The following is a 57,671-nucleotide window of genomic DNA, read 5'->3' on the forward strand; positions in this document are numbered from 1 at the left end:
CATCGTCAGCCTCTCCGGCCACGACATCGTCATCAGCCGCGGCGGGCGCAAGCGTACCTGGGTCTCGACCGATGGCGAACTGACCCGCGAACGCCTGCCGCTCCACTACCGTGTGGTGCCGCAGGCGCTGGAACTGCTGGTGCCGGACGCCGCGCCTCAGCGCGGCTCGATCTCGTAGGTCACGGAGACACTGGCCTGGATCTCGGCCTCCCCGGCCTCGACGGACACCGAATCGGCCTTCATCAGCATCGGCGCCGCCATGGCCCGCCCCATCGGACGCACGCCGCCATTGCCGGTAACGGTGACGATGCGCACCAGCCGTACGCCGCTTGCCAGGGCGATCAGTTCGGCCTGGTGACGGGCATCCTCCACCGCAGCGACCCGCGCCTTGTCTTCCAGCTTGGCGGGTTCGGCGATGTCGAAGGCAATGCCGCCGATCTGGTTGGCGCCGGAGGTCACCATCTTGTCGAGCAGGTCGCCGAGACGCGCAAGGTCACGCAGTCGCACCGACACGGTGTTCTGCACCTGGTAGCCGGTGACACGCGGCGGCTCGGTGGAATCCTTCTTCGGCGGCGCATATTGCGGCTGTACCGAGAAGCCGGAGGTAGCGATGTCGCGCGCCTCGATTCCGGCCCCCTTGAGCGCAGCGATCATCTCGGCCACCGCCATGCTGTTGGCGTCGAGCGCCTCGCGCGCCGTCTTGCCATCGCTGACCACGCCGGTGGAAAAGCGCGCCATGTCGGGGATGGCGGTGGCGCGGCCCTCGCCGGTGACGGTGAGCGTCGGCCGCCGGGGGGCGCTGGAGGCCTCCTGTGCCGCGAGGGACGACAGGCCACCGATCAGGCTGGCGGAGACGAGGGTGGCGGCAAGAGCGGCCTTGGCGAGTTTCATAGTGCGCATTCCCTGAAACAGGATGGTGTCGCGCCGACGCAGCGGCAGCCGATGCAAACCACCTTCCAATGGCGGCGGCAATACGGCGGTGGACGATGCCGGCGGGGTGACGTGCCAAGTGTTGGCGAGACGGCGGGTATTTGCTAGCGTTCGGCCACTTCCGCCGGAGCGGCCCTGCTCTCCGCGGCGGGCCTGTAGCTCAATGGTTAGAGCCGGCCGCTCATAACGGTCTGGTTGCAGGTTCAAGTCCTGCCGGGCCCACCAACACCTTGATTTCGTTCGATTTGGCGCCGACTGTACCAACAGCGATACCGTAGAAATTCGTTTTAAATCAAACTCGTAGCTCGACAGAACACTTTGTGCGCCCCCATGCATCCCAGTGCATCCCCGCCTTGTGTTGGTACGGAACGTTGGTACGGTTCCGGCCATACCAACACTCGGGGTACCAACGAAATGGCACTGACAGACGTAAAGTGCAGGGGAACTAAGCCAACCGAGAAGACTCAGAAGCTGTCGGACGGCGGCGGGCTTTTCCTTCAGGTGAACCCCAACGGCAGCAAACTATGGCGGTGCGCTTATCGTTGGGACGGAAAACAGCGACTCGCGGCCTTCGGGCGATACCCTGAGGCATCGCTAGCGGATGCACGACAGAAGCGAGCCGACCTCAAAGCCTTGTTGGCATCCGGCATCGACCCGTCAAAGGCAACCACCCCTCTGCCCGTTGAGCACCCCTTCAAGCAGGTGACCGAGCTTTGGTTCAAAGCGAACGAAGCAAGGTGGGAACCGTCCTACAGCACTCGCCTTTGGGCTCGCCTGCGGGATGACGCGATTCCCGATCTTGGCGAGAAGGATGTGAAGGCGATCACGCCACAGGAGGTGCTCGCCACCCTCCGCAAGATCGAGGAACGCAACGCGATCGAAATGGCAAAGCGAGTCCGCTTCGCAATCAGTTCGGTTTTCAAATATGCGATCGCGGAGGGCTGGTGCAGCCTCGATCCGACCACCAGCTTGGCGTCGGCTTTGAAGGCTGCGCCGGAGCCCAAGCGACGCGCGGCGCTGAACGCGAAGGAACTGCCAACCTTCCTCGCCCGCCTATCGCACTATCCGGGCAGGCAAACGGCACTGGCATTGAAGCTGGTGGCACACACCTTTGTGCGTTCAGCCGAGATCCGGTTTGCGACATGGGACGAGTTCGACGGCGAAACCTGGAACATTCCCGGCTCGCGCATGAAGATGGGTCTCGACCATCTGGTGCCGCTCACCACACAGGCGAAGGGCATTCTTGCTGAACTCAAAGAGATTGCTGCCGGCTCGAAATGGGTCCTGCCCGGCGAGCGTGGATACAAGCCAATCTCCGAAAATACTTTAATATATAGCCTATACCGTATGGGCCATCACAGCCGCGCGACCATTCACGGATTCCGCGCGACCGCCTCCACTATTCTCAACGAATCCGGTTTGTTCCGCCCCGACGTTATTGAGCGTCAACTTGCCCATGTACCTCAGAACGAGGTTCGCGCCGCCTATAATCGCGCCCTATACATCAAGGAGCGGCGGGAAATGATGGCGTGGTACAGTGATTATATCGACGCCGCGGAGCGCGAGGGGATGAAGCACGACCTAACCGAGCTGCTTGAGTGACGCGCCACACCAAGTGAAAATGGAGACGCATGGGGACGTACGCAAATAGTCACAGGATGACTAGAATGCATTTTCAAAAATTATGTGAAATTACAGACGCTTGTCGCAAGCGCATCTGCAAGGTATATTACTTGCGGTGCCCCTAAAACGAGATGAGGGCACTCCGGGTGGCTCCGGAATGCCCTCTGATCCTTGAAAGGATGCTCGCTTGCCCAGTCAATATACTTCAGCAGCCCATGCGCTGCAAGCGTCAGATTATGATCTCACTGACCTGCTGGCGCCAGAGACGGGCAGCATTGTCTCACTCGACAATAGATCGCTCGCGCTGCGTCTCGCGGCCGGAGGGAAGCCAGTCTTTCCTTGCGGGCCTGACAAGCGCCCCCTCACCCCTCGCAGTTTTCACGATGCCTCGACCGATGTCAGTCGCATTGGGCATTGGTGGCGCGATCATCCGCAAGCCTTGGTTGGGTTGCCGACTGGTGAGCCGAGCGGCCTCGCCGTGCTCGACCTTGACCGCCATCGGGCAGAGCAGGACGGCATAGCCGCCATTCGCGCGCTTGGTTTCGTTCCGACCGATCTATCGCCCGTGTCAGTCACGACACCATCGGGCGGGCTTCACCTCTATTTTCAGCACCGCAACGGGCTGACATGCAGTGCCCGTCACCTACCCGATGGTGTCGATATTCGAGCGGAAGGCGGCTATGTCATCGCCCCCGGCACGCTGCTGCCCGATGGGTGTCGCTATGGCACAGCGAACACCTTGGACAAACTACCACCCTTCCCTCCCGCTTTAGCGCCTCCCGTTCGCGCCAAATCCGATCCTCACGACCTTTCGGACTTGCTTGCCCCATCTCCGGATTGGGACACGGTGCGCGGTGCCCTCTCAGCCATCCCGCCCGATGTCGATTATTGCGACTGGTTCAACATCGGGATGGCACTCCATAGCGCTTGCGGCGGCCTCCCTGAGGGGCTCGACGTTTGGGATGCCTGGTCCAAGGGCGGCACCAAATACAAGGGCCCCCGTGAGCTGGCCTCCAAATGGAGAAGCTTCACTGCCTGGGGCGGCATCGGCCTTGGTACGCTCTTTCACCTCGCCAGCGCTTACGGCTGGAGCGATCGGCCGGAATGGGGAGCCGATGATTTCGAGGACCTGCAGCCCCTCGCCTCTCGGCTGAAGCTTCTCACGCCTGCCGACTGCAAGTCCGCTCCCTCGCGAGGCTACATCATCAAGGGCATGCTCGCCCCGCGCGATGTCGGATGCATCTTCGGTCAACCGGGCGCCGGGAAGTCGCTGCTCGCCCCTCACCTCGCCTACGCCGTCGCACAGGGGCGCGAGGCTTTCGGCCTGCGCACCCGACAGGGCGGCGCCTTCTACGTCGCTGCGGAGGACGCGCACGGCATGCTGGGCAGGGTAAGAGCCCTGGAGATGGCACATAACGACGCGCCGCAATTCAAAGTGGTTGACGGGGTTTGCGACTTGCTCGCGGACGGCTCGCCCGATCTGGCGGATTTGGTGAACCTGGTGCGGGAGCATCGTCCCGCCTTAATCGTCATCGACACGCTTGCCATGGCGTTCCCCGGCCTTGAAGAAAACGACGCCAAGGGCATGGGGCGCGTCGTCGCCGTTGCACGCAAGCTGACTCAGTGGGGCGCCGCCGTGCTGCTGATCCATCACGACACCAAGGCCGAAGGTGCCACGCCGCGAGGCCATAGCCTGCTGAATGGTGCTCTCGACATGGCGTTGTGGGTGAAGCGCGACGAAGAGGGTATCATCCGGGGGCGCCTCACCAAGAATCGCAACGGCACCTGTGATCGTGACATAGCCTTCCGCATTGAGACGGAAGACGGCGGGCAGGATGACGATGGGGACGCTGTGACATGGCCACGCTGCGGCGAGCTTGTCGGCCCCCCCGCACGAAAGGAAAAAGCTCTGCCGCGGGGAGCGCAAGCCGCGCTCCATATCCTGCGGGATATGGAGCAGCCTGTGACCGAGGCGACGTGGAGACAGGCATGCATCGACGGTCGCAGAATGTCGCCGTCCGAGGATAGGAAGTCTCGCATCACAGCATTTCGCCGCGCCGTGGGTGAGCTGATCCAACGTGGTTCAATCCGCTTCGAGAACGGCTTCTATTGGGAAGATGATGGATTTGATCCTATCGCAGCTCGGCAGGGCGACAGACAGCGACAAAGCGGCGACATGTCGCCAAATGTCGCTACGGGCACAGGCGAGACCGGCGACAGACAGCGACACACCCCTTAAGGGGTGTCGCCATGTCGCCGTCGCTGCCATCCATGGATTAGATTTAAATCCAATTGGAGTTGCGTCGGGTGAGTTGGGACGTATCGCAATTCGTAACGAGAGACGTTCCTCGCCCTCATAGCTGGGGTGCCGCACCTCACCAGCACTAGCTTGCTTCATCCCATCCGTTGCTTCGATCCTATCGCAGTTCGCCGTCACAAGCGGCGGGAGCGCCGTTACGCCCTGTCCCTGCACGGGTCCCTCCCTACCCCGACCCATCGCGGGGACGCTGACCCCCGAAAGAACGCGCTTGACAATATTTTTGAAATATGAATTGCCATGTGATAAGTTGTCGACATGGATGAATTCGATCTAAGTGACATCCTGGCCGATGATAGGCCTCCAGCCATTCCCGCTATTCTCGATACGTCGAGCATGGCGCGCCTCCTAGACATAACCGCAGAGCGTGTTCGGATGCTTGCGAAAGACGGTGTGCTCATCAAAACTGATCGCGGCCGTTTCGACACGCAGGCTTCACTTCAGAACTACATTCGGAGGTTGCGCGAGTCCGCCGCTCGTGCGGGCCGCCCATCACAGGGCGGCGACGCTCTGAAGGCTGAGCGGCTTCGCCTCACCAGTGCGCAGGCGGAGGCGCAGGAAGCCAAGAATGCCGTCTTGCTGGGCGAGCTGGTGCCCGCCGCCGACGTGGAAGCCAAATGGGCAGAAATCCTGACCGACGTGCGGGCGGCGATACTGGCCGTTCCCGGCCGGATTGCAGGACGGATGAACCTCTCGGCGACCGATATCACCGCGATAGACGCCGAGATTCGGCTCGCTTTGACAGAGGCGGGCAATGCCGACCCTGCTTGATATCGAGCGCGCCGCACGCCGCGCCTTGATCCCTCCGCCAAAGCTCGATTTGCCGACGTGGATCGAAGCGAACGTGCGCCTCCCCTCCTCAGTCTCGGCGGTACCTGGCGCACTGCGCCTCAGCCCTGTACAGTGGGGAATAGCGGAAGCCATCGGCGATCCGTCTATCGAACGCGTGACGTTGGTGAAGCCTGTCCGCCTTGGGCTTACGACCCTGATCACGTCGACCGTCGCCAGCTACATCGCAAACGAGCCCTCGCCCATCCTCGCGCTGCTGCCGACCGAGTCCGACTGTCGCGACTATGTTGTAAGCGATATCGAGCCCATCTTCGATGCCTCACCGGAACTGCGCGGGCTCCTCAGTGGCGATGTTGATGAGACCGGTCGCTCAACCCTTCTGTCCCGCAAGTTTCCGGGTGGATCGCTCAAGATCGTTGCAGCTAAGTCGCCCCGCAATCTGCGGCGTCACAATGTGCGGATTCTGCTGATCGACGAAGCCGACGCGATGGAGTCCGGTCCCGAGGGCTCGCCCATCACGCTCGCCGAGCGGCGCACGCTGTCGTTTCCCAATCGCAAGATCATCATGGGCTCGACGCCCATCTATGAGGAAGCGAGCCACGTTCTGCGCGCCTATCGGGAGTCGGATCAGCGCATTTTCGAGGTGTGCTGCCCGTCGTGCGGCGCGTTTCAGCAAATCCTATGGCGGCATATCCAGTGGCCGGAAGGCGAACCCGAGCGCGCGTATTTCATCTGCGAGGCGCATGGGTGCATCGTCGAAGAGCGTCAGAAAGGCGAGATGGTTGCCAAGGGCCGTTGGCGCGCCATGCGTCCCGAGTTGAAGGGACATGCCGGCTTTCGCTGCAACGTACTTGTCAGCACCCTTGCCAACGCCAGTTGGGGCAAGATCGCGCGGGAATTCCTCACCGCGAAGCGCAACGTCGACCAGCTTCAGACCTGGACGAACACACTCCTAGCCGAGGGTTGGCGCGAAGCCGCCGAGGAAGTCGACGAGTCTGCACTCGCCTCGCGCGTCGAGCCGTTCGGCCTGGCGGCGATGCCGGCCGATGTGCTGATCGTGACGGCGGGTGTCGACGTGCAGCGCGACCGGCTGGAAATCGTCTTCATCGGGCACGGGCGGGACGAGCTTTTCATTCTCGGCAATGCCGTCATCTGGGGCTTGCCGGAAGACGACCCCACCTGGGCCGAACTCGATGAACTGTTGAAATCAACATGGCAGCACCCGAACGGCGGCACGCTGCGAGTTGACGCGGCGGCTGTTGATGCCGGTGACGGCGCGACCATGGATCGGGTGCTTTCGTTTTGTCAGCCGCGCTTCGGCCGGCGCGTGGTCGCCATCAAGGGCGCGAGCGGGAACCGGCCGGCAATCGCGGCGAGCGCGACGAAAGGCTCCCGGCTTTTCATCGTCGGCGTGGACGGTGAAAAATCGCGGCTGTTGGCACGCCTCAGCCGCGCACAGGGCATCCGATTCAGCCGCGACCTTGAGCCACGCTATTTCGAGGAAATAGCTTCCGAGCGCGTTGTGGTGCGCTATACGCGTGGCGTTCCGAACCGCCTGTGGGAGCGCAAGCCCGGTCTGCGCGCGGAATGTCTCGACGCGACCGTGTACGCCATTGCGGTGCGCGGGTTGCTTCACATGAACCTAGAGCGGCGCACCGAGGAATTGGCGAGCGCGGCAGCACCCGCACCGCGTTTACCAAACGTGATTAAGTCAGCATGGTTGAATCGGTGAGTGAACGCAATCAACCTCGGGCACATGAGATTCTGAGCTAATGATTCGTCGCAGGAGGATGGCGTGCCGTTGGATCCGATCCTAGTTAACCGCTTCAATGAATTGAAAAAAGAGGCGGATAATATTGAGGCCTCGAAGATAGTAGACCAAAGCGAATACATACCAAAATATGCCATCAACGGAAATAGACTGTTGACTTGGAGAGTAAAGGTTAGAAATTTGATTTCAATTGCTTGCGGTCAAAAATCAGAACATTATATTCAATTTCTTGAAGAAGAAAAACCAGATTCGTTTAGTAATTATCATGATATATTCCTCAGATTAAGGGCTGTATTTTCGGCTGCGAAGGAAGATTTTGAAGGAGGTTACTTAATTACCTTGAAAAATCTAATTCAAGCAGAGGTTTTTAGTACAGAGTTAGATCAAGCTCGCGAGCTTTTGGAAAGCGGGTATCTCACTCCGGCGGCTGTAGTCGCGGGTGTCGTTCTTGAAACAAAACTTCGACAGCTATGCTCCAGTAGAGGTATACCTGAAGGAAAACTTGACAGAATGAATGCCGATCTAGCTAAATCTGGCCTGTATACGCTACTGGTTCAAAAACGAATTACAGCCTTGGCCGACATTCGTAACAATGCGGCACACGGTCAACCAGACAAATTTAATGAATCCGACGTTCAAGATTTTATATCTTACGTAGAGAGATTTTCAGCCGATTATACTTAAGCTCTGCAACGATTATGCGGCGAGTTGGCGTGAGGGAGATGGAGCCAATCAGAACCGCTCCCCACGTTCGGCGCCGGGGCGACTTCCATCCCCGGTGCGTACGGGCTGATTACGCACCCACAGCGCAATCTGACACAAGACGCTCGGCAGCAGCCTGGATAAAACCGATTTCAATGCCGGTTATTTGCGAATCCGCGACCATTCTCTTGATAGCGTTGAGAAACAGGATGGGATTCTGCTCCGCCTGCATTTCCTGCAAGAGAGCGGCGAAAGCCTTCCGACCAACCTCACATTGTTCTGAATAATTCATCGCATCGTCTCCATATCTGGCGATGCGCATATGCAACCAATATTCGAGTATTTCGTCAAATCACAAAAATTGCAATTTAAATGTGACATTCAATTTAAATTGTGACATTCAGTCGATAAAATGCGCAAACGAAGCCTCTAAATTGGAAGTCGTTATTTTTATTCTGTTCGCTTTCATCCAGTACGCAAGCAATATTGCCGCCTGAGTGAAGTCATACCCGGCACGATGGAACGCATCGACCGCCTCGCGAGCTTTCCGAACTTGGTTCGGCGTCATCCCTCTGACCCTAAAGAGACGGGCGGCGCCAGAGGCAACCGCCCGTAAGTTTCAAGGAGTTGAACCAACATCGCGATCACTCGATGCCAGCATCACCCTTGTATCAGATTGGAATTGATAATTCTAATGGAATTGATAATTCCAATCTGATATCATCCGATCCATAATGGAGGCTCGGATTGATGGCCAGCTTTACCCTGCGCGAATTCAGTGACGTCATTAGCCGCGCCGAGGCGCGTCGGAACCTGAAGAAGCTGGATAACCAGTTCAAGGGCCTCGCCGCTCGTGGCCTTCTGACTCAGGCCAGCGCGTATTTTGGTCCGCGGGGAGCCCTGCTCTTTCCCGAAATTGAGTGCTATCGCGCGCGACTGCTAATTGCCCTTATCGAGGCCGGTGGCATCGCCTCGGATGACCTCGCCCAGTTCAACGTCGCGGTGGGCAGGTCGCTGCCGATGGTGGTCGCCTCGCTTGGCGAGGCAAGCCCGCCGTTTTGGCTCATGGCGGTGGACCGGATCCGCGATCCTGAGACCGATGAGGTACGCGCCAGCTATCCACACTGGATTCGCGACGACAGGCCGCTCGGCAGCCTTCACACAGACCTGCTGCAGCCCGATCCCGAGGGCTTCACGCTCGACACAATTGGCCCCATCGAGATGGTGCAGACTGTGCCGGTGACGCGCTTGCTGCTCCCCCTCTGGCGGCAGTTTCGTAAGCATGAGACCGCTCATGCTTGAACGTGCTCGCGCCAAACTGGCGCAGTGGATTGCTCCTGAGCACACCCGGAAGTTCGACGGAGCGTCGCAGGGACGCCGAACGTTCGGCGCCGGCACATTCGGTCGGGTGAACAGCGAAGTCGGCGCAGCGGGACAGGCCCTTGCGGCACGTTCCGCTTACCTCGCGGCGAACAATCCTCTGATCGCCAACGCGGTCGGGAACATCGTCGGCGAAGCAGTCGGCAGCGGCATCCGCCCTTCATCGGACCTGGTGGCAGAATTCGACGCCTGGTCCGATCATGCCGATGCGGACGGCCGAACCGACTTCTACGGGCTGCAGACGATCATCTGCACCGATGTCGTGGTGCGCGGCGAGTCCTTCGTTCTCTTGAGCAACGACGAGTCCGGTCTCACGCTTCGCGTGCTCGACGTCGAGCAAGTCGACCGTAGCTTGACGCGCGACCTTGGCAACGGTGCCCAGATTGTGCAGGGCATCGAATTCGACACCAGCGGCAACCGTGTCGCCTATCACATCTCGCCTGCCCGGCTCACCGATACGTTCGCTTCCTGGGCACCGCCCGTTCGCGTCGACGCTGCCGACGTGCAGCATATCTTCCGGCCATTGTTTCCCGGACAGGTGCGTGGGGTGCCGTGGACCGCTCCCATCATTCTGTCGGCTGGCGAACTCGACAAGCTCAGCGACGCGCTGCTCATGGGCGCCAGTGTCGCGGCGATGTTCTGTGGTGTCGTCACCGACCAGAACGACTTGTCTAGCGGCGAAGACCCGTTCGGCGGTGAAGCCCAGCCCTCGCTGGAACCTGGCACCCTGATCCGCCTGAAAGGTGGCCAGTCCGTCACCTTCGCCACGCCGCAGCAATCCCAAGCCGTCGCCGAACTGCTGAAGGTGCAGATACGCCAACTCGCCGCAGGGATGGGCTTGCCCGCCTTCATGGTCGACGGCGATCTGACTGGCGCCAACTATTCCAGCCTGCGCGCCGGCCTTCTGCCGTTCCGCCGCCGGATCGAAGCTTTCCAGTATCACTGCTTGGTGCCGCAGCTTCTCGCGCCCGTGTGGCGCCGCTGGCTGGCGACCGAAGGTGACGCCGACGCATCGGCGCGCGTCGAATGGATCATGCCCAAGCCGTTGCAGGTTGATCCTCAGAAAGACGTTGAAGCCGATTTGGCCGAACTGAATGCCGGCCTTGCCAGCCGTCGCCAGAAGGTCGCGGCGCGTGGCTGGAACGCCGAACAGCTTGACGCCGAGATTGCCGCCGACCGTGCGCGGGAAAAGCGCCTTGGGCTGACCTTCGGCGCCTCCCCGCCATCGCAGAAGCCCGAAACTCCCACTCGAAGCGGAGTCGACGAATGAGAGCCGAACCGAATGCGCGCGGACGATCCCTGAAGCCGGCTGTGCGTCGCCAGCGGGATGACGTCAGCATTGAACCCGGCGCCATAGTTGATCGCCCGTTGGAGGCTCGCACGGAACGATACCGTGCAGCGTCCGCCCGCCCGTCGAGCTGGTCCGACGAGACCATGACTTTCGAGGCTGTTGCCGCCACCAGCACCGCCGGGGTTCGCCGTCGTGATGGGCGCAGCACCTATGTCGAAGTGCTTGACGTCGCGAGCGTGGATACCGCCGCCTTGGTCGATCTGCCCGTGCTCGACAATCACCGCCGCGCCTCCGGTCGCGATGTTGTCGGCATCGTGCAGCGCGCCCGCATCGAAGGCGACTCGCTGATCGTCACGGTGCGCATGAGCCAAGCCGATGATGCCCGCCCGCTGGTGCAGCGCGCCAAGGATGGGCTGTTGAGCCTGTCCATTGGTTACACCGAAGCCGGCCGCACCGAGTCCGTCGTGAACGGTGAGCGCGTGCGCACCGTAACCCCTGCAATCTTTGAAGTTTCCCTAGTCGCAGTCCCGGCTGATCGGGCTGCCCGAGTCAGGAGTGGCGCTATGCCCGATATCGAAGAAATTGAAGACCGGGCGCCGCTGGTGCCCGAAATGCCGGAAGCCGATCAGGCACGCATCCGCAGCATCGGCGAGCTTGCGGACCTGCCGCCGTCGTTTGCCGAAGGGCAGATTTCGACCGGCGCGACGATCGAGGGAGCCCGCGCCGCCGCGCGTGCCGAGATGATCCGCCGTTCCGAAGGCACTCGCACCATCCGCGCGACCGTCTCGCAGCCCGATCCGGGCGTGCAGCTCCGCGCCATGGGCGATGCTCTCGACGCGCGCGTGAACGGCACCGCTCCCAGCGAAGCCGGCCGCCCGTTCATCGGCGCCAGCCTGCGCGACCTGGCAACGGAATGCCTTCACGCTCGCGGCGTCTCGACGCGCGGCATGAACCCGGATGCGCTGTTCCGTGCGGCGCACACCACGTCGGACTTCCCGCACCTCCTGCAGGGAGTCGGCGCCCGCACGCTGCTGGCGTCCTACACCGCCGCCGCGTCCCCGCTGAGGCAGGTTGCGCGGCAGGGCTCGCGGGCGGACTTCCGTCCCGGCTCGACGCTGAAGCTCGGCGAGCTGTCCGCCCTGTCCAAGGTGACGGAGTCGGGCGAGGTGAAAGCCGTCTCCCGTTCGGAAGCGGCCGAGTCCTATGTGCTCGACACCTATGCGGGCATGTTCTCGATCACCCGCAAGGCGCTGATCAACGACGATTTGAACGCCTTCGCAGATTGGTCCCGTGCGGCCGGGCAGGCTGCTGCTGCGACTGAGGCGGGTGTGCTCTGGTCCCTGCTGTCGCAGGCGAGCGGCGCCGGTCCCGTCATGAACGAAGACTCCAAGCGCCTCTTCCATGCTGATCACGGCAACCTGCTCACGGGTGCCGCGCTCGACGTGGACTCGCTCAGCGGGGCGCGGCTCGCGCTGCGCACCATGAAGGGGCTCGACGGAAAGACGGTGATCACCGTGACGCCGCGCTATCTCGTGGTCGGTCCCGAACTGGAGACCGTCGCCGAACAGGTGCTCGCCGCGATCACCGCCACCACGGTTGCCGACGTGAATCCCTTCGCCGGCAAGCTGACGCTGCTGGTGGAGCCGCGCATCACCGATGATGCCTGGTACATCTTCGGCGATCCGGCGACGGCCCCCGTGCTGGAATACTCCTACCTGTCGAGCGCGCCGGGTCCGCAGATGGCGAGCCGCGAGGGTTGGGACGTTCTCTCGACCGAATATCGCGTGGTGCTCGACTTCGGCGCCGGTGCCGTCGACTGGCGCGGTGCTGTTCGGAATCCGGGTGAGTGATGCAGACCACTGATGAACTTCTTGCAGAAGCCCGGACTGCCTATCACCGACTTCAGATCGGTGAGAGTGCCGTCGAGGTTCGCGACAGCGACGGTTCGAGCATCCGTTACACAGCGGCGAACGCAAACATGCTTGTCCGCTACATCAAGTCGCTCGAAGCTGCTCTAGAGCATCGCATCGGCGGCCCCTCCTCAATCATCCGATTCCAAACGTCGAAAGGACTCGACCGATGAAGAACTATGTCCAGAGGGGCGAAACCCTCACCTTCCCTGCCCCTGCCGCCGTCGTTTCCGGTGAGATCGTGATTGCCGGCTCGATCATCGGCGTTGCCGCCGGTGGCGCTGCCAGCGGCGCAGATGTCGACGTCGACGTGACGGGCGTATTCACCCTACCCAAGGTCGCGGCGCTCGCTGTCACGCTCGGCGCTACTGTCTATTGGGACGCGGCGAACAAACTCGTCACCACCACCGCCAGCGGCAACACCAAGCTGGGCTATGCCGTCGCCGCAGTCGGCAATCCGAGCGCCACCGTCAACGTGCGGCTGGTGCCTGTCGTCTAACGACTGCGCTTCGAGCGCAATCAAGCAACTTCAGAGGCCCCGGATAGGCGTGGAACATCTCCGGAGCCTCAATCTCACCCGTTAACCTTCCGCTTCTGCAGAACTCTCTTGCTGTCGAACAAAAGGATCCTTTCGGCTGTGAAACGGTGGGTTCAGCATCTCATCGCGGTGAATCGAGAATCCACTGACCTTGTACATCACTCGACGCTCGTTGATTTGCTTAAATACATCATCAAGCGTCACAGCGCCGTGGAACACATATGTATCAGTGCTTCCGTCGTTGGTGACGACTGCGACGAAGCGGGATTCTTGGCTCATAAGCTGACCTCCAAGTGAGTGGGCAGCATACCCGACTCGGGGATGGCCTAGGGGCAGGCTCGGCGTCTGTCCCCATTTTTAACGAAATCTGTGGAAGGTCTCCTACCGCACCAAAGGTGTTGGTATCGATGTTGGTACCAACTCCAAATTCCATAGATATTTCAAAAACTTTCGAGTCCTGCCGGGCCCACCATTTTACCGTCCCCTGAAGTCTGCAGAGATGCACTGAAGGACGGCCCCCCCTGAAAAGTCACAGGTCAGTATCGCGCTGACGTCTATTGCCGTCCGCAGGAGTGTGTCGGCATCCAAAAATCTGTTGGCACATATGAGGGCATGAAATCCAACGGTCCCGCAGATACCAACAACATGCCGCCGACTGATACCGCCGTGCGGAATGCCAAAGGCAAAGAGCAGCCCTACAAGCTGTCCGATGGCGGTGGGCTTTACGTCCCCGTCAATCAGAACGGCTCCCGCTATGAGCGCCTCGCCTACCGCTTTTCCAGGAAGCAGAAGACATCGGCACTCGGAACCTATCCCTCGGTCACTCTCGCTGATGCAAGAACCCGGCGAGATGAAGCGAAGCGTGTCCTGGCACCGGGAACCGACCCCAGCGAGAAGCGACGCGCCGACAAGCAGGCAGTAGCTGCGCGGTACCGGCATCGACATGCGTTCGGTCTATGCCCATGCCGGCATTCTCCCCGTGACGAGATGCGCGTTCCTGCCCAATCGCCGGTTCGACTGGGCCAACCGAAAATGGCGAACCCGCCGTTCGCGACCCCGTCGCCTGGTTGATCGCCGAGCCGTCGCGCTTCGACACAGCCATAGGCACGGCGGCGCTGCTCGGCGCTGACCAGATCGCCAACCCGGCCTCATATTTTGCCGGCCAGCGGCTGCTCATCCACCGGGCGCTTCTCGATTGGGTTCGTGCCCCGACGCTGGCGAGTTCGGCCGACAGATCGGCCAGGCGATGTTCGAAGCTCCCCACTCGAGGATGCTTCTCAGAACCTCACCGAGAGCGTGGCGTTGAAGCCGTTCTGGGTGACGCCGTCACCGAACTGGCCCTGATAGGCCAGCCCGAGCGTCGCCGCCTCGGACAGGTTCACATCGAGCCCCGCCTCGACCACCGCCGCATCCTCGGCGATCGGCACTCCGGCCACCGTGAAGTTGTCCGAGCCGGCAAAGGCCAGCGTCGAAGCCGGCACCACATCGCCAAACGCATGCCGCCAGCCCAGCGCTCCGCTCAGCACCACCTCCCCGGTTCCAAAAGCCATTGTGGTCGAGGCCCGCAGCCCCAGCGTCGTGAACGTCGTCTCCATGTCCTGGCCCGCCGCGCTGAGAGCCGCCGCCCCGCCCTGCTCCGTGAAGCCATCCGTGTCGATGCTGACATAGGCCAGCCCCGCGAAGGGCTCGAAGGATGCCGTGCCGACATCGAGGCGATAACCGACATCGCCGAAGGCCTGGAACGCGCCGGCGTCATAATCGCCGTTCAGCTGGTCCGAGAAGCCGGGGATCGCCACCGCGCGCGCCGTCTCGATCTCGCTCCACGTATAGGCAAGGCCGAGCCGCACCCCCACGGGCCCCTGCTGCGTACCGCCATAGAGGCCGACATGCCAATCGGCGCCGTCGCCGGAAGAAGAACGGTCGTCAATGTCGAAGGAAGCGGAGGAGTAGCCCGCCATCACGCCGAGCCGCCAGCTCTCCAGCACCTGCGCATCGGCACCCATGAAGACGCCGCCAACGTCGTTGTTCACCGAGGCGGCGTTGTCCGTGCCCGCAAAGCTGCCCCAGGAGCCGAAGCCATAGGCCCAGAACGCGCCGCGTTCGGTATCGGCGGGAAGGGCCTTCACCGCCCCGCCATCATAGGCCATCACCGGGCTTGTCGGCGCCGCCACCCCGCCGAACGCCGCTCGCAGCCGCCCGGCCACCGCGTCGCGCAGGAAGTGGCTGTTCTGCATCAGCACCGACTGCGCCGAGGCATGGATCTCGCCCGAGAGCTGGTCGAAACCGGAACGGATCGCCGACAGATCGTTCGGCAACAGCGCCACGGCGTCATAGAGCGGGTTCTCCGCCGCGAGGCCGAGGCTCTCCACCGCCTCGGCCGTCGCCGCCTGCGTCGGCGTTGCCGCCGTCGACGCGAAGTCGATGTCGTTGCGCGCAACCTCCAGCGCCACCGTGCCGGCGGCATAATCATAGGCGACCTCGGTGTCGAGGAAGGCGAAATCGGCCTGCACCTCATCGAAGCGGCCTGTCAGACCGCCCTCGGCCGCAAGCAGCGTGTAGCTGCCGCGCGGCGATACGTCGGAGGCTTCGACCGCCAGCCGAGCGCCGCTCTCAAGCGTTGCGCTGCCGGCCACCTTCAGCGCCCTGTCTTCGCCCGGCTGTACCATCGCGAGCGTGGCGCCATCTTGTAGGATCACGTCGGCATCCACCGTCAGATCGGTGCCGAGCGTCGCGCCGTCGCGGACGGTCACCGTGCTGTTCCCGCCAGACCCGACCGTGCCGTAACCCGTCAGCGTCGCTCCCGCCCAGATATCGAACGACCCGCCAAGAACCACATCGCGCCATGACCGGCTCTGACCAACCGACAGCATGCCGGCCTCGATACGGGTGAGCCCCGAGAAGTCCGCGCCGTCACCATTGTAAGTCAGCGTGTAGCCGCCGCGCTTGTTCAGCACACCGCTGCCGGATATGCGGCCAGCATAGGTGGCGTCGCGCTCGTCCTCGGAAAAGTTCAGCGTGGCGGTCGGGCCGATAGCGACCCCGCCGGTGAACCGGCTGGCCGAGGTGCTCAGTGCGCCGTTCTCCAGCGACCAGTCCAGATAGGAGGATCCCGTCAGCGTGAGTGCTCCAGGGCGACGCTTAACCATCTCGCCCCGTACACCTTCGTAACCCTCGATATCGCCCGCAAAGGCCGCATTGGCCCCTTGGTTGAACACCACTGTTCCAGCATTCCGGATATCGCCACGGATCGTGGTGGCGTCGCCGATCAGCGTGCCCTCTTCAACGATCACGCCGGTGTATCTATGTCGGGAACCGGTGAGCGACAGCGTGCCGCCCCCCGTCTTACGCAGATCTTTGCCCAGGACCTCGCCGCCAAGGGTCAGGGTTGTCGCGGACAGCACGTCGATCGCGCTGAGCGGACCGACCGCTATCTCGCGGTTCGACGACATGTCGGCGGTGGTGGCCAGCACACCCTGCCGAAGGAGGACGATGGCCGAGGGCGCGCCCAGATTGGCATCCGACGACACCGACACCGTTCCTCCCTCGACGAAGGTGCCAGCGGTATAGGTGTTCATGCCGGACAGGACGAGCGTGCCGAGATCAGTCTTCACGAGGTTCACATCGCCAGTCAGGTTGGAGGCGATGATCGCGGTCATCGCGCGCCCGGCCTCGGTACCGTCGCCGACCCTTATGATCGGCTCATAGCCGGGAGCGGCCAGAGCGATAGGATCGCCTTCGATCCGGTAGCCGTCGCTGGCGAACTGCATGCCGGTGACGCCGATGGCACCCTGTGCATTGTCCACGGTGACCGTACCCGGCGCGCCCTGAAACACCGCGAAGCTTGGATTTGGATAGGGACCGGTTGTCGTGCCTTCCGCGTTCGTCCAATTCGGACGATTGGCGCTCCAGATCCCGGCCCCGCCATTGACCATGCCGTTGCCATGTTGCGCCGCTACGCCGCCGTCCCAGAAGGCCATTGGATAGTCGCCGCTGGCCACGAGATTGACCTGATGCGCGACCGAGGTCTGGATCGACACCTGATTCAGACCGACCTCCAGCGGAACCCGGCCGAATTCGAGCAGGTTGTCCGTTAACGTCCCACCATAGTCGAACAACCGGTAGACACCGGCGCCGAACCCGCCGAGATCGTAGATGTCCAGATAGCCATCGAGGGTCACATCGCCGCCGACGTCGAACAATGGCGTACCCGACGGGCCGCCGAGCGAAACATCGATGTAGGAGTATTGCTGCAGAACGGCATCGCCGGTGATCGCCAGCGTCTGGCCTTGCCGTCCCGACAGCACATTGCCCTCGCCAAACACAACATCGCCCGCGACCGTGCCCCGCCCCGCCAGGCCACCGCCATCAGAGATCCAGGATCCCATCGAGACATCGCCGTTCAAGTTGCCGTCAACGACCAGGCGGCCGTTGGTCAGCAGCGCCCCTCCGCTCAGCGCGCCCTCGACGACCAGCGTGCCGCCGGACACAACCGTGGTGCCAGCAAATTGCGAGCCGTCTCCGGTCAGTCGCGTCACGCCGGCCCGCTGCTCGATCCGGTGGGAGCCGGCGCCCACGCTGTTCAAGGCTGGCGCGAACGCATAGTCGTAGCTCGTATGGTTGAAGACGAGCGTGCCGGCGCCACGGCCGAAATCCAGGCTGCTCGCTTCCACCTCGCCTGGAGCGACGGCTGCGGCGTTCGCTGCTGCGCCGATGTTCAGCGTACCCGACGAGCCGGCTGCCCGCCCGAGTCTGATTATGCCGGGCGTCGTTTCGGGGTCCCATTCCGGCATCACCCGCAGCGCACCGCTATCCGATACCGTCAGCGTACCGCTGCCGGTGTCGCCGATGCTCAACCGCTCGCCCGCCCACCAAGTCGATGCGTTGCCTCCGCTACCGTCGGTGCCGGCGATCACCACCGTCGCCGGACCGGCGTTCGTGGGATCGTTCACCGGAACATCGGGATCAGTGGATTCGACGATTGCGTCGTTCGACAGGACGCCGAGCGTGCTTGATACCTTACCGCCTTTCTCGATCAGCAGGCTGCCCGCTCCATGCCCGCTGACATAAAGGTCCTGAACGTCCCAAGCGGAACGTGTACCATCCGCATGGACACCCGACACCGTGACCGCTCCAGCAGCATAACCGCCGATGATGGCAAGGTCTTCTGTACCCCAAGCATAACCGCCATCCTCAATCCTAAGTTCGCCCGGACGAGTAGATCCGACCCAGAACTCTGACCCGGCATTGAGCATTGACGACTTGTTTTCACTTCGGCCGGACACGATGACATTTGCAGTACCGCTCGATCCGCCCTGACCGATCTCAACGGAATGGCTAATATATACGCCACCGCCATCCGTTACCGTTACTTGGCCTTTGGCGCCGACTCCAAGCCTATCGGCACTTACCGTGCCGTCCTTGCCGGTTACGTACACCGTTCCGTTATTTGGAGAGACGGAATTATGTTGCGAGACGAACAAATCACCCGAGATGCCCACCAGTCCGTCATCGACGATGAGCGCACCTGCCCCCGCACCGCCTACCATGACACGACCGAACGCGAGCCACTCGGCCCCTTCGTCGAAGCGGACCGTCGCCTCGACGCCCTCGATGCCCTCAATCGAGGTGCTACCTTGTGTTTCAAGGACGCCGCCATCCTCAATGACGAGTTTCCCCGCGACGCGCAATTCATCGGTTATCCATCGCGAGGGCGTGCCATCATCGCTTCGCCCAGTAACGGTTACCGAACTCCCGTCCACCCCGCCAATGTCGGAGCGCGCGGTGTACACAATAGCGCCTTCCTCAATGACCAGTTCGCCACGTCCATCCCGGCCCACATTGATCGGAAACCCTCCATAGGTTGCTGACAAGGACGATGGGTTGCCAGCGCTGTCAGTTCCCGACACGACGACATAACCAGAACTCCCCGGCTGCGCTCCGATGACCATGGGAGACTCAAAATCCAAAAGAACCGCGCCACCATCTTCAATAAGAAGCGCCCCCCGGCCTGCGTCTCCCACCACTAAATTCCGTGCGGCGTGCAACGTGGACGCACGGCCGTTTTGAGCCGTGCCGGACACCTTGACCTGACCGTTACCGCCCGCCTCAACGCCGATGCTGGCCGCGTGCGCCTCGAGCCTGCCTCCCGCCTGGATATCGACTGTTCCGTCCCCATAGTTTCCGACGGCCACATAATTGGTTCGCCAGCGCGATGCCATGCCCTGCGAGTTTGCTCCCGAGATGATCACCTGACCCGTGCTGTCGGCGCCATTGCGTGCATCATGATAGCCGCCGATAAAGCCGTTGCTGCTGACGACCTCTCCGCCGTCCTCGATGGTCAGCGCCCCCTGCCGCTGATAGCCAACAACGAGGCGATCGGAATTGAACCAGGTCGAAGGCGTGCCGGCGGCGCTTGTGCCGGTCACCGTGACCTCGCCGGCGCCATACCCCCCGATAATGCCGTAAATGTCCTCAACCCGGCCGCCCGCCTCGATGCGCAGGGATCCGAAACCATACGTGTTGCTGCCCAGCATGAGGTCGCCGCCATACGGACCAGGGTAGTCCGTCTCCTCCGTGATGCTCCAGATCGAGGGATTGCCGGCGGCGTCGGTCCCCGAAACAACCACGGAGCCGGTCGAATGATTTCCCTGGCCGATGCGTGCACGATGGGACGCGATGCGCCCACCGCCGGTAATAGTCATCCCGGCATCGCCTTTTCCGCCAACGTAGATGTTATCGCTCTCCCACAGCGAAGCCCGGCCACGGGCATCGGTCCCCGAAACGGCGACGGTGCCCGTACCTTGCAAACCGAGTTGCGCCATGTAACCGTTGATGACTTGGCCGCCATTCTCGATGATAAGCGTACCCGTACCCTGGTTGCCAATACTCGTCCAAGAACCCAATCCATCATCCGGCGCGGCGCGACCGTCTATCGTCGAAGGCGTGCCGAAAGCGTCCGTGCCCGACACGATCACCGTGCCGGTCGATTGGCGTCTAAATCCGGCGGTAATTCCACCTTCCACCCGCCCGCCGTCGCGAACCGTCAGGGAGCCATCTCCAGCCTCGCCCACTAGAATTTCGGCGGTATACACGTTCAGGCCGATCGTCTGGGTTGACCTCAAAAGTGAGGGATCCCCATCGGGCCCGGTTCCCGCCACTGTGACCGCGCCGGTAGCGCCGGCGCTACGACCAATGGTCATGGGTATTTGGGTGCTGCTCGGCGTGACCTCCATTCGGCCGCCATGCTCGATGGTCAGCGACCCGATACCTCGGTCGCCGACAACGACCGGGCCGCTCTCCCAAAGCGAGGCCGTCCCATCCACACCCACGTCCGAGACGGTCACCGAGCCGACGCCGCCGGCCGTGGTGCCGATGCGCGCCCAGGCGCTCGTGACCCGGCCGCCATCGGTCACCGCCAGCGTGCCTGTCCCAAGGTGCCCGACCGACAGGAAGCCGCTGTTCTCCCAGCTTGAAACCTGTCCGGCCGCGTCGGCGCCGCTGACCGTCACGCTGCCGACGCCATCCGCGTGCTCGCCGATATAGGTCCCGACGAAATCGAGCGGAGCGAAGGAGCTCGTCAGCCGGCCTCCGTTCTCGATGGTCAGCGAGCCGGTGGCCGCGGCGCCGACCGAGAGGAAGCCGGCATTGGTCCATTCCGATGGAGCCCCGCTGGGATCTCCGCCGCTGATCGTCACCGCACCGACACCGCTGGCGCCCTCGCCGATGTAGCCCTCGGCACTGGTCACCTGCCCACCATCCGAAATGGTCAGTGTGCCGATGCCTTGCGAGCCGACCACCAGCGCCTGCGCATTCTCCCAGCGCGAGGCGCTCCCGAGTGGATCGGTACCCGACACCACCGCCGAACCCGTCGAGCCGGCCCGGAAGCCGATCTTGGTCTCGCCGGTTTCCATCAGCCCGCCATCGGTGATCTCCAAGGCGCCCGTGCCCTGATAACCGACCCGGAACGTCTCGGTCCCGGTGAAGCTTGAGCCTGCCCCCGACACGCTCATCGTGCCCGATGCGCCGGGCAGCCAGCCAAGCAACGACCACGAACCGTCGACCGCCACCTGCCCGCCCCCTTCAATGGCAAGCACACCCGCGCCCGCGCGGCCCACCATGATGGGGCCTGTCTCCCACCGCGAAGCATTGCCGGCGGCGTCCGTCCCCGACACCGTGACCGAACCCGTGCTGCCCACATTGGTGCCTAGCCGCGCCCACAGGCTGGTGATCCGTCCCCCCTCCTCGACGCGCACCGACCCGTCACCCGAATAGCCCGCCGACAGAAAGCCGGCATTCTCCCAGGTCGAGGCCGTGCCGCCCGCATCGGCGCCCGACACCACCACCGTGCCCATACCGTCGACATTCCGGCCGATATAGGTGCCGACAAAACCGGGCGCGCCGACGGAGCTGACAAGCTGCCCACCATCCTCGACCGCGATCGATCCCACGTCGTCGATGCCCACCGACAGCACCGGGCCGGCATCCCATGCCGGCAGCGGCGGCGACGGCACGGTCGGCGACACGTCGCCGCTCCCGCTCACCGATTGCGCCAGCGCGATTGGCACGCTGAGGCCAATCAGCGCCACCGAGGTCAGCGCTGTGGACGTCAGCAGCCGGAAGTAGCGAGATGCGACCTGCCGGCGTAGCGCCGTTGATCCATGGCCGTTGCCGCATCCATCGACAGGGACTCGGCCCACGCTCGCCCACATACCGCCGCCCCCCACATGCCAAAGTAAGTCAACCTTACTTCAAGTCAGGTCGCGATCAATGCGATAGGACCGACCATCGCTCCACTAGTGATACAGAGGGCCGGATCCAGCAGCCTGCAGACATTTTTCGAGTGGGCCGGCCGATCGCCTTTGTATGCGAGGCATCAACCTCGCGACCGCAATCCGCCAGGATCGACAAGGAGTCCGCGGTTCGCATTGCCTTCACAGTCAACTACGTCGAGGGCGCCCGGCAGGACCGTGATCGTCGCGGACCACAGCGATCTGATCAAGCTGGTGGCGGCGTTACGGGCCTAGCCGAGGCGCAGCCCCTGCGATGGCGGATCGGCCATCACGTCCGCCTCCTCGGCAGCCGCGATGAACGCGGTGCGGAATGCGGCGACCGGAATGTGCCTATCGAGAGCTTCGAGGGCACGCTGACGAGCCAATCGATGCAACGTCGTGTTGGTATATTGCTCCGGCCAACATTCCAGCAAGAAACGTGCGGCGCCCTCTACATCGGTCAATATCCGCTTGGTCGAGGTTGCTTCCCAGACGGTCACCGGCTGCATCAACGTGTACATGCGGGAGCCCGACAAAGACGCCCGCCCGGTGCCGTTACCCCGGACGGGCGGCAGTTATGACGACGCCGAGTTTCCTCGGCGCCATCAGAACGTCGAATGGCGTGGCCGGGTTCCCGCGTGATCTCACACAGGCGACGATCTCGCGTGGTGCAACTGGGCTCAGCAAGGTCTACACGTCCGTCAGGGCGTGCTCAGTTGCCGAGGTGCGGAACCTTGAGATCAACGCACGCCGGCTCTGCGCCATCGACCTAGCCGATATGGGCTATTCGAGGGACGAAGCGGCGGCGCCCGTCGACCGTTTCTGGCCAGTGATAGCCTACGAAATCCGGGGCGGCGGCGTGTTTCGGGGCGAATAGCCGTTCACCGCGGAAGAGATCGCCAGACTCGAAGCCGACTACCGCGCTCTCCACAAAGGCTAGGCCAGAATGCCCGCCTCCTCGGCCGCCGCCACCAGCTTGGCCCGGAGTCTCGGCCGAAACCTTGGCCTCCAGCGCGTCGAGCGCCGCCTGATGCGCAGCCCGGTGCAAGGTCGTGTCCGCTCCATCCGGCCATCTCGTCAGCAGAAACCGAGCCGCACCCTCGATGTCGGTGAGGGTGAGCATCCTCGAATCGGCCTCCCAGCGGCTGACAGACTGCATGGGCTTGTACATCGCGGGTTCAACGGCAAGCCGATCGGAAGGATACCCAACTAGACCAAAACAGCACCTGGCTTCATTCTCTGCGCGGGCATGACGACGCAGGGAACGCTGATATGGCCACAAAAACCTTTGCCTACCTCTATGCTACCGACAGTTCCGGGATGATCCTCGACTCGACGGTACTCGACGAGGCCACGGTGACGGCGGCGGACGAGACATTGACGCTGGATGAAAATGCCACAATTACCGTGCCGTCTATCGGCATCGATGAGTCGCTTCCCTATGCCGGCCGCTTCGGCAACGATGTCTTTTTCGATGCTGGCGGCGCTGAGCTTTGGCTGTTGAGCGATAACAACTATCTTCCCGGCGAAACTATACCCCTCAACCCGGCTCCATATGTCCTCTGCTTTCTCGAGGGCACGATGATCGCCACTCCGGTCGGCGAGGTCGCCATCGAGACGCTCAAGCCCGGCGATCTGGTGTTCACAGCAGATGGCGCCTCGAAACCGGTCCACTGGCTCGCCCGTCAGACCGTCTCCACAATCTTTGCCGATCCGCTCGGGGTGATGCCGGTCCGTATCGCAGCCGGAGCCCTCGGCGAGGGCCTGCCGACGCGCGACCTCTATGTCTCGCCCGACCATGCGCTGGAGATCGACGGCGTTCTTGTTCACGCCGGGGCGCTGGTGAACGGCACAACCATCACCCGCCACACCGACATGCCGACCAGCTTCGTCTACTACCATGTCGAACTTGAAGACCACTCCCTCATCCGCGCGGAGGGGGTAGCGGCGGAAACCTTCGTGGACAACGTGACCCGCCGCCGCTTCGACAATTGGCAGGAGGCTCCCGAGGCACCGATTGCCGAAATGGATCGCCCGCGTATCAAATCCGCGCGCCAGTTGCCGGCCAGCATTCGCGGTCGGATCGCCGCCCAGGTGTCGGCGGTCGAAACAGCGGCCTAAACGCACTTCACCTCTCGCCTCTCGAAGACATCGGCCGCTGCAAGTCAGACTCTGCGCCTCGGCTCGCAAGATCGCACGCTGCCAGGATCGCACGGGCAAACCCGGCGCAGTTCGGCCGGCCTGCCATGAGCGGTATTTGGGCGGTGTTGTCGCCACGCGACGATGGCAATGCCGGTCGGAACGTCGAGCACGACATGATCGGCGCCGGGGGACGCGCAGGACGCGCGCCAACCGTCGCTCACGGCTTGAGGACATGTGCCCGGATCCCTGCCCAGGTGACGATGAGCACCCCGCCGGTGCAGCGCCGCAAGCACGAGACGGAAGGGGAAAGTATCCCCGATCCTCGAACCGCCGCTTGTCTCGCGGCCGTCCACCTTGCTCCTCGGTTAGGTGATCAGGAAGTTGCTGGTGGTCAGGTCGGCGAGCTTGGCGTTCTGCAGCACGATGCCGTCGCCGCCGTCCCAGATCACCACATCCGTGCCGTTCTGGAACGCCGCGCTCATCGCTGCACCGATCGAGGAAAAGATCGCGCTGTCGAACACTACCCGATCCTGCGCCACGTTCCAGTCGACGAAATAGTCGACGCCGCCGCCCTCCTCGATGATCGCGTAATCGTAGCCGCCGCCGCTATAATATGCGTCGGTTCCCTTGCCGCCGGTCATATAATCGTTGCCATCCTCGCCGAACAGCCGGTCGCTGCCGTCGTGCCCGTAAAGGCTGTCCGAACCGCCGCCGCCATAAAGGTTGTTGTTCAGTTCGTTGCCGGTGACGATGTTGTCCTGGCCGTTGCCGCCGGCATCGGTCGCCAACCCGAACAGCACGATGTTCTCGAAGTCGTTGTCGAGCCCGCGATTGACCGAGGTCCACAGCGTGTCGGTGCCCTCATTTGGCGCCTCATAGACCACGTCGGAGAGACTGTCGACGATGTAGGTGTCGTCGCCCCGACCACCGCTCATCTGGTCGAAACCGGTGCCGCCGTCGAGATGATCATGGCCGGCAAAGCCGTAGAGTTGGTCATTGCCGGCGCCGCCATAGAGCTTGTTGCTCGAGCCGTTGCCGCTCAGCACATTCGCCTCGGCGTTCCCCCCGATATCGATGGCGCCGAAGCCGTTCTCGGCCTTGGCGTTCTCGAGATTGGCCGGCAGCACGTAGTCGGCGATCCGCACATAGACGAGATCGGTCCCCTCCCCCGCCGCCTCGGTAACCACATCGCCGGCATTGTCCACCACATAGCTGTCGTCGCCCGTCAGGCCCGCCATGGTGTCGGCGCCGGCGCCGCCGTTCAGCACGTTGTTGGCGATGTTGCCGCGCAGGGTGTCGTCGCCCTGACCGGTGATGGCATTCTCGATCAGTGAGGCCGGATTATCGTTGTAGAGAAGCGCATTATAGACATTTCCGTGCACATAACGGAGTTCGCCCGCCAAAGGCCGGCTTTCGCTGATGAGCCCGCGCTGGGCCTGGGAGAACAGGCTCCACGCACCCGGCGAGAGATCGATAGACATTGCGCCGGAATAGTTCGACAGGTCGTAAGTATCGGTGCCGCCGCCGTCCCACACGGTCATGAAGATCTTGTTGGTCTGCGGAGCAGTGAACGAATTGTCACCGTTGACGATGATCTGTCCGGTTAACGGGCTCCACTGATAGACGGTGTCGCCAGCATTGGTGGAATAGTCGGCACCGTACAGCCGTTGCAGCGCCTGGATGTCGAGCGGCATGAAAGTCTGCGGCAGCCCCAATGAACTTATCGCGTAATAAGAGCTTCTTCCTGTAAAGATCGGACCGCCGACATAGGGGCGCTGACTCATTACCGAAAATTCGAACGAATCGTGGGTTGCCGGCACTGCGACGTCGGCCACCCCGCCCGTTTCGGAGGCCGACTTCAACCCCAGGGCCGCGCCGATGGCCTTCATATAGATAAAATTGTTGAATTCGGTCCCGGAAAAGAATTGAGGCCGCCCGGAAACACCAGTGGTGCGGATGCCGACGAAGGTCGCCTCGCCGGACTCGCCAGGTGCGTTGGTGTTGTAGAGATCAGTGGTGTTCACATCCCTGAATTTGAGAACGCCCGGCGGGTAGTGCCGCATACCCAGCCCGTCGAGCGTCGGCTCCTTGTAGGAAATCTTGGCATTCACCAGCGAATCGACGCTGCCATAAGTGGTCATGGTCACCGGCGGACCATCGACGGGCGTTTCGCTGTACTCTCCAGCCAGCAGCCCCCCCAGCACAAAACGATCCGCTTGCTCGAAGCGATTGACGCCGTCGAGAAAGCTGAAGGTGATCTGTCCGGTCCAGCGCGTTCCCGCAATGAGGCCGTCAATGTCATCATTTCCAGTTGGATCGACTGTCACTGCGCCGGCCATTTCGAGCCTCGTGGTCTATGGAGCGGCATGATTCGCCAGTCCGCAGGTTGTTGTCGAGAAGTATAGGGCCGTCCGGATCGCGAGCCCATCACAAAGCCTGTCGCAAACGCGTCATCGTGCCGACGCCGTAATGCCGGGACAATGAGTGGGTTCATTCCTACGTTTTCCGAATATCGAAACGACGCATTACTTTAGGACGTGCACCTTTATTCCCGTCCAAATCACCACGAGCACTCCACCCGTCAGCATCGCGAGGACCGTGTAGTCGATCTTGCCGGTAGCGCCGTCTACGGCATCACGGATTGACCGCGCGATCGACGACAGCACCGCTGGTGCCAGCGCGAAGCTGTAGTTGTGACGGCCACCGCAATCGCCGCGGTTCCAGCGACGTATGGCCTCGATCGTCGCCTAGGTCGGCACATCGTCAAGGGCATCGAGATACTGGTCGCCCTTGGTCTCGATCTGCCTGCCGGTGATCCCGCCCGGCGCTTAGGCCAGCAGAAGCTTGCTCACCACCAGCGTCGCCTTGGTTTCGTCTTCACTGGTTGCAGGCGTATGCCGCAGCGCCCGACGCAGTTCCAGGCGCCGGCGATCGACCATGGCGCGCTCATCCGTCGTGAAGGAAAGGCTCTCCGGGATCGTTGGCGCCCACCGGTTGCCATCGCCCAAGCCATCGCTTGGCCACCATAGCCATGCCGGAGATCACCGCGTCGCCACCGCGGGGTTCCCGGCGAGAGGCCGGCTGATAGAAGCGCGAGCCCGGATGCTGTGCCAGATCGCCAGCGACCGCCTCGGCGAAAGCATCGTGTGGCAAGCGGCGATGCCGGGGCTCGGAGGTCCGGTGTGGTGTCCCGGCGGGACATTCCAGTGCTCAATCTCAGCCGTCTACGGATATCCAGGCACGGCATTTCCATCTGAGGCGGCCGGATCCGAGACACGTGTAACGGCGACAGGCCGATCGCCCCGAGCGGAAGCCGCCAGGCCACCATTGATATGCTGCCAAGCCAAGCACCGGGCGGGGAACTGTCCCCGCCCGGTGTGGGTCACGGCAGCTGCCGCACCGCGCCCTTGGCGGCGCTGGTGGCGAGCGCGGCATAGGCCTTGAGCGCCGTCGTCACGTTACGCTTGCGCGGTTCGACCGGCTTCCAGCCCTTCGCCTCCTGCTCCTCGCGGCGGGCGGCGAGCTCGGCGTCGTCGACCGCCAGATGGATGCGACGGTTGGGGATGTCGATCTCGATGGTGTCGCCCTCGCGCACCAGACCGATGGTGCCGCCCTCAGCCGCTTCCGGCGAGACATGGCCGATGGACAGACCCGAGGAGCCACCGGAAAAACGCCCATCGGTGACGAGCGCGCAGAGCTTCCCGAGCCCCTTCGATTTCAGGTAGCTGGTCGGGTAGAGCATCTCCTGCATGCCCGGCCCACCGCGTGGCCCTTCATAGCGGATGAGCACGATCTGCCCCGGCTTGACCCGGTTGCCGAGAATGGCGGAGACCGCGTCGTCCTGGCTCTCGAACACCCTGGCGGTGCCGGTGAACTTCAGGATCGACTCGTCGACGCCCGCCGTCTTCACGATGCAGCCGTCTTCGGCGAGGTTGCCGTAGAGCACGGCCAGGCCGCCATCCTTGGAGAAGGCGTGCTCGGCATTGCGGATCACGCCGGTGTCGCGGTCGGTGTCGACGTCGTCGTAGCGGGCGGACTGGCTGAAGGCGACTTGCGTCGGGATGCCGCCCGGTCCGGCGCGATAGAACTCGTGCACCGCCCCGCTGGACGTCCGCTTGACGTCCCAACGGTCGAGCGCAGCCTTGAGGCTCGGTGCGTGGACCGAGCCGACCGAGGTATCGAGCAGCCCCGCGCGGTCGAGCTCGCCGAGAATGCCCATGATGCCGCCGGCATGGTGCACGTCTTCCATGTGCACGTCGCCGACAGCCGGCGCGACCTTGCAAAGCACCGGCACGCGGCGCGACAGCCGGTCGATGTCGGCCATGGTGAAGGGCACCTCGCCCTCATGGGCGGCGGCGAGCAGATGCAGCACCGTGTTGGTGGAGCCGCCCATGGCGATGTCGAGCGTCATGGCGTTTTCGAAGGCGGCGAAGGTCGCGACGGCGCGCGGAAGCACGCCGGCATCCTCGTCCTCGTAATAGCGGCGGGCAAGATCGACGATGAGATGGCCGGCCTCGACAAAGAGCCGCTTGCGGTCGGCATGGGTCGCCAGCGTCGAGCCGTTACCGGGCAGGGAAAGGCCGAGCGCCTCGGTGAGGCAGTTCATCGAATTGGCGGTGAACATGCCCGAACAGGAGCCGCAGGTCGGACAGGCGGATCGCTCGATCGCCTTCACGTCTTCTTCCGAGATGCGATCGTCGGCGGCGGCAACCATCGCGTCGACAAGATCGAGCGCCTTGGTCTTGCCGCCCAGCACCACCTTGCCAGCCTCCATCGGGCCGCCGGAGACGAAGACCGTCGGGATGTTGAGGCGCAGCGAGGCCATCAGCATGCCGGGAGTGATCTTGTCGCAATTGGAGATGCAGACCATGGCATCGGCGCAATGCGCGTTGACCATATACTCCACGCTGTCGGCAATGAGCTCGCGCGACGGCAGCGAATAGAGCATGCCGTCATGGCCCATGGCGATGCCGTCATCGACCGCGATGGTATTGAATTCCTTGGCGACGCCACCGGCCGCCTCGATCTCGCGCGCCACGAGCTGGCCGAGATCCTTCAGATGGACATGGCCCGGCACGAACTGGGTAAACGAATTGACCACCGCGATGATCGGCTTACCGAAATCATCGTCCTTCATGCCGGTGGCGCGCCAGAGGCCGCGCGCACCGGCCATGTTGCGGCCATGGGTGGTGGTGCGAGAGCGATAGGCCGGCATGGAACTCCTCCAGACTGTTTGCCGCGCTTATGCGCTTTAGCCGGATATGGCGCAACTTGGCAAACAGGTCAGGCGATCGACCGATAACATCCCCGAGACAACGTCAATGCCTCAGAGAGCTACCGCCATGCGCAGGCCGACCACGGTGGCGTTCTCGATGGGGCCGGTCGGGGTCGGGCAGAAGGCCGGTGTAGGTCAGGACCAGATCGACATATCAGTTGATCTCGTTGCGGTCCGCCTGCGGCAGGATGATCTGAGCGCCCGACACGGCGTTAGGGTGGGCAAGACCGCCATTTGGCAGATCGGCGGCGAAGCTGCCGGGGAAGCCGAACGTCGAGTTCACGAACAGCGCCGCCGTGTTGCGGATCACGAATTTCTGGTCGGCCAGGATCCGCCCCACCTTCACGGCCAACATGTCGTCGAACAGACTCTGCTGAAACCAGAACTCGCCAAGCTTGCCTCGCGATGGAGATGGAGCTGACGGTGAGTAGGTTGGACACTCCCATTCGATCTCGACCCATCGGGCGACATCCCGTTGCCGTTCGCGATCCATGCGCTGCTATCGGGTGGAGATCCGCCGACGCATCACTCCACCGCGGCTTGAAAGACGCCGGGACGGAGCCTCGTCCCCGGGCCCGGCCTCGTGGTGGCCGGAGCGACGCTTGCCGTGCTGTCGGTCGAGCGCATGGCCAAGGGCGACCCGGAACGTCGATAATGCCGGGCAAGATCAGGCGCCGACCCCATCGATACGGCAACTTTGCTTGAGCGTGACCGCCAGGCGAAGAAGCACGCCCTGATAAGCTCCGGGCGATGCTGTTGACGGCGACGCCGGAGCCGTCCGGCCGCATCTGGCCGTTGCCAGCACGTGCCTCGGCATCCTCCGCGAGCGGGTATTATTACTTTTATGTGACAGTTACAGTCGCTATCGATGCCTTTTACGCCTGCTGGGAGCCGGTCTCTTCGCGGCACGGATACCGGCCAGAAGCCGGGAACGAAGAGGAACGCCGAATGCCGGAAGGCAGCGCCACCACGCAGCAAAGCGTGACCGCCAGCGCGCAAGCGCCGGATGATCGCGAGATCGAACTGAAGCTGCTGACAGATTCAAGCACGCTTGCCCGGCTCGTCGACGCCCCCGTCATTTCGCGGAGCACCACCTCCAAGGGCGTGGTAAGACGGTTGGAGGCGACCTATTACGACACGTCCGCTGCCGAGATCGCCGGCCTGGGAGCTTCGCTTCGCGTCCGGCGGAGCGGCAAGCAACACATCCAGACATTGAAGCTGGCGACGCCGGCGAACCCGCTGCAGCGGCAGGAGCTGGAAGCGCCAGTGCCGGACATGGCGCCTCAGATCGACGTTCTGCCGACGGCCGATCTCGGGCCACCGTTCGAGACGCTGCAGAGTGCCGATCTCATCGCGATATTCACCACCAAGATCCGCCGCCACACGCGGACGGTGACATTTGGCGGCGCCGTGATCGAGGTCGCCTTCGATGAAGGCATGCTCATCGCCGGAGAGCGGACCGACGCGGTCTGCGAAATCGAACTGGAACTGAAATCCGGCGAGGTCGGCGCCCTCTATGACCTCGCCTTGTCGCTGCTGGAGCAAGGCCCCCTCCGCATCGGCACCCAGAGCAAGGGGGAGCGCGGGTATGCGCTGGCCTTCGGCACGCCGCCCGCAGCCCAGAAGGGCTTCTCTTCCGGCATCGAGCCGACCGATACCACCGACGAGGTCATCGCCAAGACATTGATGGCCTGCCAGCGGCACGTGATGGCCAATCTCATGGCCGCGCAGCACGGACAGGATCCGGAAGGCGTTCATCAATTGCGGGTCGCCCTGCGGCGGCTGCGGACGGCGATCTCGCTCTTTGGACGGGAAATCCCGGCCTCCTCGCTGCAGGCGCTGGTTTTCGATGCCAGAAGACTGGCGAGCGGGCTGGGACCCGCCCGCAACTGGGACGTCTTCCTGACCACGACCGTCGCCGAAATCGAGAGCAGGCAGCTCCCGGGAATCGATTTCACCGACATAAAATCCGCGAGCGGGCCGTTCCGTGAGCGCGGCTACGAGGCCGCGCGCGCCGATCTCATCGATCTCGAATGCACCCGCTTCCTTTTGTCCCTCGGCCGGGTGATCGAGCGCCGGAGCTGGCGCAACGATATCGGCATCGAGGCTCTGGCGGTGCTGACCCAGCCCGCGCGGGAGTTTGCCGACCGCGCGCTGACGCGGCTCAACCGCAAGGCGCTGAAACAGGGCCATCACTTCCGCCGGCTCGAGGCAGTCGCCCGCCACGAGTTGCGCCTGACATTGAAGAAGCTCCGCTATGCTGCGGAGTTCTTCCTGCCGCTCTACCAAGATGACGACGCCGTACGAAAATACCTGAAGAAGCTATCCAGACTGCAAAACATTCTCGGGGCCGATAACGATGCCACGACGACGCAATCGCTGCTGCGCGAGGTCGAGGCAAGCACGTCGAGCCCTCAGGTGCACAGAGCCATCGGGGCGATCACCGGATGGCAGGGACGCGACAACATCGAGACAGCCAGGGCACTCAGGCAAACCTGGCAGCAATTCGTCGACGCCGAGCCGTTCTGGCACTGACCGCGTACGGTACGACCGGCGCGGGCCCCGGTGATTGTTGACGGGTGACGGGTGACGAGACGATAGCCCTCGGCCCTGCTTCTGAGCGATGCTGGGCCTCGCTCTGGCCACCGGCCGTCCCTCCCTCGGATGCGATGAAGCGGCGCCAGCAATTCGTCACGATCTTGTCATGGGGTGAGTGGACACCTCGGGACGACGTGGACCAAGTGCGGGTGCCCGAATGGATTATTTCAAGCGTTTCAACTTCCTGTTCGCAACGCCCGCCTTTGACCCGGAGGATCTGGAGGGCGCCCGCTACCACCAGATCGTCGCGGAGATCGAGCGCTCCGGCTTCGAGGTGGTGCGCGCGCGCAATCTGGAAGACGCCGAGATCGCCGTGCAGACCGATGCCGCCATCGGCTGCATGATGGTGGACTGGGGCAAGAAAGGCCTGGAGGGCAAGACCGCCTCCCTCATCAACCTGATGCGCCGGCGGGGGCTGGACTTTCCCATCATCCTGCTCATCCGCCGCAAGCGCTTCGAAGATGTGCCGGTCGAGGTGCTGGATTTCATCGACGGCTACGTCTTCCTCTCCGAGGAAACGCCTGCCTTCATCGCCAAGAACCTCATCAGCCGGCTGAAGCAATATGCCGAGACGCTGAAGACGCCGTTTTTCGGTGCGCTGGTCGATTATGCCGAGGAGGGCAACCAGCTCTGGACCTGCCCCGGGCACAATGGCGGCGTGTTCTATTCCCGCAGCCCCATCGGCCGGGTGTTCATGGAGCATCTGGGCGAGGCGGTTTTCCGCGACGACCTCGACAATTCGGTGCTGGATCTGGGCGACCTGCTGACCCATGAGGGTCCGGCACTGGCGGCGCAGAAGGAGGCGGCGAAGATCTTCGGCGCCGAGAAGACCTATTTCGTCCTCAACGGTACCTCCACCTCCAACAAGGTGGCCCTCGCCGCCCTCGTCACCGATGGCGACCTGGTGCTGTTCGACCGCAACAATCACAAGGCCGCCCATCACGGCGCGCTGATGATCTCCGGCGGCATCCCGGTCTATGTCCCGACCGTCCGCAACGCCTGGGGATTGATCGGCCCGATGGCGTTCGAGGCGCTGGACGAAGCGCATCTGCGCGAGCAGATCCGCACCCATCCGCTGGTGAAGGACCCCGAGCTGTGGCAGAAGCCGCGCCCGTTCCGCGTCGCGGTGGTGGAACAGTGCACCTATGACGGCACGATCCACAGTGCCGAGATGATCCTCAAGCGGATCGGCCATTTGTGCGACTACATCCTGTTCGACGAAGCCTGGGCCGGCTTCATGAAGTTTCACCCGCTCTATGCCGGGCGCTTCGCCATGGGGCTCGCCGAGCTCGGCCCCGAGGCGCCGGGCATCATCGCCACCCAGTCCACCCACAAGCAGCTCGCGAGTTTTTCTCAGGCCTCGCAGATCCACATGAAGGACCGCCACATCAGCGGCCAGAAGCGGCGGGTGGAGCACCGGCGCTTCAATGAGAGCTTCATGCAGCACGCCTCCACCTCGCCCTTCTATCCCCTGTTCGCCTCGCTCGACGTCGGCGCGCAGATGATGAAAGGCCGCTCGGGCGTGGTGCTGTGGGACGACACGATCCGCCTCGGCATCGAGCTGCGGAAGAAGATCCGCGCCGTGCGCCGGGAATTCGAGGAGAAGGAGCAGCGCGCCGAGCGGCGCTGGTTCTTCGAGCCGTTCGTGCCCGACCGGGTGGCGATCCCCGACGTGTCGCGCCCGGATGCCGTGCATGACGTGGCGTGGGAGAGCATCTCCACCGACCAACTCGCCACCAACCCGGCCTTCTGGCATCTCTCCCCCGGCGCGGCATGGCATGGCTTTGCCGGCATGGAGCCGGGCTTCGCCATGACCGACCCCAACAAGCTCACCTTGCTGACTCCCGGCTTCGACCCCGTCACCGGCGCCTATGCCGAGCACGGCATCCCGGCGCCGGTGGTTGCGCAATATCTGCGCGAGAACCGCATCGTCGCCGAGAAGAACGACCTCAACTCCCTGCTGTTCCTGCTCACCCCCGGGGTCGAGGCCAGCAAGGCCGGCACGCTGATCTCCGGATTGGTCGCCTTCAAGAAGCTGCACGACGACAATGCGCTGCTCGAGGAGGCGATCCCGGAATTCTTCCGTCGCCGGCCGGTGCGCTATGCCGGTGTGCGGCTGCGCGACCTGTGCGGAGAGATGCACCGCTTCTTCCGCGCCGCCAATGTCAGCGCGCTCCAGGCGATGCAGTTCTCGGCCGCGCACCTGCCGCAGATCGCCCTGTCGCCGCACGAGGCGGCGCGGCGGCTGGTTCGCAACGATGTGGATTACCTGCCCATCGATGCCATCGCCGGCCGCATTGCGACCACACCGTTCGTGGTTTATCCGCCGGGCATCGCCACCATCGTGCCGGGCGAGCGATTGACCGAGCGCGCGCAGCCGATGATCGACTACCTCAAGATGTTCGAGGCCTGCTTCAATACGTTTCCCGGCTTCGACGTCGAGATCCAGGGCGTCTACCGCGAGACCGACGCCGCCGGACGTGTCCGGCTGCACACCTATGTGGTCGCCGAATAGGCCGGGGAGTATCAGTTCGCCGATGAAGCAGGAGCAAGTGGTTCTAATCCGCCCGACCCGGGATGCGGATGTCGATGCCATGCTGGCGATTTATCGCCGCCACATCCATCGCGGTGTGGAGGACGGCGTGGACGACAGCGACACGCCGCAGCCGGACGACCTGCGCGAGCGGCGCAAGAATCTGAAAAGCCGCCGCTTTCCCCATATCGTCGCGACGCGGGAGGGCGAGGTGGTGGGCTATGCCTATGTGGTGCTGTTCCGCAAGCGCCCGGCCTATCGCTACACCGTGAAGCACTCGATCTATGTCCATCACCAGCATATCGGCCAGGGCATTGGCAGCCTGCTCATGCGTGGGCTGATCGACGCCTGCGCGGCCGCCGGTTTCCGGCAGATGATCGGCTATATCGACGCGGACAACACCGCGTCGCTGAACTTGCACGCGCGGTTCGACTTCGTCCGGGTCGGGCTGCTGCCGGGCGTCGCCTATCGCTATGGCCGCTGGGCGGACAGCGTGATGGTGCAGCGCTCGCTCGGCCCCGGCTCCACCGCCTCACCGCCACCACCGCCGCTCTCCACCCGCTGAAAAGGGTTGGCACGCCAGCTGGAAGGCGGCGAACCGGGTGGGGTAGTGTGTGGCAACACCGGATTCGCGGCGTCGAGCAGGGGGCAAGGCATCTCAGCGCAACGGCGAGCCTGCCGATGACGCTCATTATCTTCCAGAGGGAGAATGGCTCTTGTTTCCCGATGCCGGCACCCGCCTGCAGGCGATCATCTTCGATTTCGACGGCGTCATCCTCGATTCCGCTGGCTTGAAGACGCAAGCCTTCGCTGACTGTTACGCGGGAGAGCACGCGGAGAAGATCGCCGAGGTCGTGGCCTATCAGGAGCGGCATGGCGGGATCGGCCGCCGCGAGAAGTTCGCCTATTTCGAGCGCGCCATCTTCGACCGGCCGGGCGATCCGGACTCACTCGATGCGCTGTGCCGACGTTTTGCCCAGCTCGCCGACACCGCCCTCCTCGATGCACCGTTCATTCCCGGCGCGGAGCAGGCGCTCGCGACATTGCACGGACGTCTGCCGCTGCATCTGGTGTCCGGCATGCCGGAGGTCGAACTGAAGGCGGTTCTGGCGCGCCGGCAACTTTGCGGGCTGTTCGCTTCGGTCGCCGGCTCGCCCAAGCCCAAACTGGCGGAGTTCCGCCGTATCCTGAGCGAGGGCGGCTATCCACAGGACGCGGTGCTGGCGGTGGGCGATTCCCGCACGGAGTTCGATGCCGCGCTCGAACTCGGCATTCCCTTCCTCGCCATCGTCGCGGAGGGCGCGCCGGATTTCTTTCCGGCCGACCTGCCGCGCCGCCCCGACCTGTCCGGCTTTCTCGATCTCGTCGCGGAGTAGCCGCGACAGCAAGGGATGACGCCTCAGTTCATCCACAATCCGCCGGTGACGTTGATCGCCTGCCCGGTCATGTAGGCGGATTCGTCGGAGGCGAGGAAGGCGACCACGCGGGCGATGTCGTCGGGCACGCCGACGCGGCCGATGGGGATCATGTGCTCGCGTTCCTTGGCCGTGGGCAGGCCCTGTTCGCGCGACATGCGGTCGGCGTCGTCGCGCATCCGCGTGCCGACGATGGAGCCGGGACACACGGCATTGACGTTGACGCCGAGCGGCGCCACCTCCGCCGCCAGCGACTGGGTGAACGCGATCACCGCCGCCTTGGACGCGGAATAGGCGGCATAGTTCGGCTTGCCGATCTTGCCGAACCAGGAGGCGATGTTGACGATGCGCCCGGCGCGCCGCGCGATCATGTCCGGCAGCACGGCCTTCGCCACATGGAACACGCTATCGGTATTGATGCTGAACACCTGCCTCCAGGCGGCGGCATCGATGTCGACCACCTTGCCGACGGCGGTGATCGCGGCGTTGTTCACCGCGATGTCGATCGGCCCGAACTCGGCCCGGATCCGCGCGGCCGCCGCCTCCACCGCCTCATGGCTGGCGACGTCGACGGCGAGCGCCAGCGTCCGACGCCCGAGCGCGCGGACGGCCTCGGCGGTCTCCTCGGCGCCGGCGGCGTCGAGGTCGAGAATGGCGACGTCGCAACCTTCCTCGGCGAGGCGCGTGGCGACGCGGCGGCCGATGCCGACCGCGCCGCCGGTGACAAGGGCGACGCGTCCATCGAGATGGTACATGGCTTTCTCCGGCTCAGTGCGTGCGGCCCGGCGGGCGCGACCTAGTGTGAGTCCTGGCCGTCGAGGCCGGGCAGGTAGATGTCCTTGATGCGCGGATCGGCCGCCATCTTCGCGGCGGGGCCCGAGCATTGCAGCGAGCCGTGTTCCAGTGCGTAGACGAAGTCGGCGACTTCGAAGGACAGGTCGATGTTCTGTTCGACGAGGATGATCGACACCCCGCTCTCGGCGAGCTTCAGCACGATCTCGAAGATCTGGTGGATGATGATCGGCGCCAGCCCCAGCGAAGGCTCGTCGAGCAGCAGCAGTTCGGGGCTGCCCATCAGCGCCCGGCCGATCGCCACCATCTGCTGCTGGCCGCCCGAGAGCCGGCCGGCGGACTGGTGGCGCCGCTCACCGAGGATGGGGAACAGCGCGTAGACCTGATCCCGCAGCTCGGCGAAGCTCTTGCCACGTCCGGGAACATAGCCGGTGATCAGGTTCTCCTCGATGGAGAGCTGGAACACCCGCCGGCCTTCCGGGCAGTGGCCGAGGCCGCGTCGCACCATCTGGTACGGCTTGAGGCCGGCGACCTCCTCGCCCTTGAAACGGATCGAGCCCCGCGTCGCCCGGTTCAGCCCGCTGATGGTGCGCAGCAGCGTGGTCTTGCCGGCGCCGTTGGGACCGATGATGCAGACGACTTCGCCGGGCAGCACCTCAAGGCTGATGCCATGTAAGACCTTCACCCTCCCGTATCCGGACTCGATTGCGTCGACCGCGAGCAGCGGCTTCGATATCCTTGATGGCTCCTGGCTGGCCAAGATACGCCTCCTGCACTTCGGTGTTGGTCCGGATCTCGCTGGCGGTGCCCTGCGCCAGCACCCGGCCGCGATTCATCACCACGATGGTGTCGGAGATCGACATGATGAGCTTCATGTCGTGCTCGATCAGCACCATGGCGAGGTCGGGCGCGCGCAGCGCCAGTATGTGCTGCTTGAGCTGTTCGGTTTCGCCATGGTTGAGCCCGGCGGCCGGCTCGTCGAGCAGCAGCACGCGCGGTTCGGCGACGATGGCACGGGCGAGCTCGACCAGTTTCTGCTGGCCATAGGCGAGGCTGCCGGCCTGCCGCTCGGCATAGGCGGCAAGTCCCAGCCGCTCCAGCACCGCGTGGCACCGCGCGCGGCGCTCTTCGGCCGCTGCACGGCCGCTCAACCCGAAAGTGTTGGCGATCAGGCTGCCGACCCGCGGCGGCACCAGCGCCACTTCGAGGTTTTTCACCACGCTCATGCCGTCGAACAGGCGGATGTTCTGGTAGGTGCGCGAGAGGCCGGCATGGGCGATGCGGTATTTCGGCAGCTTCTGCAGCTCGGTGTCGCCGACTAGGATGCGCCCCGACGTGACGCCGTAGGAGCCGGCCGCCATGTTGACCAGGGTCGACTTGCCGGCGCCGTTCGGCCCGATCACCGCGGTGATGATGCCCGGCTTCACCTCGAAGGTGACGTCGTCGATCGCCGCCAGCTCGCCGAACTGCTTGGTGACATGGTCGAATTTCAGCATTTGCCGCCTCCCAGCCGGCGCATCAGCCAGCTTGGGCCGAACTGCCGGGCGATGAGGCCGCGCGGGCGGGCGAGGATGATGATCACCAGCGCCATCCCGTAGAACAGCAGCCGGTAGTCGGCATAGGCGCGCAGCAGTTCCGGCAGCAGGATCAGCAGGGTGGCGCCAAGCAGGGCCCCGAACGGATTGCCGAGGCCGCCGACCACGATCACCAGCACGATGACCAGCGACTCCCAGAAGGTGAAGCTCTCCGGCGAGACGAAGCGCTGCATGGCGGCGAACACCACGCCGCAGGCGCCGCCGATGAAGGCGCTGAAGGCGAAGGCGACCAGCTTCACGCGGGTGGTGTTGATGCCGCAGCCGCGCGCCGCGTCCTGGTCCTCGCGCACGGCGGACAGCGCGGTGCCAAGGGCGCTCGCCTGGATGCGCCAGACGAACAGGAACACCACCACCAGCATGCCGACCAGAAGATAGAGGAAGTCGTCCGGCGTGCTCAGCGTCCAGCCGAACAGATGCGCCTCGTCGATGCGCGCAATGCCCTGCGGGCCATTGGTGACGCCGTCGAGATTGTTCATCAATACCCGGATGATCTCACCAAAGCCCAGCGTGACGATGGCGAGATAGTCGCCGCGCAGCCGCAGCACCGGAATGCCGAGCAGGATGCCGGCGAACCCGGCGAGGCTCGCCCCGGTCAGCAGCACCAGCGCGAAGGGCAGATGGATGTCGAACTGGCCGGAGGCCAGCAGCGCCCAGGAATAGGCGCCGATGGCGTAGAAGGCGACGTAGCCGAGATCGAGCAGGCCGGCATAGCCGACGATGATGTTCAGCCCCAGGCCGAGAATGGCGTAGAGCAGGATCATGTCGAGGATGCGCAGCGGATAGGCCGGCAGATGCGGCCCGACGATGAGGAGGAGGACGGGCACGGCCAGCATCGCCAGCGCGCCCGGCCAGAGCTTGCGTGTCGCGGCGACCGGAGGCGTCGATGCGCGGCGGGCGGGGTTTTCCATCGGCGGTGCTTCAGAAGTCACTCTTGTACACTATGGTTTCTTCGCTGACGTGCTCACCGAGCAAGCCGGCAGGGCGGAACAGCAGGATCAGGACGAGGACGGAGAAGGCAAAGATGTCGCGATATTCCGTACCGATGAGGCCGCCGGTCAGCACCGGCATCCATGCGGTGGCGAAGGTCTCGATGAAGCCGAGCAGGAAGCCGCCGAGCACCGCGCCGGGGATCGAGCCGATACCGCCGAGAATGGCGGCGGTGAACGCCTTCATGCCGATGACGAAGCCCATGGTGAAGGTGGCGACGCCGTAGAACGAGGAATAGAGGATGCCGGCGACGGCGCCGAGGCCGGGCCCGATAAAGAAGATCAGCGAAATCGCCATGTTCGGGTTGATGCCGACCAGCGAGGCGGTCTCGGCATTTTCCGCCACGGCGCGAATACGCACGCCGAGATTGGTGCGATTGACGAACAGCTCCAGCGCGACCATCAGGATCACGGCGACGAGGAAGATGGTGATCTGCTTGTAGGTGATGATGGCGCCGAACACGTCGATGACGCCGCTGGGCAGGAAGGACGGGTAGATCAGCGGCCGGCGGCCACCGATCAGCATCACCGCGTTCTGGATCACCACCGCCATGCCGAGCGCCGACAGCATCGGCGCCAGGCGCGAGGTACCGCGCAGCGGCCGGTAGGCGACGATCTCGACGCTGACGCCGGCGAGCCCGATGATCACGAAGGTGATGAAGCCGACGAGCAGTCCGCCGGTCGGATGGCCGGCAACGCCGAGCGCGCCGGCAAGCGCGAGGCCGATGAAGGCGCCCGCGGTGAACAGCTCGCTATGGGCGAAGTTGATCAGGCGCAGCACCCCGTAGACCATGGTGTAGCCGAGCGCGATGAGCGCATAGATCGACCCGACGGTCAGGGCGTTGATCGTCTGCTGGAGAATGAGGGCGCCCATGGCAGCCTTTCGGTCCGTTGCATTCGGTGACGGGCGGAAAGAAGTCCGGCGCGGGCTTGCAGTGCATGCACCGCGCCGGACCAAGGGGCTTCACGACGGAGGGGGCCGTCGGTGAAGCAATCACTGGGAAGCGGAAGGCTCCGCCTTACTTGACGAGGTCGAACTTGCCGTCCTTGACGCCGTAGAGGAACAGGAACGGCTTCTGAAGCTCGCCTTCCGGGGTGAAGGAGACGTGGCCGACGATGCCGTCGAAGTCGCTCTTGGCGATCTCGGAGACGATGCCGGCGCGGGTCAGCGGCGCGGGAGCCTTCTTCATCGCCTCGATGATGATGCTCGCCTCGACAAAGCCATAGGCCGAATAGGGACCGGGCTCTTCACCGAAAGCCGCCTTGTAGTCGGCCGCGAACTTCTTCAGCGCCGGCGAGGAATCATAGGGAGGCGCCTGGAAGGACACCACCGCGCCCTCCGAGGCCGGGCCGGCGCCGGCGATGAAGTCCGGGGAGAAGGCACTGTCGGCGGCGAAGAAGGTCGCCTTGATGCCGAGCTCGCGCGCCTGCTTCACGAACAGGCCAACCGCCGGCATGACGCCGCCGAAATAGACCACGTCCGGCTGCTCGGCGCGGATGGTGGAGAGCAGCGCCGAGAAATCGACGTCGGTCTGGGCGATGCCGGAGAAGGAGGTGACGGTACCGCCGCCCTTGGTGAAGTTGGTGCGGAACACCTCGGCGACGCCCTGGCCGAAGGCCTGCTTGTCGTGGACGATGGCGGCCTTCTTGGCGCCAAGCTTGGTCAGCGCGTATTCGGCCGGCGCCGCGCCCTGCGACAGGTCGTTGGCGATCGGACGGAACAGGTTCTTGTAGCCGGCCTTGGTGACCTTCGGGTTGGAGGCGTTGGTCACCTGCGGCATGCCGCAGCGATTGTAGATGTCGGACGAGGGGATGGTCACGCCGCTGTTGAAGTTGGCGACGACGGCCAGCATGCCGGCATTGTCGCAGTGCTTCTGGGCGATCAGCGTGCCCTGCTTGGGATCGCCGCCGTCATCGTCGCGAACGAGGACGAGCTTTTGCCCCTGGACGCCGCCGGCCGCGTTGGCCTGGCGCACGGCCAGCTCCATGCCGTTCTGCCAGGTGGTGCCGAACAGCGCCTCGGCATTGGTGGTCGGCCCCGCCGTGCCGATCAGGATGTCGGCCCGGGCCGCCCCGGTCAGCGCGGCCATGGCAACGGCAGCGCAGAGTATGCTCTTCAAACGCATGTCAGTTCCCTTCTCTCTGGGCCCGTTTTCGGACCGTTTCTGCGCAGGGTGCCAACACGCGCCGGCAACCTGCTCTTCAAGCGATGTTGCGCGCCTTGCCCATCCGCCCTTCGGCCAGCGACGCGATGAGGTTGCGCGAGACGCGCTGTATGTGCGCCCGCAGCGTGTCGCCCCCTCGCCGGATGTCGCCGAGCCGGGCGAAGGCGATGAGCGCGCGATGGTCGGCGAGCTCGCGCTCCACATCCTCCGCCACCGCGATCTGCAGGTTCACGTAGCGGTTGGCGTTGTCGTGCACGGTCCGCAGCAGCTTGAGCGCGATCAGATAACCGCTCGGGCGATAGAGCGCTTCATGGAAGCGCCAGTTGAGCTCGCCCCAGTTCTCCACGCTGCCGCTCGCCATGGCTTCGTCGGTGACGGTTTCGGCCAGGACGAAATCTTCCTCCGTCATGCACGGAATGGCGGCTTCGAACAGCCAGGTCTCCATGCGCAGGCGGATCTCGAACAGCTCCTCGATCTCCTCCAGCGACAAGGAGGACACCACCGTCCCCTTGTGCAGTTCCGACACGACGAGGCCCTCGGCCTCCAGCTGGCGGATCGCCTCGCGCAGCGGGACGCGGGAAACCCCCAGCTCGGCGGCCAGCTTTTCCTGGCGCAACGGGGCGCCCTCAGCCAGCAGACCGGTGATGATCTGATGCCGCAGCTCGGTGACGATCTGATCCGTCAACGACTGGCGGCCGACTTTCGCGATCATTCCATTCGCTCCATATTGAATACGATATTCAATTGTCATAGATCAACAAGCACGTTTATCAGGCATAAATGTTCCATAAATGCCTATTTTTTAGACTTTCATTCCGATTTTTCGAGCCTATCCTGAATATTGTATTCAATCCTCTCTGCTGAGAGAGTGGAGCAGACACATGTCGGAACAAGCGGGCGGAACCTCCCAGACCGGAACCACCACCTATGCCGGCCACGTGCTGGCGAAGCAGCCGGGCGAGGCGATCAGCTATTGGCAGCCGGTGCCGGCCAATGGCCATATCGATGTGATCTTCGCCCCGGAAGTGGTGCCCATGGAGTTTCCCATCGGCTTCGGGACACAGACCGTGCCGCCGGGCGGTTATGTACGCGAGCATGCCCATGACCGGAACGAGGAAGTCATCTTCGTCGTCAGTGGCAAGGGCCGTGCCGTGATCGATGGCGTCGACCATCCGATGCAGCCGGGCTCGGCCTTCTTCATCGGCCGCAACCGCCGGCACATGTTCATCAACGAGGGCACCGGCGACATCATCTGGACCTGGCTCATCGTACCGAACGGGCTGGAGGACTTCTTCCGCCTCATCGGCCGCCCTCGCCAGGACGGCGAACCCGCCCCCGCGCCGTTCCCGCGCCCGGAAAACGTTCTGCAGATCGAGCGTGACACCGTCTTCGCCGCCCAGCCGACCGACCAGCGCCGGCCCTGAGCCGGCCCAACCGTTCGGCACTGCGGCCGACCCATTCCTGACTGTCGAGGATTCCATGCGTCTCAAAGACAAAGTCGCCATCATCACCGGCTCCGCCGCCGGGATCGGTGAGGCGGCGGCCGAGCTATTCGTGCGGGAAGGTGCCCGTGTCCTGCTGGCGGACCGCAACGGCGAAGGCGCCGCGCAGGTCGCCGAACGTCTGGGCCCCAACGCCGTCGCCATGGCGGTGGATGTCAGCCGCAGCGACGAGGTCAAGCGGATGGTCGATACCGCCGTGGAGCGCTTCGGCCGGCTCGACATCCTCGCCAACAATGCCGGCTACGGCATTCCGGGCACGGTTGTAAATACCGAGGAAGCCGACTGGGATGCGTTGATGGCGGTCAATCTCAAGGGTGTCTTCCTGTGCTGCAAGCACGCCATTCCGGTGATGGCGGCGCAGGGCGGCGGCACCATCGTCAACACCGCCTCCAACGTCGCCACCGTCGGCATCTTCGACCGCGCCGCCTATGTCGCCTCCAAGGGTGGCGTCGCCGCGCTGACCAAGGCGATGGCGCTCGATCATGCCGAGCAGAAGATCCGGGTGAACTGCGTCGCGCCGGGCGTCACCTGGTCGAGCTATTTCGAAAAGATGGTCGCCAACCATCCCGATCCGGACACCTTCAAGGCCAAGCTCAAGGCCCGCTCGCCGATCAACCGCTGGGCCCAGCCGGTGGAGATCGCCAGCGCCATCCTCTGGCTCGCCTCCGACGAGGCCTCCTTCGCCACCGGTGCGATGTTCACCGTCGATGGCGGCATGTCGGCCTGGTGAGGTCAATGAACCCGGCGCGCCGGATTTCTCCGCACCAGGTGGCCCTGATCGGCTTCGGCGCCATCGGCCGCGCGCTGGCGGCCGAGCTCGGCAAGGATTCCTGCTATCGCCTGGCCGTGCTGCGGCGCGGCGGCGCCGCGCTGCCGCAGGAAATCCGTGCTCTCGATACATTGGACGCGCTGATTGCCGCCCGCCCTGCCCTGGTCGTCGAGGCGGCCGGACAGGGCGCCGTCGAGGCCTACGCCCCGGCGCTGCTCGAGGCCGGCATCAGCCTCGTCATCACCTCCACCGGCGCGCTGGCCGATGACGGCCTGCTGCACCGCCTCGTCCTCGCCGCCGAAACCAGCGGGGCCCGGCTGATCGTGCCGGCCGGCGCCGTCGGCGGGCTCGACTATCTCACCGCCGTCGCCGGCCTGCCGGATGCGCAGGTGCGCTACACCTCTCGCAAGCCGCCTGCGGCCTGGAGCGAGGAACTGCGGACGCTTGGCCACGACCCGGAGGCGCTCGCCTCGGAAGTCGTGCTGTTCGAGGGCAGCGCCGGCGCGGCCGCGCGGCGCTACCCTCGCAATCTGAATGCCGGGCTCACCGTTGCGCTCGCCGTCGGCCCGGCCCTTGCCGATGTGCGCGTCATCGCCGATCCCGCCGTGACCGGCAACACCCATGAGATCGCGGTGGAGAGCCCGGCCGGCAGCGCGCTGATGCGCTTCGCCAACCGGCCGGCGCCCGACAATCCCAAGACATCCCTTCTCACCGCACTGAGCCTGGCCCACGCGGTGCGACGCCACTTCGCTTCACTCGTGATTTAAGGACATCGTCCGGCATGTCGCGCATTCTCGTCATCGGTGCCGGAATCGTCGGGCTCTCCTGCGCGCGAGCGCTGCACGCGGACGGACATGAGGTCACGGTGCTCGACCGCGATCCGCCGGGCGACAAGTGCTCCTTCGGCAATGCCGCCGGCATCGGTGTCACCGAGATCATTCCGGCCTCGGTGCCGGGGCTGGCCCGCAAGGTGCCGGGCTGGCTGTTCGATCCGCTCGGGCCTCTGTCGTTGCGCCTGACGCATTTTCCCAGGCTGGTGCCATGGCTGCTGCGCTTCCTCAAGGAAGGGCGCTGGGAGCGGGTGGAGGCGATAACCGCCTCCCTTGCCACTCTGTCGGCCCGCACCTATGACGACATGCTACCGCTGCTGGCCGAGCTCGACCTGATGGGCGACCTTCATAAGGTCGGCGCGCTGTGGGTCTATGAGACACGCGCGGGCCTCGACGCCGATCTGCGCTTCCATCAGCTTCGTCGTCGCCACGGCCTCGTCTGCGAGGAACTGACCGGCGAGGAGGCCCGTGAACTTGAGCCGGCGCTGGCCGCGAGCATCCGCCACGCGATCATGACGCCGCAATGGTCGCATGTGTCCGATCCGAAGCGCATCGTCGACCGGTTGCGCCTCGCCCTCGAAGCGCGCGGCGTCGCGATGATCAAGGGCGAGGTGGCCGGCATCTCCGGGCAGGAGGTCGTGACCAAAGACGGTCGCCACCTGCCCTTCGAGCGGCTGGTGGTTGCCGCCGGTGCCTGGTCCGGCCGGCTCGCCCGGCAGATCGGCGACCGCGCACTGATCGAGAGCGAGCGCGGCTACAACACCACCCTGCCCTCGCCCGGCGTGTCGCTCTCCCGCGAGGTGATCTTCGCCGAGCGCGCCTTCGTCGCCACCCCCATCGAGAGCGGGCTGCGCATCGGCGGTGCGGCGGAATTCGCCGGACTGGACGCCGCACCGAACTATGCCCGCTCGGACGCGCTGGCCGAACTTGGCCGCCGCTTCCTGCCGGGGCTGAACACGCAAGGCGGCACCCGCTGGATGGGCCACCGCCCGACCACGGCGGATTCGCTGCCCGTCATCGGCCGCTCGCCCCGGCGCGACGATGTCTTCTACGCCTTCGGGCACGGCCATACCGGCCTCACCTTCGGCCCGACCACCGGACGGCTGATCGCCGAACTGGTCGCCGGCCGCCAAACCTCCGTCGACGTCACCCCGTTCGCCATTCAACGCTTCAGCTAGAGAACGCCGAGCCTCGCCATGAACCCGCACACCTTCCTCTGTGTCGACGCCCACACCTGCGGCAATCCGGTGCGCGTGGTCGCCGGCGGCGCGCCGCTGCTGCCCAATGTCAGCATGGCCGAGAAGCGGCAGATCTTCCTGGCGCAGCATGACTGGGTGCGAAAGGCGCTGATGTTCGAGCCGCGCGGCCATGACGTGATGTCCGGCTCCATCCTCTACCCGCCCTCGCGCGAGGATTGCGAACTGGGCGTGCTGTTCATCGAGGTGTCCGGCTGCCTGCCCATGTGCGGGCATGGCACCATCGGCACCGTTACCGTGGCGCTGGAACAGGGCTTCGTGGTGCCGCGCGTCGAAGGCAAGCTGTCGCTGGAAGTGCCGGCCGGCAAGGTCGAGGTCGAATACACCCGCAACGGCCGCTTCGTCGACCAGGTGCGGCTGTTCAACATCCCGAGCTACCTGCATGCCGAGGACGTCACGGTCGACATTCCCGGCTTCGGCGCACTGACCGTCGACGTCTCCTATGGCGGCAACTACTACGCCATCGTCGAACCGCAGGCCAACTGGGCCGGCCTCGACGGCATGAAGGCCGAGGACATCCTCAAATGGAGCCCCATCGTTCGTGCGGCGGTACAGGAAGCGGTCGCGCCGGTGCATCCCGAAGACCCGCGCATCAATGGCGTCAGCCATGTGATGTGGGCGGATGGACCCAAGCACCCGGAGGCGCATGCCCGCAACGCCGTGTTCTACGGCGCCAAGGGCATCGACCGCTCGCCCTGCGGCACCGGCACCTCCGCCCGCATGGCGCAGCGGGTGGCCAAGGGCTTGCTCAAGGTCGGCGACGATTTCGTGCATGAGAGCATCATCGGCACGCTGTTCCACGGTCGGGTGGAGAGCGCCACTGAACTCGCCGGCCGGCCCGCCATCCTCCCGAGCATCGGCGGCTGGGCGCGGGTCTATGGCCACAACACCATCACCGTCGACGAGCGCGACCCGCTCGCCTTCGGCTTCCAGCTGGCGTGAGGCGAGCCATGATCCTCGAGGAACGCGACTACCACATCGTGCCGGGCCGCATGGGCGACTTCCTGAAGACCTATGAGACGCTGGGCCTCGATATCCAGAAGCATTTTCTCGGCGAATTCATCGGCCATTTCGTCACCGAGATCGGCGAACTCAACCATGTCATCGCCCTGTGGCGCTACGAGAGCATGGCCGACCGCGAGGCCCGCCGAGCAAAGATGCTCGCCCATGAGCCGTGGCAGGATTACCTCGCCGCCATCAAGGGCATGATCCAGAGCCAGCAGACGCGCATCCTGGCGCCGACCGCGCTCTCGCCGATGCGCTGACGGAGCCAGCCCGTGACCGCCCCCCTTCCTCCCCGCGACCAGTTGATCCCGCCGACGCTCCGGCCGGGCCGCGAACTCGTCGCCGAGGGCCGGGCGCTGGCGCGGGACTGGACGGTGGGCCGCAACGCTTTTCTCGACGCGCAGAACGTAGCGAGCGAGGCAGAGTACAAGCGCCGGCAAGCGAAGGCCGGGTGCATCATGCAGCACGCCCATATCGGCTTTCGCAGCGTGGAGCGCACCGTCGCGGCTATCGCGCAGGTGCACGAGGCCGCGGCGCGCCAGGGCGCGCGGGTCGACCGCTTCGGCATCACCTTGGACATGTCGATGGGCTATCCGCCCGAGCTGCGCAAGGGCAGCCGGCGCGGCACCGGCATTGTGCTGGACGATGCGGAGAGCTTCGCCCGCATCACCAATGCCGCGCCGGCCGCCGCGCATTTCGGCGACTTCATGCTCGGCCTGCCCGGCGCGCTGGAAAACACCAAGGGTGCGCTGGCGGCCGGCGCCACCGCCATCGGCAATCTCGGGCAGTATTTCACCTTCCGCCTGCCGGACTGGGATGACGACGTCGCCACCACCCATGCCACCGTGACCGCGCTCGGCCTCATCGCCGCGCAGCCGGTGGAGGTGTTGGTGCATTCGAACCTCGACGACGGCTTTGCCGGGCTGTTTTCCGACATGAGCTCGGCGCTCGGCATGGTGCTGGTGGAGAAGCACATCGTCGAGACGCTGATCGGCGCCCGCCTCTCGCACTGCTTCGGCCACCATTTCACCGCGCCGCTGGTGCGCATGGCTTTCCATGCCGCATTGGCGAAGGTCACTGACACGCCGGGCACCATGATCTTCGGCAACACGGTGAGCTACAAATCCACGCCCGCCGGCAACTATGCCAGCCTCGCCAGCTATCTGCAGGCCGACATCTGGGCGCTGACACGCACCCATTCCGGGCACGCGATCAATCCGGTGCCGGTCACCGAGAACGAGCGCATTCCCGACATCGACGAGATCATCGACGCGCAGCTCTTCGCCCATCGCCTCGCCGAGCACGCCGGCGCTTCCGCCGGTCTGATCGACCTCACCCCAGTGGATGCGCTCGCAGACCAACTCGTTGAAGGCGGCCGCCTGTTCGCCGCACGCACCCTTGCCGGACTGGCCGAGGCCGGCATCGATACCAGCGATGCGGCGCAGATGATGCTCGCTTTGCGCCGCATCGGCCCCAAGCGGCTGGAAGCGGCGTTCGGCGCCGGCGAACCGGATGCCTCCGCCTGGAGCGGACGCCGCTCGGTGGCGCTGGCCGAATGGGTGGAGGAACTCGAGCACGACGCCCGTGCCTGGGCGGCGCGCGTGCCACCCAACGCCGCCGCCCGCATTTCCGGCTGGCGCCTGACGGCCTGCGTGGCGTCGAGCGACGTGCACGAGCACGGCAAGAACCTCATCGCCCGCACCCTGGATCAACTCGGCGTCACCGTCGTCGATGGCGGCACCTCCGTCGATGCCGACGACCTGGTCGCCACGGCGCTGGCGTCGAGGGCCGATATGATCGCCATCAGCACCTATAACGGCGTCGCGCTGCGCTATGCGCGCGAGGTCAAGGACGCGCTCGCCCGCGCCGGCGCCGATCTGCCGGTGTGCATCGGCGGCCGGCTCAACCAGGTGCCGGACGATTCCAATTCTGGCCTGCCGGTCGATGTCCGCAAGGACATTAGCCGGCTCGGTGTCATCCCCTGTGACACGCCTGATGACCTCACCCGCCTCCTCGCCGAACTCGCCGACGCCTCCCCTATGCCCCAGGAAACGCCAAAGGACACGCTATGACCCGCTGGACCGGAGTTTTTCCCGCCGTCACCACCAAGCTGCGCGAGGACGAGAGCGTCGATCTCGCCGCCACCCAGTCCAGTCTCGATCGGCTGATCAAGAGCGGCGTGTCGGGCGTCATCGTGCTGCCGATGCTGGGCGAGAACGCCTCGCTGACCGCCGCCGAACGTGAATCCGTCATCCTCGCCGCCAAGGAGGTCGTCGCCGGCCGGGTGCCGCTGCTGTCCGGCCTCGCCCATGTCGGCATGGCCGACGCGCTCGCCTCCGCCCGGCACTATGAGAAGCTCGGCGCCGAGGGGCTGATGGCGTTCCCCTCCATTGCCTATAAGAGCGACCCGCGCGAGACGGCAGCGTGGTATCGCACGCTCGGCACCGGCTGCGGCCTGCCGATCATGATCTACAACAACCCGATCGCCTATGGCGTCGACGTCACCCCGGCCATTCTCAACGAGCTGGTCGATGTGAAGAACATCGTCTGCATCAAAGAGGAGACCGGCGACATCCGCCGCGTCACCGACCTCTACAACGAATGCGGCGACCGCTTCTCGGTGTTCTGCGGCGTCGACGACCTGCTGCTGGAAAGCGCCGCGCTCGGCGTCACCGGCTGGGTCTCGGGCATGACCAATGCCTGGCCGGCGGAATGCGTGGAGTTGTTCAACCTGTGCAAGGCCGGCAAGTTCGACGAGGCCCGTACGCTCTACCGCATCCTCACCCCGGCCTTCCATCTCGATACCGACGTGAAGCTGGTGCAGTACATCAAGCTCGCCGAGAAGGTGGTCTATGGTGCGCCGGAATGGGTGCGCGCGCCGCGCCTGCCGCTGATCGGCGCCGAGCGCCAGCGGGTGCTCGGCATCCTCGAAGCGACCGTGACGGCGCTTGCCGCCGCGCAGCGCAGCGCAGCGTGAGGGGGCTCCGATGCGCTTCAGCCGAATGATCACCGTGGTCGGCGCCCATGCGGCCGGCGAACTCAACGAAGTCATCACCGGGGGCGTCCTCGACGTGCCCGGCAAGACCATGTTCGAGAAGATGCAATATGTGCAGACGCATCGTGACGAGTTGCGCAAGTTCCTGCTGAACGAGCCGCGCGGGCGTGTCTCGCAATGCGTCAACCTGGTGCTGCCGCCGACGCGGCCGGAAGCCGATGCCGGCTTCGTCATCATCGAGTCGGACTACTACGTGCCGATGTCCGGCACCAACACCATCTGCACCGTCACCGTGCTGCTGGAGACCGGCATGATCCCGATGCAGGAGCCGGTCACCGAGCTGATCATGGAGGCACCGGCCGGGCTGGTGAAGGTCTCCGCCGAGTGCCGCGACGGCAAATGCGTGAACGTGACCTTCGACAACGTACCCGGCTTCGTCTTCGCGCTCGATGCCAAGGTGGACGTGCCCGGCCTCGGCGCCATCAAGGTCGACGTCGCCTATGGCGGCATGATCTACGCCATCGTCGATGCGGCGAGCCTCGGCTATTCGCTCGACCTGAAGGAGGCCGGCGAACTGGTGGAAGTCGGCGAGCGCATCAAGAAAGCTGCGGCCGAACAGGTGCCGGCGATCCACCCGGAGAACCCGGAAATCCACACCATCAACCAGACCCTGTTCGCCGGGCCGCTGGAACGCACGGCGGATGGACTGACCTCGAAGAACACCGTCATCGTCTCGCCCGGCCGGCATGACCGCTCGCCCTGCGGCACCGGCACCTGCGCCCGTATGGCGGTATTGCACGCGCGCGGCGAGTTGCAGGTGGGCGAGCGCTTCACCCACCGCTCGCTGATCGGCACCGAGTTCATCGGCCGCCTGCGCGGCACCACCGAGCTTGCCGGCCTGCCAGCGGTGCTGCCCACCATCACCGGCCCCGCCTGGATCACCGCCTTCCACCAATATGTGCTCGATCCGACCGATCCCTTCCCGGATGGCTACCGGCTCGGCGACACCTGGCCGGGCTATACCGGCGAACAGCCGATCTGAGGACCGCGTAATGCCGTTGCTCACCACCTCCGATGGCTGCCGCGTGCATTACGAGGTGCGCGGCAGTGGCGCGCCGGTGGTGCTCATCCCCGGCCTCGGCGGCGACGGGCGGTTCTGGGAGCCAGTCGCCGAGCGGCTGGAGGACCGGTTCCGGCTCATCCTCGCCGATCATCGCGGCGCCGGCCGCAGCGATCGGCAGGACGGGCCGTACACGATCGAGCGGATTGCGCGCGACGTCGTGGAGATCATGGATGCTGAAGGATGCACGACCGCGCATCTGGTCGGCCATTCCACCGGCGGCACCGTGGTGCAGACGCTGGCTCTGGAGGCTGCCGAGCGGGTCGGGCGGATCGTCGTCTCGGGGAGCTGGCCGGGCCCGGATGCGCGGTTCCGCGCGCTGTTCACGGCGCGGCTCGCCTTGCTTGAAGCCAACCAGCCGGCCATCTACCAGGCCTTCACCCATGTGCTCGGCTACGACGCGGACTGGATCGCCGCGCATGAAGCAGAGCTCGACGCCGCCATCGGCCGGGCGGGCGAGGTACTGGCGCCGCTGGCGGTGGCAGCCGCCCGCATCCGCATGCTGCTGGCCTATGATCGCGCCGCCGATCTCGACCGCATCGCGGCGCCGACGCTGGTCATCGGCGCCCGCGACGACGAGATGATCCTGTTCGAACAGTCCGAGCGCATCGCCCGCGCCATTGCGGGTGCGGAACTCGTCGCGCTCGATGGCGGTCATTTCTACCCGCGCACCCGCGCCGAGCTGTTCGCGCGGCATGTGGATGATTTCCTGACCCGCTGAGCGGGTGGCTTTCGGCCCTCGCGCCGGGCGGGTGGCGACCCGTCCGGCGCAAAGTCCCGCCTCTCAGCTGGTGCCGAGATCGATGTTCTTCAGCGGCAGGTTCCGCACCCGCTTGCCGGTGGCGGCGAATACCGCGTTGAGCACCGCCGGCGCCGCCACGGCGATGGTCGGCTCGCCGACACCGCCCCAGAAACCGCCCGACGGCACGGTGATCACCTCGACCACCGGCATCTCGTCCAGCCGCATCACGTTGTAGGTGTCGAAGTTCTCCTGCTCGATGCGCCCGTCCTTCACCGTGCACTCGCCATAGAGCATGGCCGAGAGTCCGTAGACGAAGGAGCCGGCGATCTGCGCCTCGACCTGCTGCGGGTTCACCACATAGCCCGGATCCGTCGCCGCGACGATGCGGTGGATCTTGAGCCGGCCTGCCGACACCGATACCTCGGCCGCCGCCGCCACATAGCTGCCGAAACCCATCACCTGGGCGAGGCCGCGATGCACGCCTTCCGGCGGCTTGGTGGTTTCCCAGCCAATGCCCTTCGCCGCGGCTTCCAGCACGGCGAGGTGCTTGGGATGGTTTGCCATCAGCTTGCGGCGGAACACCAGCGGATCGACATTGGCCGCCTGCGCCATCTCGTCGATGAAGCATTCGAGATAGACGGCGTTCTGGTTGAGATTGACGCCGCGCCAGGCGCCCGGCCGGATGTGCGGATTGCGCATCGCATGGTCGATCAGCAGGTTGGGGATGGTGTAGCCGATCGCCATCTCCGCGCCATCCGGCATCAGCCCCTGGAAGGTGACCGGATCGCCGTTGGCGGTCATGATGGACGGGCGCATATAGGCCATGATCGACTGGCCGGAAATGCGCATGTGCAGCGCGTCGAGATTGCCATCCGCATCCAGCGAGCCACGCAGGCGGCACTGGGTGACGGGGTGGTAGCGCCCCTGCACCATGTCCTCCTCGCGGGTCCACATCATCTTGACCGGCGTGCCGGGAACCTGCTTGGCGATGAGCGTCGCCATGGTCACATATTCCGTCGTCAGCCGGCGGCCGAAGCTGCCGCCGATGCGCTTCACATGCACCTCGCAATTTTCGACCGGCAGGCCGGCGGCGGTCGCCAGCGCGGTCAGCGCCGCCTCGGCCACCTGCGTCGGGCCCCACATCTCGCAGCGCTCCGGCGTCCAGAGCACCGTGGCGTTGATGACCTCCATCGGCGCGTGGTTCTGATAGGGGAAGCCGTAATCCGCCTCGATAACCCGGCTCGACCTGGCCAGAGCGCCCTTGGCGTCGCCGGCACGGTTGCCGACATACTCGGTCTCGGCGCTCAGGCCCTCGCGCAGCATCTCGGCGATGGTCTCGCTGGAGACGTTGGCATTGGGTCCGTTGTCCCACTCGATGGGCAGGGCGTCGAGCGCGGTCTTGGCGCGCCAGAAGGTGTCCGCCACCACCGCCACCGTCTCGTCGTCAACGCGCAGCACATGCTTCACGCCGCGCATGCCGGACACCGCGGCGGCATCGAAGCTCTTCAGCTTGCCGCCATGCACCGGGCAGGCCTTGGGAATGGCGACCAGCATGCCCGGCATGGCGATGTCCATGCCGTAGACCAGCGAGCCGTCCAGCTTGTCGAGCGTGTCGAGCCGCTTGGCCGGCTGCCCGGCAATCGTCCAGTCCTTCGGGTCCTTGAGCGTGATGCCGGTCGGCGGCGCGATGCCGTTAGCGACCTCGGCGACCGCGCCATAGGTGGTCGAGCGGCCGCTCGCCTGATGGGTGATGACGCCCTTCGCCACGGTGCATTGTCCGGCCGGGACGCCCCAGCCCTGCGCAGCGGCCTGCACCAGCATGGAGCGCGCGGCGGCACCGCCCATGCGGACATATTCCTGCGAGCCGCGTATCGCGCGGGAGCCGCCGGTGGACTGGTCGCGCCAGACCCGGTCGCGCCGCCGGTTCTCACCGGGCTCGACCAGTTCGAAGCGCACCTTGTCCCAGTCGCATTCCAGCTCCTCGGCGACGAGCTGGGCGAGGCCGGTCAGCGATCCCTGCCCCATCTCGGCGCGGGCGATGCGGATGATGACGGTGTCGTCCGGCTGGATCACCACCCAGGCATTGACCTCCTTCACCGCGGCCTGCGCCACCGCGCGAACCGGCAGCGGGAAGGAAAACCCGAAGCTGAAGGCGCCCGCGGCGGCACCGGCGCCGGCAAGGAAGCCGCGACGGGAGAGCCGGCCTGTGCGGCTCGGCGAATTGGTGCGTTGCTGCATCGTCATCGACGCCTCCTCAACCGCGGTTCGTCATGCGCTCGGCGGCGAGCTTCACGCCGGCAAGCACCCGCGGATAGGTTCCGCAGCGACAGATATTGGTGATCTCGGCACGGATGTCGTCGTCGCTCGGGCTGGGGTTCTGCGCCAGCAGCGACGAGGCGGCCATGATCATGCCGACCTGGCAGTAACCGCACTGGGCGACGTCGAGCTCGGCCCAGACCTGTTGCACCGGATGCGGTGTCTCAGCGCCGAGCCCCTCAATGGTGACGATCCTGTTTTCTTCCGTCACGGCGCTGAGCGGTAGCGCGCAGGAGCGCGTCGCCACCCCGTCGAGATGCACGGTGCAGGCACCGCACTGGGCGACGCCGCAGCCATATTTGGTGCCGGTCAGGCCGACATGTTCGCGGATGACCCATAAGAGAGGCGTGTCTTCTTCGACATCCACCTCGACCACTTTTCCGTTGATGTTGAGCTTCGCCATCTCTCGCTCCCGGCTTGAGGATGAAGTTTCAGCTAGTTGGCGGCCGCCAATCCGGTGAGATAGGCGGTGATGCTGGCCCGGTCGGCGGCATTGGCCACCGACACCGTCATCGTGGTGCCTGGAACCATCGCGCGCGGATTGGCGATGAAGCTGTCGAGCTGCGCCGCGTCCCAGGTGACGTCGAGCTCACGCATTTTCGGCGAATAGCGGGCGCCCTCGACGCTGCCGGCCTTGCGGCCGACGATGCCGGCCAGCGTCGGGCCGATGCGGTTCTGGCCGGGCTGGAGGGTATGGCAGGAGGCGCAGCGCTGGCGAAACAGGCGCTCGCCGGTCGCGGCATCCTGGGCGGAAGCCAGACCCGGCGCGGAAATGGAAAGGAAAACCAAACTCAAGAAACCGATCGTGCGTTTCACACTCAATCCTGTTGTCCGGGGCGCCGACCAAACATGCGAGAGCGCGGGCGCCCGGCGATCGCGCAATGGACCACCGCCACGCACCCTCTCGGGGCATCGGCCTGCCAGAGACCGGCGCCCGTAGCGCCGGATATCCGCCTGTCTTTCCCCAACCCCGCGACAGATCGGAGGCTCTCTTTGGAACCGATAAACGCTAGATTAACCCAGGCTCGCGCGGACCATTAGATCGTCCAGCCTGCATAAGCCTATGCCTGCAATTCATGAATGACGTAGCGTCAGAACCGGGCGACGGCGAGCGTTGGCCGGTGTTTCAACCCCGGTATCGCAAGGCGTCCACCAGCACGGAGAAGGCGGCGGAGGGCTGCCGCCGGCTCGGGTAATAGAGGTGATATCCGGGAAATGGCGGGCACCAGTCCTCCAGCACCCGTACCAGCCGCCCATCCGCAAGATGCTCGAGCACCCTGTCCTCCATGACGAAGCCGAGGCCGAACCCCGCGACGGCGGCGGTGACGATCATGCGGATGCCGTTGAAGGCCAGCTGCCCCTCCACGCGCACGCGGATTTCGCGGCCGTCCTTCTCCAGCTCCCATGCGTAGAGGCCGCCCGAGCTCAACATGCGCAGGTTGATGCACTGGTGATCGGCGAGATCGTTGGGCGTGCGCGGTATGGGATGGCTCTCGAAATAGGCGGGCGCGCCGACCACCACCATGCGCAGATCCGGCCCTATCCGCACCGCCACCATGTCCTTGGCAAGCGCCTCGCCAAGGCGGACGCCGGCGTCGAATCGCTCGGTCACGATGTCGGTCAGGCTGGAATCGACGCTGAGCTCGACATGGATGTCGGGGTAGTTGGGCAGAAACCGCTCCAGCACCGGCCAGATGGCGGTTTCGACCGCATGCTCGGCGGCGGTGATGCGAATGGTTCCGGCCGGCTTCTCGCGCAATTCGCTCAACGAGGCGAGTTCGGCGCTGATGTTGTCCAGCGCCGGCCGCAATGTGTCGAGCAGGCGCTCGCCCGCCGTGGTCGGCGCGACGCTGCGGGTGGTGCGCGTCAGCAGGCGCACGCCGAGCTGGGATTCCAGCCGCCGGACGGTGTGGCTCAGCGAGGACTGGGACGTGCCGAGCCGGGCGGCGGCACGGGTGAAGCTGCGCTCCTCCGCCACCGCGAGGAACGCATTGAGATCGACCAGTTCCTCACGGCGCATTCATGAACTCCAGATATAGCTCCATGCAGTCTATGGCGTCTAATTCCGGGAATGGCTCACGAGTAGGTTATCGCCGTTAGCGGCGTGCACGAGGCGCCCGCGCAGGGAACATCGAGCGTGGTGCGGGTCGCCGCGCTCACGGAGTACCGATGATGAAGACCACCGGCTATGCCGCCCAGTCGGCCGACGCGGCGCTCGCCCCGTTCGACTTCGAGCGCCGCGAACTGCGCGCCGACGATGTCGCGATGGAAGTGCTCTATTGCGGCGTTTGTCATAGCGACCTGCATCAAGCCCGCAACGACTGGGGATGGAGCCAATATCCTATGGTTCCCGGCCATGAGATCGTCGGTCGGGTGATCGCGGTCGGCAATGCGGTCAAGCTCTACAGGATCGGCGATCATGTCGCCGTCGGCTGCATGGTCGACAGCTGCCGCGAATGCGACCAGTGCCGCAAGGGACTGGAGCAGCTCTGCCGCAAGGGAAACACCCAGACCTACAACGACAAGGATCGCTTCAGCTGCGAGCCGACCCATGGCGGCTACTCGAAGCATCTCGTCGTCCGCGAGGAGTTCGCGCTGCGCGTGCCCGACGGGCTCGATCTGTCCAAGGCGGCGCCGCTGCTATGCGCCGGCATCACCACCTATTCGCCGTTGCGGACCTGGAATGTCGGCCCCGGCAGCCGCGTCGGCGTGATCGGCCTGGGCGGCCTCGGCCATATGGCGGTGAAGCTCGCCGCCGCCATGGGCGCCGACGTGACCGTGGTAAGCCGAAGCAAGGACAAGGAAGCCGACGCGCTGACGCTCGGCGCCGACCGCCTCCTGCTGTCGTCCGACACTGAAGCGATGGCCGAGGCGGCGAACGGCTTCGACCTGATCATCGACACCGTCCCGGTCAAGCACGACATCAATCCCTATCTGCCGCTTCTGGATGTCGACAGCACGCTGGTCCTGGTCGGCCAAGTCGGGCCGCTCGCCGAGCCGTCCACCGTGCCGCTGCTGCTCGGCCGGCGGCGGATCGCCGGCTCTCCGATCGGCGGTATTGCGGAGACGCAGGAAATGCTGAACTTCTGCGCCAAGGCGGGCGTCCTCCCCGATGTCGAAATGATCGGGATCGATCAGATCAACCAGGCCTTCGAGCGGCTTGAACGGGCCGATGTCCGTTACCGCTTCGTCATCGACATGGCCACCCTGCCGGCGTCGCCGGCCAGCGCGGCCTGAGTTGGAAGAAGAGAGTGCCGCCGCGTCGGCAACGGCGCGCGGCCACACCAAAAAGCCGTCCGGAGGAAGCGCCATGAAACCCCATGTCATCTGCCACATGATCTCATCGGTGGACGGGCGGCTTCATCCCGGCCGCTGGAGCGCCAGCCCGGACGGCAGCCGCGGCCAGTGGTCCGACGTCTATGAGCGCCTGCACGCGGCATTCGAGGGCGACGGCTGGATCGTCGGTCGCGTGACCATGGCGGAAATGGCCGAGAGCGGGCCGCATGCGCCGGTGGAACCGGGCGCGGTGGAGCGACCATCCCATTTTGCCGCGCGCGAGGCCGGCAGCTTTGCCATCGCGGTCGATCCGGCCGGCCGGCTGCATTTCGACGGCGGG

General features: G+C 64.7%; 49 protein-coding genes and 1 tRNA gene (2 of these 50 only partly in view). 30 read left to right on the top strand and 20 right to left on the bottom strand.

Annotation, left to right across the window (positions count from 1 at the left end; all coding sequences use genetic code 11):
* A protein-coding gene (locus KHC24_RS17075; protein WP_213364526.1) for a diacylglycerol/lipid kinase family protein crosses the window boundary here: on the top strand, positions 1–178 show its 3' portion. Its footprint begins 737 nt before the window's first position; the window shows 178 of its 915 coding nt (coding positions 738–915); its start codon lies off the left edge, out of view; the stop codon is at positions 176–178.
* Here KHC24_RS17075 and KHC24_RS17080 read toward each other — a convergent pair.
* Positions 157–891 carry an SIMPL domain-containing protein gene (locus KHC24_RS17080; protein ID WP_213364527.1) on the bottom strand — a complete coding sequence of 245 codons (735 nt, stop codon included), beginning with the start codon at positions 889–891 and terminating at the stop codon, positions 157–159. The genes KHC24_RS17075 and KHC24_RS17080 overlap by 22 nt on opposite strands.
* A gap of 188 nt (positions 892–1,079) precedes the next feature.
* Between KHC24_RS17080 and KHC24_RS17085 the strand changes: the two genes are divergently transcribed.
* From KHC24_RS17085 to KHC24_RS25135, 6 genes are all read left to right on the top strand, one after another.
* Positions 1,080–1,155 (top strand) — tRNA-Ile (locus tag KHC24_RS17085).
* Positions 1,156–1,344: 189 nt separating this feature from the next.
* Positions 1,345–2,532, top strand: coding sequence for a tyrosine-type recombinase/integrase (locus KHC24_RS17090; RefSeq protein WP_213364528.1), 1,188 nt, complete (start codon positions 1,345–1,347; stop codon positions 2,530–2,532).
* Positions 2,533–2,740: 208 nt separating this feature from the next.
* Positions 2,741–4,792 carry a bifunctional DNA primase/polymerase gene (locus KHC24_RS17095; protein ID WP_213364529.1) on the top strand — a complete coding sequence of 684 codons (2,052 nt, stop codon included), beginning with the start codon at positions 2,741–2,743 and terminating at the stop codon, positions 4,790–4,792.
* A gap of 336 nt (positions 4,793–5,128) precedes the next feature.
* Positions 5,129–5,641 (top strand): hypothetical protein, encoded by a 513-nt coding sequence (locus KHC24_RS17100; RefSeq protein WP_213364530.1) that lies wholly within the window; start codon positions 5,129–5,131, stop codon positions 5,639–5,641.
* Entirely contained in the window at positions 5,625–7,391 is a 1,767-nt protein-coding gene (locus KHC24_RS17105; RefSeq protein WP_213364531.1) for a phage terminase large subunit family protein, read from the top strand. The genes KHC24_RS17100 and KHC24_RS17105 overlap by 17 nt, the downstream gene beginning before the upstream one ends.
* 63 nt (positions 7,392–7,454) lie before the next feature.
* On the top strand, positions 7,455–8,114 hold the full coding sequence (locus KHC24_RS25135) for a DUF4145 domain-containing protein (protein ID WP_271180600.1): 660 nt from the start codon (positions 7,455–7,457) through the stop codon (positions 8,112–8,114).
* Positions 8,115–8,223: 109 nt separating this feature from the next.
* Here KHC24_RS25135 and KHC24_RS17115 read toward each other — a convergent pair whose 3' ends face one another.
* Positions 8,224–8,424 carry a hypothetical protein gene (locus KHC24_RS17115; RefSeq protein ID WP_213364532.1) on the bottom strand — a complete coding sequence of 67 codons (201 nt, stop codon included), beginning with the start codon at positions 8,422–8,424 and terminating at the stop codon, positions 8,224–8,226.
* A gap of 458 nt (positions 8,425–8,882) precedes the next feature.
* Between KHC24_RS17115 and KHC24_RS17120 the strand changes: the two genes are divergently transcribed.
* The 5 genes from KHC24_RS17120 (at position 8,883) to KHC24_RS17140 (ending at position 13,212) form a co-directional block, all read left to right on the top strand.
* Entirely contained in the window at positions 8,883–9,434 is a 552-nt protein-coding gene (locus KHC24_RS17120) for a hypothetical protein (protein ID WP_213364533.1), read from the top strand.
* The gene (locus KHC24_RS17125; RefSeq protein ID WP_213364534.1) at positions 9,427–10,782 is read left to right on the top strand and encodes a phage portal protein; all 1,356 of its coding nucleotides are present in this window, start codon (positions 9,427–9,429) and stop codon (positions 10,780–10,782) included. The genes KHC24_RS17120 and KHC24_RS17125 overlap by 8 nt, the downstream gene beginning before the upstream one ends.
* A 164-nt stretch (positions 10,783–10,946) precedes the next feature.
* Positions 10,947–12,653, top strand: coding sequence for a prohead protease/major capsid protein fusion protein (locus tag KHC24_RS17130; RefSeq protein ID WP_213364535.1), 1,707 nt, complete (start codon positions 10,947–10,949; stop codon positions 12,651–12,653).
* On the top strand, positions 12,653–12,886 hold the full coding sequence (gpW, locus tag KHC24_RS17135) for a gpW family head-tail joining protein (protein WP_246547227.1): 234 nt from the start codon (positions 12,653–12,655) through the stop codon (positions 12,884–12,886). The genes KHC24_RS17130 and gpW overlap by 1 nt, the downstream gene beginning before the upstream one ends.
* Positions 12,883–13,212 (top strand): DUF2190 family protein, encoded by a 330-nt coding sequence (locus KHC24_RS17140; protein ID WP_213364537.1) that lies wholly within the window; start codon positions 12,883–12,885, stop codon positions 13,210–13,212. Before gpW ends, KHC24_RS17140 begins: the two co-directional genes overlap by 4 nt.
* Positions 13,213–13,293: 81 nt before the next feature.
* Here KHC24_RS17140 and KHC24_RS17145 read toward each other — a convergent pair whose 3' ends face one another.
* Positions 13,294–13,530 carry a hypothetical protein gene (locus tag KHC24_RS17145; RefSeq protein ID WP_213364538.1) on the bottom strand — a complete coding sequence of 79 codons (237 nt, stop codon included), beginning with the start codon at positions 13,528–13,530 and terminating at the stop codon, positions 13,294–13,296.
* Positions 13,531–13,863: 333 nt separating this feature from the next.
* On the opposite strand from KHC24_RS17145, the gene KHC24_RS17150 reads away from it, so the two are divergent.
* Entirely contained in the window at positions 13,864–14,322 is a 459-nt protein-coding gene (locus KHC24_RS17150) for an Arm DNA-binding domain-containing protein (RefSeq protein ID WP_246547091.1), read from the top strand.
* A 206-nt stretch (positions 14,323–14,528) separates the two neighbouring features.
* Here KHC24_RS17150 and KHC24_RS17155 read toward each other — a convergent pair whose 3' ends face one another.
* From KHC24_RS17155 to KHC24_RS17165, 3 genes are all read right to left on the bottom strand, one after another.
* Complete coding sequence (locus tag KHC24_RS17155) at positions 14,529–21,773, bottom strand: autotransporter domain-containing protein (RefSeq protein WP_213364539.1); 7,245 nt, start codon at positions 21,771–21,773, stop codon at positions 14,529–14,531.
* Between the two features lie 497 nt (positions 21,774–22,270).
* The gene (locus KHC24_RS17160) at positions 22,271–22,540 is read right to left on the bottom strand and encodes a DUF982 domain-containing protein (protein WP_213364540.1); all 270 of its coding nucleotides are present in this window, start codon (positions 22,538–22,540) and stop codon (positions 22,271–22,273) included.
* Between the two features lie 248 nt (positions 22,541–22,788).
* Positions 22,789–23,190: a DUF982 domain-containing protein gene (locus tag KHC24_RS17165; RefSeq protein ID WP_213364541.1), complete on the bottom strand. Its 402-nt coding sequence runs from the start codon at positions 23,188–23,190 to the stop codon at positions 22,789–22,791.
* A 101-nt stretch (positions 23,191–23,291) separates the two neighbouring features.
* Here KHC24_RS17165 and KHC24_RS17170 point away from each other — a divergent pair, with 101 nt between their 5' ends.
* Positions 23,292–24,140 (top strand): Hint domain-containing protein, encoded by an 849-nt coding sequence (locus tag KHC24_RS17170; RefSeq protein WP_213364542.1) that lies wholly within the window; start codon positions 23,292–23,294, stop codon positions 24,138–24,140.
* A 386-nt stretch (positions 24,141–24,526) separates the two neighbouring features.
* On the opposite strand, the gene KHC24_RS17175 is transcribed toward KHC24_RS17170, so the two are convergent.
* The 3 genes from KHC24_RS17175 to KHC24_RS17185 form a co-directional block, all read right to left on the bottom strand.
* Positions 24,527–26,500 (bottom strand): M10 family metallopeptidase C-terminal domain-containing protein, encoded by a 1,974-nt coding sequence (locus KHC24_RS17175; protein ID WP_213364543.1) that lies wholly within the window; start codon positions 26,498–26,500, stop codon positions 24,527–24,529.
* Between the two features lie 1,043 nt (positions 26,501–27,543).
* Positions 27,544–29,376: a dihydroxy-acid dehydratase gene (gene ilvD / locus KHC24_RS17180; protein WP_213364544.1), complete on the bottom strand. Its 1,833-nt coding sequence runs from the start codon at positions 29,374–29,376 to the stop codon at positions 27,544–27,546.
* Between the two features lie 214 nt (positions 29,377–29,590).
* Entirely contained in the window at positions 29,591–29,929 is a 339-nt protein-coding gene (locus KHC24_RS17185) for a carbohydrate porin (RefSeq protein WP_246547094.1), read from the bottom strand.
* A 455-nt stretch (positions 29,930–30,384) separates the two neighbouring features.
* Here KHC24_RS17185 and KHC24_RS17190 point away from each other — a divergent pair, with 455 nt between their 5' ends.
* The 4 genes from KHC24_RS17190 (at position 30,385) to KHC24_RS17205 (ending at position 35,943) form a co-directional block, all read left to right on the top strand.
* On the top strand, positions 30,385–31,971 hold the full coding sequence (locus tag KHC24_RS17190; protein WP_213364545.1) for a CYTH and CHAD domain-containing protein: 1,587 nt from the start codon (positions 30,385–30,387) through the stop codon (positions 31,969–31,971).
* A 220-nt stretch (positions 31,972–32,191) separates the two neighbouring features.
* The gene (locus tag KHC24_RS17195) at positions 32,192–34,549 is read left to right on the top strand and encodes an Orn/Lys/Arg family decarboxylase (protein WP_213364546.1); all 2,358 of its coding nucleotides are present in this window, start codon (positions 32,192–32,194) and stop codon (positions 34,547–34,549) included.
* A 22-nt stretch (positions 34,550–34,571) separates the two neighbouring features.
* Positions 34,572–35,132 carry a GNAT family N-acetyltransferase gene (locus KHC24_RS17200; protein WP_213364547.1) on the top strand — a complete coding sequence of 187 codons (561 nt, stop codon included), beginning with the start codon at positions 34,572–34,574 and terminating at the stop codon, positions 35,130–35,132.
* 151 nt (positions 35,133–35,283) lie between these two features.
* Positions 35,284–35,943: an HAD family hydrolase gene (locus KHC24_RS17205; RefSeq protein ID WP_213364548.1), complete on the top strand. Its 660-nt coding sequence runs from the start codon at positions 35,284–35,286 to the stop codon at positions 35,941–35,943.
* A 23-nt stretch (positions 35,944–35,966) separates the two neighbouring features.
* Here KHC24_RS17205 and KHC24_RS17210 read toward each other — a convergent pair whose 3' ends face one another.
* The 7 genes from KHC24_RS17210 to KHC24_RS17240 all read right to left on the bottom strand — a co-directional run bounded on the left by KHC24_RS17210 (position 35,967) and on the right by KHC24_RS17240 (position 42,232).
* Positions 35,967–36,737 (bottom strand): SDR family NAD(P)-dependent oxidoreductase, encoded by a 771-nt coding sequence (locus KHC24_RS17210; RefSeq protein WP_213364549.1) that lies wholly within the window; start codon positions 36,735–36,737, stop codon positions 35,967–35,969.
* Between the two features lie 41 nt (positions 36,738–36,778).
* The gene (locus tag KHC24_RS17215) at positions 36,779–37,459 is read right to left on the bottom strand and encodes an ABC transporter ATP-binding protein (protein ID WP_271180601.1); all 681 of its coding nucleotides are present in this window, start codon (positions 37,457–37,459) and stop codon (positions 36,779–36,781) included.
* Positions 37,431–38,270 (bottom strand): ABC transporter ATP-binding protein, encoded by an 840-nt coding sequence (locus tag KHC24_RS17220; protein ID WP_213364550.1) that lies wholly within the window; start codon positions 38,268–38,270, stop codon positions 37,431–37,433. Before KHC24_RS17220 ends, KHC24_RS17215 begins: the two co-directional genes overlap by 29 nt.
* Entirely contained in the window at positions 38,264–39,277 is a 1,014-nt protein-coding gene (locus tag KHC24_RS17225; protein WP_246547097.1) for a branched-chain amino acid ABC transporter permease, read from the bottom strand. Before KHC24_RS17225 ends, KHC24_RS17220 begins: the two co-directional genes overlap by 7 nt.
* A gap of 10 nt (positions 39,278–39,287) precedes the next feature.
* Positions 39,288–40,229 carry a branched-chain amino acid ABC transporter permease gene (locus KHC24_RS17230; RefSeq protein WP_213364551.1) on the bottom strand — a complete coding sequence of 314 codons (942 nt, stop codon included), beginning with the start codon at positions 40,227–40,229 and terminating at the stop codon, positions 39,288–39,290.
* Between the two features lie 145 nt (positions 40,230–40,374).
* Complete coding sequence (locus KHC24_RS17235; protein ID WP_213364552.1) at positions 40,375–41,481, bottom strand: branched-chain amino acid ABC transporter substrate-binding protein; 1,107 nt, start codon at positions 41,479–41,481, stop codon at positions 40,375–40,377.
* Positions 41,482–41,557: 76 nt separating this feature from the next.
* A complete protein-coding gene (locus KHC24_RS17240; protein ID WP_213364553.1) occupies positions 41,558–42,232 on the bottom strand; it encodes a GntR family transcriptional regulator in 675 nt (224 codons plus the stop codon).
* Positions 42,233–42,401: 169 nt separating this feature from the next.
* Here KHC24_RS17240 and KHC24_RS17245 point away from each other — a divergent pair, with 169 nt between their 5' ends.
* From KHC24_RS17245 to KHC24_RS17290, 10 genes are read left to right on the top strand one after another with little or no spacing between them, the layout of a single operon-like run.
* On the top strand, positions 42,402–42,944 hold the full coding sequence (locus KHC24_RS17245; protein WP_213364554.1) for a cupin domain-containing protein: 543 nt from the start codon (positions 42,402–42,404) through the stop codon (positions 42,942–42,944).
* 55 nt (positions 42,945–42,999) lie between these two features.
* Positions 43,000–43,752, top strand: coding sequence for an SDR family oxidoreductase (locus KHC24_RS17250; RefSeq protein ID WP_213364555.1), 753 nt, complete (start codon positions 43,000–43,002; stop codon positions 43,750–43,752).
* 5 nt (positions 43,753–43,757) lie between these two features.
* Positions 43,758–44,558 (top strand): aspartate dehydrogenase, encoded by an 801-nt coding sequence (locus tag KHC24_RS17255; RefSeq protein ID WP_213364556.1) that lies wholly within the window; start codon positions 43,758–43,760, stop codon positions 44,556–44,558.
* A 14-nt stretch (positions 44,559–44,572) separates the two neighbouring features.
* Positions 44,573–45,799 carry an NAD(P)/FAD-dependent oxidoreductase gene (locus KHC24_RS17260; RefSeq protein WP_213364557.1) on the top strand — a complete coding sequence of 409 codons (1,227 nt, stop codon included), beginning with the start codon at positions 44,573–44,575 and terminating at the stop codon, positions 45,797–45,799.
* Between the two features lie 18 nt (positions 45,800–45,817).
* Positions 45,818–46,819 (top strand): 4-hydroxyproline epimerase, encoded by a 1,002-nt coding sequence (locus tag KHC24_RS17265; RefSeq protein ID WP_213364558.1) that lies wholly within the window; start codon positions 45,818–45,820, stop codon positions 46,817–46,819.
* A gap of 8 nt (positions 46,820–46,827) precedes the next feature.
* Entirely contained in the window at positions 46,828–47,142 is a 315-nt protein-coding gene (locus KHC24_RS17270; protein WP_213364559.1) for an NIPSNAP family protein, read from the top strand.
* Between the two features lie 12 nt (positions 47,143–47,154).
* A complete protein-coding gene (locus tag KHC24_RS17275; RefSeq protein WP_213364560.1) occupies positions 47,155–48,954 on the top strand; it encodes a cobalamin-dependent protein in 1,800 nt (599 codons plus the stop codon).
* Positions 48,951–49,859 (top strand): dihydrodipicolinate synthase family protein, encoded by a 909-nt coding sequence (locus tag KHC24_RS17280; protein WP_213364561.1) that lies wholly within the window; start codon positions 48,951–48,953, stop codon positions 49,857–49,859. Before KHC24_RS17275 ends, KHC24_RS17280 begins: the two co-directional genes overlap by 4 nt.
* A 10-nt stretch (positions 49,860–49,869) precedes the next feature.
* Positions 49,870–50,919 (top strand): proline racemase family protein, encoded by a 1,050-nt coding sequence (locus tag KHC24_RS17285; RefSeq protein WP_213364562.1) that lies wholly within the window; start codon positions 49,870–49,872, stop codon positions 50,917–50,919.
* Between the two features lie 10 nt (positions 50,920–50,929).
* Positions 50,930–51,718, top strand: coding sequence for an alpha/beta fold hydrolase (locus tag KHC24_RS17290; RefSeq protein WP_213364563.1), 789 nt, complete (start codon positions 50,930–50,932; stop codon positions 51,716–51,718).
* A gap of 63 nt (positions 51,719–51,781) precedes the next feature.
* On the opposite strand, the gene KHC24_RS17295 is transcribed toward KHC24_RS17290, so the two are convergent.
* From KHC24_RS17295 to KHC24_RS17310, 4 genes are all read right to left on the bottom strand, one after another.
* Positions 51,782–53,977, bottom strand: coding sequence for a xanthine dehydrogenase family protein molybdopterin-binding subunit (locus KHC24_RS17295; protein ID WP_373878591.1), 2,196 nt, complete (start codon positions 53,975–53,977; stop codon positions 51,782–51,784).
* A gap of 16 nt (positions 53,978–53,993) precedes the next feature.
* A complete protein-coding gene (locus KHC24_RS17300) occupies positions 53,994–54,458 on the bottom strand; it encodes a (2Fe-2S)-binding protein (RefSeq protein WP_213364565.1) in 465 nt (154 codons plus the stop codon).
* A 32-nt stretch (positions 54,459–54,490) separates the two neighbouring features.
* Entirely contained in the window at positions 54,491–54,850 is a 360-nt protein-coding gene (locus KHC24_RS17305) for a c-type cytochrome (protein ID WP_213364566.1), read from the bottom strand.
* A 331-nt stretch (positions 54,851–55,181) separates the two neighbouring features.
* Positions 55,182–56,075: a LysR substrate-binding domain-containing protein gene (locus KHC24_RS17310; protein WP_213364567.1), complete on the bottom strand. Its 894-nt coding sequence runs from the start codon at positions 56,073–56,075 to the stop codon at positions 55,182–55,184.
* A 152-nt stretch (positions 56,076–56,227) separates the two neighbouring features.
* Between KHC24_RS17310 and KHC24_RS17315 the strand changes: the two genes are divergently transcribed.
* Together KHC24_RS17315 and KHC24_RS17320 are read left to right on the top strand one after the other, a co-directional pair.
* Positions 56,228–57,292: an NAD(P)-dependent alcohol dehydrogenase gene (locus KHC24_RS17315; protein WP_213365168.1), complete on the top strand. Its 1,065-nt coding sequence runs from the start codon at positions 56,228–56,230 to the stop codon at positions 57,290–57,292.
* Positions 57,293–57,365: 73 nt separating this feature from the next.
* Positions 57,366–57,671: the 5' end (the start) of a RibD family protein gene (locus KHC24_RS17320; protein ID WP_213364568.1), read on the top strand. The gene runs 399 nt beyond the window's last position; only the first 306 of its 705 coding nucleotides appear in the window; its start codon is at positions 57,366–57,368; its stop codon lies beyond the right edge, outside the window.

Source organism: Ancylobacter defluvii, assembly GCF_018390605.1.
Lineage (GTDB): Bacteria > Pseudomonadota > Alphaproteobacteria > Rhizobiales > Xanthobacteraceae > Ancylobacter > Ancylobacter defluvii.

Bases quoted from the DNA above. Each gene is read 5' to 3' on its own strand.
- KHC24_RS17225 (WP_246547097.1), bottom strand. From the start codon at position 39,277: ATGGAAAACCCCGCCCGCCGCGCATCGACGCCTCCGGTCGCCGCGACA.
- KHC24_RS17200 (WP_213364547.1), top strand. From the start codon at position 34,572: ATGAAGCAGGAGCAAGTGGTTCTAATCCGCCCGACCCGGGATGCGGAT.
- KHC24_RS17190 (WP_213364545.1), top strand. From the start codon at position 30,385: ATGCCGGAAGGCAGCGCCACCACGCAGCAAAGCGTGACCGCCAGCGCG.
- KHC24_RS17240 (WP_213364553.1), bottom strand. From the start codon at position 42,232: ATGATCGCGAAAGTCGGCCGCCAGTCGTTGACGGATCAGATCGTCACC.
- KHC24_RS17090 (WP_213364528.1), top strand. From the start codon at position 1,345: ATGGCACTGACAGACGTAAAGTGCAGGGGAACTAAGCCAACCGAGAAG.
- KHC24_RS17160 (WP_213364540.1), bottom strand. From the start codon at position 22,540: ATGTACACGTTGATGCAGCCGGTGACCGTCTGGGAAGCAACCTCGACC.
- KHC24_RS17125 (WP_213364534.1), top strand. From the start codon at position 9,427: ATGCTTGAACGTGCTCGCGCCAAACTGGCGCAGTGGATTGCTCCTGAG.
- KHC24_RS17310 (WP_213364567.1), bottom strand. From the start codon at position 56,075: ATGCGCCGTGAGGAACTGGTCGATCTCAATGCGTTCCTCGCGGTGGCG.
- KHC24_RS17250 (WP_213364555.1), top strand. From the start codon at position 43,000: ATGCGTCTCAAAGACAAAGTCGCCATCATCACCGGCTCCGCCGCCGGG.
- KHC24_RS17100 (WP_213364530.1), top strand. From the start codon at position 5,129: ATGGATGAATTCGATCTAAGTGACATCCTGGCCGATGATAGGCCTCCA.
- KHC24_RS17290 (WP_213364563.1), top strand. From the start codon at position 50,930: ATGCCGTTGCTCACCACCTCCGATGGCTGCCGCGTGCATTACGAGGTG.
- KHC24_RS17210 (WP_213364549.1), bottom strand. From the start codon at position 36,737: ATGTACCATCTCGATGGACGCGTCGCCCTTGTCACCGGCGGCGCGGTC.
- KHC24_RS17315 (WP_213365168.1), top strand. From the start codon at position 56,228: ATGAAGACCACCGGCTATGCCGCCCAGTCGGCCGACGCGGCGCTCGCC.
- KHC24_RS17145 (WP_213364538.1), bottom strand. From the start codon at position 13,530: ATGAGCCAAGAATCCCGCTTCGTCGCAGTCGTCACCAACGACGGAAGC.
- KHC24_RS17115 (WP_213364532.1), bottom strand. From the start codon at position 8,424: ATGAATTATTCAGAACAATGTGAGGTTGGTCGGAAGGCTTTCGCCGCT.
- KHC24_RS17220 (WP_213364550.1), bottom strand. From the start codon at position 38,270: ATGCTGAAATTCGACCATGTCACCAAGCAGTTCGGCGAGCTGGCGGCG.
- KHC24_RS17260 (WP_213364557.1), top strand. From the start codon at position 44,573: ATGTCGCGCATTCTCGTCATCGGTGCCGGAATCGTCGGGCTCTCCTGC.
- KHC24_RS17185 (WP_246547094.1), bottom strand. From the start codon at position 29,929: ATGGATCGCGAACGGCAACGGGATGTCGCCCGATGGGTCGAGATCGAA.
- KHC24_RS17195 (WP_213364546.1), top strand. From the start codon at position 32,192: ATGGATTATTTCAAGCGTTTCAACTTCCTGTTCGCAACGCCCGCCTTT.
- KHC24_RS17175 (WP_213364543.1), bottom strand. From the start codon at position 26,500: ATGGCCGGCGCAGTGACAGTCGATCCAACTGGAAATGATGACATTGAC.
- KHC24_RS17120 (WP_213364533.1), top strand. From the start codon at position 8,883: ATGGCCAGCTTTACCCTGCGCGAATTCAGTGACGTCATTAGCCGCGCC.
- KHC24_RS17280 (WP_213364561.1), top strand. From the start codon at position 48,951: ATGACCCGCTGGACCGGAGTTTTTCCCGCCGTCACCACCAAGCTGCGC.
- KHC24_RS17165 (WP_213364541.1), bottom strand. From the start codon at position 23,190: ATGTACAAGCCCATGCAGTCTGTCAGCCGCTGGGAGGCCGATTCGAGG.
- KHC24_RS17140 (WP_213364537.1), top strand. From the start codon at position 12,883: ATGAAGAACTATGTCCAGAGGGGCGAAACCCTCACCTTCCCTGCCCCT.
- KHC24_RS17235 (WP_213364552.1), bottom strand. From the start codon at position 41,481: ATGCGTTTGAAGAGCATACTCTGCGCTGCCGTTGCCATGGCCGCGCTG.
- KHC24_RS17150 (WP_246547091.1), top strand. From the start codon at position 13,864: ATGAAATCCAACGGTCCCGCAGATACCAACAACATGCCGCCGACTGAT.
- KHC24_RS17295 (WP_373878591.1), bottom strand. From the start codon at position 53,977: ATGCAGCAACGCACCAATTCGCCGAGCCGCACAGGCCGGCTCTCCCGT.
- gpW (WP_246547227.1), top strand. From the start codon at position 12,653: ATGCAGACCACTGATGAACTTCTTGCAGAAGCCCGGACTGCCTATCAC.
- KHC24_RS17170 (WP_213364542.1), top strand. From the start codon at position 23,292: ATGGCCACAAAAACCTTTGCCTACCTCTATGCTACCGACAGTTCCGGG.
- KHC24_RS17130 (WP_213364535.1), top strand. From the start codon at position 10,947: ATGACTTTCGAGGCTGTTGCCGCCACCAGCACCGCCGGGGTTCGCCGT.
- KHC24_RS17230 (WP_213364551.1), bottom strand. From the start codon at position 40,229: ATGGGCGCCCTCATTCTCCAGCAGACGATCAACGCCCTGACCGTCGGG.
- KHC24_RS17270 (WP_213364559.1), top strand. From the start codon at position 46,828: ATGATCCTCGAGGAACGCGACTACCACATCGTGCCGGGCCGCATGGGC.
- KHC24_RS17245 (WP_213364554.1), top strand. From the start codon at position 42,402: ATGTCGGAACAAGCGGGCGGAACCTCCCAGACCGGAACCACCACCTAT.
- KHC24_RS17285 (WP_213364562.1), top strand. From the start codon at position 49,870: ATGCGCTTCAGCCGAATGATCACCGTGGTCGGCGCCCATGCGGCCGGC.
- KHC24_RS17255 (WP_213364556.1), top strand. From the start codon at position 43,758: ATGAACCCGGCGCGCCGGATTTCTCCGCACCAGGTGGCCCTGATCGGC.
- ilvD (WP_213364544.1), bottom strand. From the start codon at position 29,376: ATGCCGGCCTATCGCTCTCGCACCACCACCCATGGCCGCAACATGGCC.
- KHC24_RS17265 (WP_213364558.1), top strand. From the start codon at position 45,818: ATGAACCCGCACACCTTCCTCTGTGTCGACGCCCACACCTGCGGCAAT.
- KHC24_RS17300 (WP_213364565.1), bottom strand. From the start codon at position 54,458: ATGGCGAAGCTCAACATCAACGGAAAAGTGGTCGAGGTGGATGTCGAA.
- KHC24_RS17105 (WP_213364531.1), top strand. From the start codon at position 5,625: ATGCCGACCCTGCTTGATATCGAGCGCGCCGCACGCCGCGCCTTGATC.
- KHC24_RS17080 (WP_213364527.1), bottom strand. From the start codon at position 891: ATGAAACTCGCCAAGGCCGCTCTTGCCGCCACCCTCGTCTCCGCCAGC.